The following is a 55,971-nucleotide window of genomic DNA, read 5'->3' on the forward strand; positions in this document are numbered from 1 at the left end:
CGCTGAACCATCGCCGGCGTGCCTTTATCCTGCAACGTGCCGACCAGCGCTTCACCGGTGCCCAGTTCGGTCAGCACACTCAAGGCATCGATATCAGGATTAGGCCGAAAACCGTCGGCCACGGCACGCAGCGATTTCTGCTCTTTGGCTGTAAACGCGCGCAGACCGTGCTGGATGCGCAAGCCGAGCTGGGCAAGCACCGCATCAGGCAAATCACCTGGCGACTGGGTCACGAAATAGACGCCCACACCTTTGGAGCGAATCAGGCGAACGACCTGCTCAAGCCGTTCCTGAAGTGCTTTCGGCGTGTCGGCAAACAGTAAATGGGCCTCATCGAAAAACAACGCCAGCAGCGGTTTGTCGGCATCGCCGCGCTCAGGCAACTGCTCGAACAATTCAGCCAGCAGCCACAGCAGAAAAGTCGCGTACACCTTCGGCGCTTCGTGAACCAGACGGCTGGCATCGAGCAGATGAATGCGCCCTCGTCCATCGCTGGCGGGCTGAAGAATGTCCTCAAGCTGTAGCGCGGGCTCACCAAACAAGGCTTCGGCGCCCTGCTGTTCCAGCACGGCCAGCCGACGCTGAAGGGCCTGGCTGGAACCGGTTGTCATCAGCGCACTGTCTTCGCCCAGCCATTGCGGGTTGTCACGCAAATGATTGAGCAGCGCTTTGAGGTCCTTGATATCGAGCAACAACAGACCTTCACGATCTGCCACCTTGAACGCCGCATACAGGGCCGCTTGCTGGCTGTCGGTCAATTCAAGCAAATTGCCGAGCAGTAACGGCCCCATTTCACTCAACGTGGTGCGCAATGGGTGACCAGACTTGCCGTCAATGTCCCACAACGTGACCGGATACCCTTGAGGGCTGTGCGCAAGCCAGGGCATGCCGGCTATGCGTTCGGCAATCTTGCCTTGCGGATTGCCGGCAGCTCCGAGCCCGCACAAGTCACCTTTGATATCAGCGGCAAAAACTGCGACGCCCGCATCGCTGAAAGCCTCGGCCAGGCGCTGCAGGGTGACAGTCTTGCCGGTGCCGGTCGCACCGGCGATCAGTCCGTGACGGTTGGCCAGGCGAAGCGCCTGAGAAACGGGTCGCCCGGCAGGGTCGGCACCCAGAACTATTTCCAGAGAGTCGCGCATCGTTCCTGCTTCTCCAAAAGGGATTCAGCACCAGCGCACTGCACCGCAGCTGAATGGTTTTACGCCGGGTCATCGCCCTGTGGCGTGGATGGCACTTCAGTTGATTGCTGCAACGTGCGCCACAGTTCTGCAGCACCGTCAAAATCGGCACCGTTTTCCGGGGTCAGCGCAGCGGGGTCATAACGGCTCAGACAGCCTTCGCCGAGGGTGGCGGGAGGTATCGAAACAGCTTTGTCGAGAGGGTCGGTCATCAGGCTGGCACCTTGCGCGTTGCGCCATCACCAACAGGGGAATGGCAGGCGCGCAATGGGCACGCCTGCATCAGAGATTAGTCGAACACCACTGTCTTGTTGTCATGCACCAGAACACGGTCTTCCAGGTGCGCACGCAGACCACGGGCCAGGACCATTTTTTCCACATCACGACCGAAACGCACCATGTTTTCGATGCTGTCACGATGGCTGACGCGTACCACGTCCTGCTCGATGATCGGACCGGCATCCAGCTCTTCGGTCACATAGTGACAGGTCGCACCGATCAGTTTGACGCCGCGCAGCGACGCCTGATGATAGGGCTTGGCACCTACGAAAGACGGCAGGAAACTGTGGTGAATGTTGATGACCTGATGGGCATATTCACGGCACAACTGCGGTGGCAGGATTTGCATGTAGCGCGCCAGAACCACCACGTCTGCCTGATGATGCCCTACCAGACGCGACACTTCGGCGAACGCCGGTTCCTTGTCTTTCGGGTCCACCGGAACATGGTAATAAGGAATGTCATGCCACTCGACCATGCTGCGCAGGTCCTGGTGGTTCGAGATCACGCAGGCGATATCGCAATCGAGTTCATCACTGTGCCAGCGGTGCAGCAAGTCCGCCAGGCAGTGCGATTCACGGCTGGCCATGAGCACGACGCGCTTCTTCTGCGCCGAGTCGGTGATGCGCCAGTCCATCGAAAACTCTTCGGCTATCGGCGTGAAGGCCTCGCGGAAACCGTCCAGATCAAAAGGCAGGGTGTCGGCACGAATCTCGTGACGCATGAAAAACCAGCCGCTGAGGTTGTCGGAATGATGACTCGCTTCGGTGATCCAGCCGTTATGGGACGCCAGAAAGTTACTGACTTTGGCAACGATGCCGACACGGTCCGGGCAAGCAATCACCAGACGAAAAGTGCGCATTGGGGGAAACTCCAGAACTTCGCAAAGCCGCTATTCTAGCGGCTGCGCAGGAAAACTGCAGTATCTCTGTTGCCTGAATGCACGCGCCGAAACGCACGGCCCCGGCGCGAAAGATTGCACCGTGCCACTATCGGTTTTTAGCGCGCCCGGCGCTAAACAAACCCTATATTAACAGGGGCTTTATGCGAGGTTCTTTTCAAGCGCACACGTCCCGCTTCTAGTTCAGGCGTCTGTAGGACGTGTGTATATTTCTAAATAATTCAAATAAAACTTTTATTTAATGTTTACTTGCCCATTTACAGTGACTATTATTGCCGCACTGTATCCCTGCAACCCTCACAACATAAGGTCCCCTCATGTCCCTGATCAACGAATACCGCGCCACAGAAGAAGCCATCAAAGAACTGCAAGCCCGTTTGAAGAATCTGTCGCAAGACGACAAACTGCAAACCGAGCTGGAATTCGAAGGCAAACTGCGCACGCTGATGGGCGAATATCAGAAATCGCTGCGTGACATCATTGCTTTGCTGGACCCGGACGCCAAGGTTAACAAGGCTCCACGTGGCGGCGCAGTTAAACCTGCCGGCACCAAACGCGCTCGCAAGGTCAAGCAATACAAGAACCCGCACAACGGTGAAGTCATCGAAACCAAAGGTGGCAACCACAAGACGCTGAAAGAATGGAAAGCCAAGTGGGGCAGCGATGACGTAGAAAGCTGGGCCACTCTGCTGGGCTAAGCTGCACACGGTCGCAATTCATCGCGATTGAAAAACGCCAGCTTGCTGGCGTTTTTTATTGCCCGCTATTTATAGCTGCAAACGCGCACTCAACAGTTGGGCGTAATCCTGCCACTGGCGTAACACATCCAGTTGATCGGGTGTGGCATTAAGCGACCGTTCAATCAGCGCTTTCGTAAAATCCTGTAGGGTATTGGGCGCACCCCACTCCGGATTGCGTAACCGCTCCTGGCAGAAATGCTGCCAGCGCTGCTGCTCTTCACGGCTCAAGGTGTGCGGAAAGTTGCGCGCTCGGTAGCGAAATAACAGTTCAGGCAAACGCGTATCGTCGAACGGCCAGACGTCACCCGCCAACCGCTCGGGGTCAGCGAGTCGTACTTGCTCGCACAGCCGACGATCCCGATCAGCGATAAATCCATCATATAACTGCTGTTCGGGATCTTCACTTGCAGCAAAGTCCTCCTTGCCGTACAGCGCCAACACTTTATCCTGCCAAACTTCACGACTTTCATTCAACGCGGCAGCACGTGACTGATAGCCCGCCATGTCCAGTTGCAGACGCTCTTGATCTTCGCTGCGCATCACGCCCATCGGCGCAATCACCGGGCAGCGATTTATATGAAGTAATTTGAGCGGCACTGGCAATTCGCCTTCGTTCAACGCCTCATGCCGGGTATATAGACGCTGCTTAAGTGTCGACGCGTCCTGATCCAACAAAGGCGAATGATCCAGGTGCAGATCACAGACGATCAGCGCATTGCGATTATGCGGGTGCCAGGCCAGCGGTAACACCACGCCCAGATAGTTGCGCGCCGCTGAAAAGCGTCCGGAGATATGCACCAATGGCTGCATCAGACGAATCTGGTCCAGAACTTTCTGCTTACTGCGCAGCGCGAACAGATAGTCGTAGAGCCTGGGCTGTTTCTCACGAATCAAACGTGCCAGCGCTATCGTTGCACGCACATCGGACAGCGCGTCATGCGCCTGTCCATGATCGATACCGTTGGCAGCCGTGAGGCGCTCCAGTTTAAGCGTTACCCGTCCGTCCTGTTCGGGCCAGACAATGCCCTCGGGGCGCAACGCATACGCTGCGCGCACTACATCGATCAGATCCCAGCGACTGTTACCGCCCTGCCATTCGCGCGCATAAGGGTCGAAAAAGTTGCGATAAAGGCTGTAACGGGTAACTTCATCATCGAAACGTAGCGTGTTGTAACCCGCGCCACAGGTGCCCGGCGCGGACAGTTCGGCGTGTACCCGGGTCATGAAGTCAGCTTCACTCAAGCCCTTTTCGGCCAGCAGGGTGGGCGTTATTCCGGTAATCAGGCACGCCGCAGGATGAGGCAGAATGTCATCACTGGGCTGACAATACAGATTGACCGGAGGCGCTATTTCGTTGAGATCGGCGTCGGTACGGATGCCAGCCATCTGTAACGCGCGATCATTGCGCGGGTTGATGCCGGTGGTTTCGTAGTCATACCAAAAAATGCTGGAAGTCACGGGCTGATCCTGAACAAAAGACCCTCCAAGTGTAGGGCGTCAAATACACCATTGGCTAATAGGGTAACGTCCGGCGCGCCGAGAAATCTTTTCTTACAGCTCGCGTATTGAATGGTTGGTTGCTTAGCACTGCGCAGGTGGCTAGCATCAGTTTTCGAATAACGTGCGCCCTCCAATAGTGCCATCCTCTCCAGCTTCGCCAGGGAATGCAGTGAACAGACCGCTGGATACACGCATCGAGATCGAGACCCCGGAAGGCATCGACATACTCCTTCGCCCCGCCGGCCTGGTTTCCCGCGCGCTGGCGTTCGGCATCGACCTGGCCATTCGGGCAGGCGTCATCGGCCTACTGTTCATGTTGCTACAGCTATTCGACAAGCTCGGAATGGGCCTCGCGGCCATTGCCATCTTTCTGGTCAACTGGTGGTACATGGTGCTGTTCGAAGTGCTGAATCAAGGCCGCACACCGGGCAAGCGAATGCTCGGGCTGCGGGTCGTGCACGACGACGGTACACCTGTCGACTGGTCGTCATCGGTCATACGCAACCTGCTGCGTTTCGTCGATATGCTGCCGCTGGGTTACAGCCTCGGGGCGATCAGTTGCCTGAACCATCCCTTGTTCAAGCGCCTCGGCGATCTGGCCGCCGGTACGCTGGTGATCTACAGCGACCGGCCTGCCCAGCGACCTGTGGTGCCGCCAGCCGAGCCGGTCATCGTGCCGTTCGCCCTGCGCCTGGACGAGCAGCGTGCAGTGCTGAGCCTCGCCGAACGCCAGGGCGAACTGTCCAGCGCCCGCGCTCAGGAACTGGCAGCGATTCTGGCTGAGCCATTGCGTATCCCGGCGGACCAGGCTGTGCTTCACGTGAACGGCATCGCCCGCAGCCTGCTGGGGCCGACATGAAGCAAAGCCAGTTCGAAAGCCGCCATGCCCCTGAATGGCAACACTTTGACCAGCGCCTTGATGCACTGGAGCGTGGCAAAGCCGACGCTGCCGCCAGCGAGACATTCCCCGGCGATTACCGGCGCATCTGTCAGCATCTGGCGCTGGCTCAAGAACGGGGTTACAGCAGCCACCTCATCGATCCGCTCCACCAGTTGGCAATGCGTGGACATCAGCAACTTTATCGCCACCGCAGCGCATCGAGTGCCCGTTTGCTGGGCTTCATTCTGGCGGGCTTCCCCAGACTGGTCCGCGCCGAATGGCGTTTCGTGCTGATCGCCAGCCTGCTGTTTTTCGGCAGCCTGATCGGCATGGGCCTGCTGGTCTACGGCTTTCCAGAGTTGATCTACAGCGTTGTCAGCCCGGAACAGCTCAGCGAGATGCAGAGCATGTATGACCCGTCGGCCAGCAGGATTGGCCAGGCGGCCGAACGCGCATCCGACGCCGACTGGATGATGTTCGGCTACTACATCATGAACAACATCGGCATTGCCTTTCAAACCTATGCCAGCGGTTTGCTGTTCGGCCTGGGCAGCCTGTTCTTCCTGCTGTTCAACGGTTTGATGATCGGCGCGGTGGCAGGGCATTTGACGGACATAGGCTACGGTCAGACATTCTGGTCGTTCGTTATCGGCCATGGCGCCTTCGAACTCACCGCCATTGCCCTGGCCGGGGCAGCCGGGCTCAAACTGGGCTGGGCCTTGCTGGCCCCGGGCAGGCTGACCCGCAGCGCGGCATTGCGCGCTGCCGCCAGCACCAGTGTGCAACTGATCGGCGGAGTGATTCTGTTTCTGTTGATCGCGGCCTTCATCGAAGCCTATTGGTCATCGATGACCTGGCCCGGCCCGGTGATCAAGTATCTGGTGGGCAGCCTGCTATGGGTGCTGGTGGCGGCCTACCTGACCCTGGCCGGACGGGTGACCCATGCGCCTGACTGAATCGAGCGTCGCCATTCGTCCTCGCTCGCCTTGGGAAGCCATCGATCTCGGCGTGCTGCTGGCCGGTCGGCATCGCGGTTTGCTGATGGGCAGCTGGGCAATCGTGACGCTGCCCTTTTTCTGCCTGCTCAGCCTGCTGCTCTGGGAATATCCTTCGGCGGTCATTTTCCTGTTCTGGTGGTTGAAGCCTGCGTTCGAGCGCCTGCCGCTGCTTATCTTGTCCCAGTCGCTGTTCGGCGCAACACCCACGCTCAGGCAAGCCCTCAAAGCCTGGCCGGGCACCTTGAAAAGCCAGCTTCTACCCAGCCTGCTATGGCGGCGCCTGAGCCTGAGCCGCAGCTTTCAATTACCGGTGCAACAACTCGAACACCTGGACGGCACCGAACGCGCCATACGTATCGGTCTGCTCAGTCAAAAAGACCTGCGCGCCGCGCGGATGCTCACGGTCGTGGGCGCCCACTTGGAATATTCACTGTGGATCGGCCTGCTGATTCTGCTCTACGCACTGATCCCTCAGCAGGTGCAGGTCGACTGGCACTGGATGAACCTGCTGGGTCTTGAAAGCCCGCAACTGTGGATCGATCACTTGACCAACCTGTTTTATGCGCTGGCGCTGGTGCTCTGGGAGCCCGTATATGTCGCCTGCGGCTTCACCCTTTACCTCAACCGCCGCACCGTCCTTGAAGCATGGGATATCGAACTGGTTTTCAGACGCTTGCGCCAGCGTCTGATCGGCAGCGCTTATGTGCTGTTGATCGGCGTCGGGCTGGGCCTGTCGATAGCCCCGGTCCCGGCATGGGCCGATCCGCAGGAATACAGTTGCCCGTTGCCCGACGGCAGCGAGGCCCACGCGACGCCGTCTCTGGCTGCGCCCGACACCCCACGCCTGACGCGTCAGACACTCACCAGCGACGCGTCCCGACACAAGATAAACGAGGTGCTGCAACAGCCTCCGTTCAAGAACCTCAAGACTGAAACCGGCTGGCGCTTCCCGGAAAAAAAACAGCCAGGCAAACCGAACGGTCGGGAACATCACGATCAAGCATGGCTGATCAAATGGCTCGACAGGCTGATGCTGGCAACCCACGGCATCGCCCGTTTCGTCGAAGTGCTGCTATGGGCAGCAGTGCTGGGTCTGACCGGCTTGCTGATCTGGCGTTATCGGCGATGGGTCACAACCTTCGTCAGCCGTGGCACCGGCAGGAAAAAAGCCGCAAAGCCGCGTCCCGAGCAGCTTTTCGGTCTGCAGGTGAGCGCCGAAAGTCTGCCGGACGACGTTGCCGGGCAGGCCGAGCAGCTCTGGAACAGCCAGCCTCGTGAGGCTTTGGGCTTGCTGTACCGCGCACTGCTCAGCCGCTTGCTGACCGACTACCGACTGCCGTTGAAAAACGCCGACACCGAAGGCCAGGTTCTGCAGCGCATAGCGTCGCTGAACCAGCCGCTGTTGAGCGAATTCAGTCAAACCCTGACCCGCCACTGGCAAGCACTCGCCTACGGCCATCGCCTGCCACCTGCGCACTTGCGGCAGGAACTCTGTGATGGCTGGCGTCGCCTGTTCGGTTCGGCGGCAAAATCATGAGCCGCCGTAGCGCAGTTGCCATCGGCATACTGATCGGCGTGCTGGTCGTGGCGCTGCTGACCGCTGCGGGGATTTACCTGAGCAGCCATCTGGAGCGCTACGAGAAAACAGTCGATCATGGACCTGCACCCGAGGCGAAGGCTAACCCGTGGCTGGCCGCCGAACAGTTTTTGCGAGGACTGTCGGTACCGGTCAGCACCACCGACACGCTGGTTCAGTTGCCCGATCCACGCCAGGGCACGCAAACACTTTTGCTGCTCAACGACCGGACGAATATGACGCCTGCACAAACCCAGCGTCTGCTGGACTGGGCAGAATCCGGCGGGCACTTGCTGTTCGTCGCCCAGCAACTCTGGGATGAACGAAAAGGCCGCAGCGGAGACTTGCTGCTCGACAGGTTGCAGATTCATCAATACCTCACCCGAGACATCAACGCGAAGGACCGGCAACTGGACGACGCCCAGCCCATGCCGCCCATTCCACTGGCGAAACCCGCCCCGCCGCACAAAAAAGTGCCTTGGCCCGAACTGACCCGCCTGTATCTGGAAAACGAAAGCGCACCGGCTTACATGAGTTTCACGCCAGCGTTTCATCTGGAAGACCCGGAAGACAATGCCCAGTCCTGGGCGAACAGTGCCGACGCTACGCACCTGATGCAGCTCAGCCGTGGCGATGGCATGATCACGGTGATCACCGACGCCGACCTGTGGAAAACCCGCTCGATCGGCAAATATGATAACGCCTGGCTGCTCTGGTACCTGACTCAAGGCAGCGAAGTGACCATGGTGCTGCAAACCGAGCATGACAACTTGTCGAGCGTGTTGCTGCGCAACTTCCCTCAGGCGCTGCTGGCACTGGCGCTGCTGATTGCCTTCGGCCTGTGGCATGTCGGACTGCGCGAAGGCCCGTTACAGCGCCCCGCTTCCCTGGCGCGCCGTCAGCTGACCGAGCACCTGCGCGCCAGCGCCGAGTTTCTGCGCCGACGCACCGGTCAGCAAACCCTGATCAAAAGCCTGCAACAGGACGTCCTGCGCCGCGCCCGTCAGGTCCATCCCGGTTTCGAACAACTGGTTGTAGCCGAACAATGGCAGGTGCTCTCGCGTCTGACGCGCCAACCCACCAGCGCCATCAGCGACGCCCTGCGCCCAAGGCCGGCGCAACGCCTCTCACACAGCGAATTCACCCGTCAGGTGGCCCACCTGCAAACCCTCAGGAATGCCTTATGATCTGGCGCTCGGAAAGCGTTAGATTCCTGCCACAGTGAAATCAAAACCTTAGAAGCTCGCAGGTTTTGGTACTGAGCAGTGGATATCTGTTGAGTGCAGGAGACGGCAGATGGAGCTTGTGCGGGCTACTGAGGATTTCTTAATTGCCGGGCAGCCCTATGCGGAGTTCCCTACTCTGCTTTGGGACTCAATGGAGAGTTGCGTCCCGGTTAGCCAATTCCTTCGTCATTAAATGCTTCGCGGCGCCATCAGTTCCAGGCGTTCGCGGCCCAACACTGGACGAGCGCTTTACGACTTCTTCAGCTTTCCTGGAGCCCATGGGATTGATTGGCGTGACGTGGATCCTGGTGAGGCCAAAGGTCTTGTGGCAGTTTATCGAAATTACTGTTTAGTGACCTGCGAACTGGCGCCGAACACCAATCGCCAACGCCTGATATTAAAGTAGCTTCTGTCAGCGAAAACCTATTTTTTTGAGGACTTGCCAGGCTTCAAATCGGAATTATTTCCTTGCGTCCCTGCCCTGCCATGCACGCCCATCCAAGCTCCAGCGTCGCCGCTTCTCATCATCTTCTTTCGGTGGTGTCGATGCCATATCCTGCTATATAGGCTGAAGCAGGCAGTAGCGGATGAGGGCTTGTTCAACACTTTGTTTTCCACCCATTACAAGCACCACGACGATGACGGTAATACCATCTGAATCCCTCACTTCGTAAAAGATCCGGTATCCGTCAGCGTTCAACTCACGATAGTGCAGTACGCCCAGCTCACTCAATTGAGGACTGACCGGGTAGCACAACGGGGTGGTTATCGCGATGAGCGAGCTGCTGGACTGAACGCCTGAAGAACGCCTGTTTGCACAGGCGCTCTTCAGGCATCGTACGCGGACGGCGTGTCAGCTCAGTTGCACGTCTTTCATCGCCGGGATGTAACCGTAGTCATATTCTTCCTGCACGAACGAGCGGTCCCCCTTCAACAGGATTCTCACCGTCGGTGCTTCGGTGCCGCCGATACGATAATCCTCACCGTAGGTGGGCACGCTGTCGATAAATGAAGTCACCAGACCGTTCGGCATGACGCAGTGGGAATACGTCTGGAAAGGCTGCTCGGGCGGATTGCCGAGCACCAGGCCGGAAGCGTTCANGGCGGAAGTATTTCCCACTCGTCACCACTGAGATCTTTTGCGACCGCCAGACCGATACAACCTACCTGAAATCTAGCCCCTCCCACGTCTTCATGACCTGGTGGCACAGGGCCCAGTTCGACACTCCCTACTGTGTGCGAGCCGCGTTCACCGGCGACGTTGCCTTCAAACACCATGTACAACTTGCCATCATGGGGGTCAATGAACGGGCTGGGGTCGCGAAAGTTCCAGCTCGAGTTCTGCGCTTCGGTTTGATAATAGGTACCGTCGGCCTCGAACAGTTTTTTGACCTGGGTAAAGTCTTTCAACTCCACGCCCTGATCGGACGTCACAATACGGCCACGTACTTTGGCGATCGCTGCGCCGGGCGTGACGCAGGTGTAATAGAGATCAATATCGCCTTTGTCATTCAACAGTATGGGTGTGCCCGCCCACTCTCGAGTGGTGGGCGATACCCCCTCGGCCATTACACGACCACCAAAGATCCAGTCCTTGCCGGTACGCGAGTACCAGTAGCACATGCGTGCGCGGCCATGACGATCTTCCCAGTCACGCTTGATGTCATAACGGCCATTGGCGTCGAGATATTCCGGATCATTGGGGTGACGGTCAGCCGTCAGGGTCAGGATGACCGACCAGCCGTTGACCGAAACCACCGTGCCATCCAGCTCGCGCAGCGGCATGGTGTCCCAGATGAATACCGTATCACTCATGACCGGAAAGTCCGGACTGACCAGTGGCTGCGTCGTGGTCGGGTCATTTTCATTGACCTTCAGCGCATCGGCGCGGGACCAGACAGTAGGTGGGTATTTGATGTTATCTACGAGAGGACTATTTTTGAGCTGGCTTACAGCAGAGCTGCTAGTGGACATAATTGATACCTTTAGATAGTTGTGAGAGGCAGCAGCGACGCTGCTGTACCTCTGTCGCTCAAAGGCGATAACTCAAGGCTCACGGCCTTCACATGATTCAACGTCCCGCAGCGGGAGCACTTGATCTGGAGTTCGGTGTAGTCACCGATGCGGGCCAGCAGCTTCTTGCACTGCCCGCATCGATAGTCTTTCAACATTTGCAATGGTCTCCTTGTGCTTCGCCCAATGAAAAACCCCGCCGAGGCGGGGTTTGGAGGGGATCGCAATTTACCGGTTGGCGCTGTTGGAAAGCCCGTATCCGGCGGCTGCCCTGAGGCGCAAATCGCATATCGTGGTACCTTTTTACCCCCCTCCGGAAAGGCTGGAAAGGGGCAGTTTCGGGGTAGGTCGAGTTTGGCCGGAGTTCAACACGAGTTCGACCACAGTTGCGCAATTGACACGGATAAACGGTACGAGACAGCGCTTTCATTGAGGGAGCAGACCCAACACCAATGCCTGGAGTTGCTCGGTATCCAGCTCCATTTCAGAACCATGGCGAATGTCGGGCCAGTGACTTGGCCGGACGCATACCGGGGTTTCTCGATGTAGCGAATATCTCCGAGGCGCCCACTCTGACACCACTAACAAGGTATCATTTTGAGGTTGGAGATCCTTAGGTAGCGGGGAAAGACTCGCCCGTTGAGCAGGTAAAAACCTGAAAAATAGTTAGATTAGGTAAGTATCTGATTAATGACAGATAAAACAGATTTAACGGTTAGCAAGGCTCCGGAACTTATGACCAATCAAACGCCCGAACACCCTGCCAGCGCCGACCCTGTCGCCGAGCCCGTCACGGAACCGGTCAGCCCGACGAGTACTGCAAGCAGTCAGGCGCAGCAGCGTCAGCGCGCCAGTCAGCTTGCTCAGGCGTTGCGCACTGAACTGCAAAAAGCGGTCATCGGGCAGAATATGGTCATTGAAGACGTGCTGACTGCGCTGATCGGCGGCGGGCATGTATTGCTCGAAGGCGTACCGGGGCTGGGCAAGACGCTGTTGGTCAGGGCGCTGGCCAGTTGCATCGGCTGCGACTTCGCACGTATCCAGTTCACGCCGGACCTGATGCCCGGCGATGTCACCGGCCACGCTGTATATGACATGCAGACCGAGCAGTTCAAGCTGCGCAAGGGGCCACTGTTCACCAATCTGTTATTGGCCGATGAAATCAACCGTGCCCCGGCCAAGACGCAGGCCGCACTGCTGGAAGCCATGCAAGAGCGGCAGGTCACCCTTGAAGGACGAGCCTTGCCCATTGCGCAGCCGTTCATGGTGCTGGCGACTCAGAATCCTATTGAGCAGGAAGGCACCTACCCGCTGCCGGAAGCGGAGCTGGATCGCTTCATGCTCAAGCTGCGCATGGATTACCCCGAAGCCCGGGAAGAGCTGGACATGGTGCGCCAGGTCACTCGCTCGTCGCGCGCCGACATGCTGGATGTGAAGCCGCTCAGGGTCATCATGCAGGCCCGTGAAGTTCAGGTCCTGCAACGTATTGCCAGCGAGCTGCCGCTCGACGAACAAGTGCTGGATTATGCCGTCAGGCTGGCGCGCAGCACGCGAACCTGGCCCGGCCTGAGCCAGGGCGCCGGACCGCGAGCGTCGATTGCGCTGGTGCGTGGCGGACGGGCGCGCGCTTTGCTGCGCGGTGGCGAATTCGTGACGCCGGATGATATCAAGGGTTGTGCGCTGGCCGTGTTGCGGCACCGGGTACGCCTGTCGCCAGAGCTGGACATCGAAGGTCTGTCGGTGGATCAGGTGCTCAGGCAGATCCTCGATCAGGTTCCGGCGCCGCGCCTGTGAAACAGACCCTGCGGCCGTCGGTGACGCTGCTCCGCTGGCTCGGAGGGCTGACGTGTGCCGCGTTGCTGCTCGGCACACTGCATGCGCTGGGCATCGACTATCCGGCACAGCTCGACAGCCTGTATGGGGGCGCTTTACTGGTGCTGACGATTGCCGGCCTGCTCGACGCCTTCTGGCTGATTCGCCAGGCCTCGCCGCAGGTGCAGCGTTATCTTCCGGGAAGCCTGGCGCTGGATCGCTGGAACGAGGCTCGGCTCGACGTCGAGCAGCACGGTTCCAGGCCGCTGACGATACGCGTTTTCGACCACCTGCCTCATGGTCTGGAATGGGAAAACCTGCCGCAATCCCTCACGCTGCTGCCGGGCGAAAAAGGCCAGCTCGGCTATCGGCTGCGCCCGACGAGCCGGGGGCATTTTGTGTTCGAGCGCTGTGAAATCAGCCTGCCCGGACGTTTGCGGCTGTGGACCACCCGACGCTATCTGGCTTTGCACAGCACAACCCGCGTCTACCCGGATTTCGCTCGTCTCTATGGCGGGCAACTGCTGGCGGTGGACAACTGGATCAGCCAGTTGGGTGTGCGGCAGTTGCAACGTCGCGGGCTGGGTATGGAATTCAATCAGTTACGCGAATTTCGCGAAGGCGACAGCCTGCGCCAGATCGACTGGAAAGCCACCGCGCGTCAACGCACCCCCATCGCTCGCGAGTATCAGGATGAGCGCGATCAGCAAATCGTCTTCATGCTCGATTGCGGACGCCGTATGCGCAGCCAGGACGGCGAGCTGTCGCATTTCGATCACGCACTCAATGCCTGCCTGCTGTTGAGCTATGTCGCGTTGCGCCAGGGCGACTCGGTAGGCCTGGCGACTTTTGCTGGCGATGAGGACCGCTACCTGTCGCCCGTCAAAGGCTCGGGGCAACTCAACCTGCTGCTCAATACGGTCTATGACTTGCAGACCACCCGGCGTCCGGCCGATTACAGCGCAGCCGTCCGTCAACTGATGATCCGACACAAAAGACGCTCGCTGATCGTACTGGTCACCAACTTGCGCGACGAAGACGACGACGAACTTCTGGCTGCGGTCAGGCAGCTGAGCCGCCAGCATCGGGTGCTGGTTGCCAGTCTGAGAGAGGAAGTGCTCGACAGCCTGCGCCATTCGCCGGTACAAACCTATGATCAGGCGCTCGACTACTGTGGGACGATGAGTTTCCTCAATGCCCGGGCGGCGCTTCATGAGCGGATGAGTGCCCAGGGCGTGGCGATCATGGATGCGCGTCCAAGGGAACTGGGTCCGCAATTGATCACCCGCTATTTGAGCTGGAAAAAGGCAGGAACACTATAAGGCAGGAACGTTAACAGGCAGGACCTGTGCGGCTTGAACCGCAAGGTCCGCCAGGGTCAGGCAGACGCCTCGTAAGACGGATAAAACGAGAAGTAGCGGCGCAGCATCTGGATGAAGTCGAGGTATTCGGTCGAAACCTGAGACAGCTCAAAGCCAGAGTCATAGCCGCCGGGCGTTTCGTCCTCGTGACACCAGAGGCACAAGGCTTTTACATTGATGACATCAGCGCCCCTTGCATCGGGCATTTTCAATACAAGGTCAAACCGGGCACCCACCAGCATCGGCAGGTCACTGATAAGCATCAGTCCATCTTCGGATACGTTACCCAGGCAACCCATAGGTTTGCCCGTATGACAATTGAAAACCTGAAGATAATCATGCAATTGGTGCCGTTCTATTCTTCGCTCTTTATACATGGCAGGCCGCCTTCGGAAACCACTGGGCGTGGTTACGTAAAACTGCATGTTCGCCACAGCCACTCCAGACACCGAGCTGCAGAGATTCCTTTGATACAGAGTTTTACAACTCCTCTATCCCTCATGAGACAGACTAGCCCAGTTTTTTCCGAAATCCACCCGATTACGATACATTCCACCCAATTGGATGTAATTATTTTGAAACGGGACTGCGCGGAGCAGGCATTACTCTGACGGGCTGGGCCTGGGGGTAGTGACCGAGCTGCGCCAGCGTGTCGAGTCTGGCCCGTGCGCGGTAAGCATATTCACTTTGTGGGTACTGCGTTAGAAGGAATTGGTAGGTCTGTGCAGCATCCACATACAATTTCTGACGCTCCAGGCACTGCGCGCGCAGCATCGAAACCTCTGGCTGCACATAACGCCGCTCACGGCTCTGGCGCTCGACCTTGGACAAATCGAGCATCACGCGATCGCAATCGCCTTCCTGATAAGCGCGGTAGGCATGATCCAGGTTGGAATTCATTGCCCAGCGATTGCAGCCGCCGAGCGCAATCAGTAATACAACAATCGTTACAATACGCATGGGAGTCTCCTGTTCTCTGCGCTTTATCGGCTCGCCAGCCGGTTTCTACAGGCCAATCGGGCACCGATCGTCAGCCGCTTGCCCGGCCCGTCCGTAGCGCGGCAGTGCAAAGGAACAATGACTAAAGATCCAGAGAGGAGTAGCCTCTCGCTGCGCTTCAATCAAGGAGTTTGTGCATGACCGTACGCCGCACCAAAATCGTCGCCACACTTGGCCCTGCCAGCAACTCGCCGGAAATCATCGAGCAACTGATCCTCTCGGGTCTGGACGTTGCCCGTCTGAATTTCTCCCACGGTACCCCGGATGAGCACAAGGCTCGCGCCAAACTGATCCGTGAGATTGCCGCCAGACACGGGCGCTTCGTCGCTCTGCTGGGTGACCTGCAGGGTCCGAAAATCCGTATTGCGAAGTTCACCGACAAACGAATCGAGCTGAAGGTCGGTGACAAGTTCACCTTCTCCACTGCTCATCCGCTGACCAGTGGCAACCAGCAAATCGTGGGTATCGACTACCCGGATCTGGTCAAGGATTGCGGCGTAGGCGACGAGCTGCTGCTCGACGACGGTCGCGTGGTCATGCGCGTCGACACCCAGACCGCACACGAGCTGCACTGCACGGTGCTGATCGGCGGTCCGCTGTCCGACCATAAAGGCATCAACCGTCGCGGTGGCGGTCTGACGGCTCCGGCGCTGACCGAGAAAGACAAGCAGGACATCAAGCTCGCTGCCGAAATGGATCTGGACTACCTGGCCGTTTCCTTTCCGCGCGATGCCGCTGATATGGAGTATGCCCGCCAGTTGCGTGACGAATCCGGTGGCACCGCCTGGCTGGTCGCCAAGATCGAACGGGCTGAAGCCGTCGCCAACGACGAAGTGCTTGATGCACTGATCCGCGCCAGCGATGCCGTCATGGTTGCCCGTGGCGACCTGGGTGTCGAAATCGGCGACGCCGAACTGGTCGGTGTTCAGAAACGCATCATTCTGCACGCACGTCGCCACAACAAGGCGGTGATCGTCGCGACGCAAATGATGGAGTCGATGATCTCCAGCCCCATGCCGACCCGCGCCGAAGTGTCCGACGTGGCCAACGCCGTGCTCGATTACACCGACGCCGTCATGCTCTCGGCAGAAAGCGCTGCGGGTTCTTACCCGGTTGAAGCCGTACAGGCCATGGCACGTATCTGCGTCGGCGCTGAAAAGCACCCGACCGGCAAAACGTCCAGCCACCGTATCGGCCACTCTTTCACGCGTTGCGATGAAAGCATCGCGCTGGCCGCCATGTACACTGCCAACCACTTCCCTGGCGTGAAGGCGATCATCGCACTGACCGAAAGCGGCTACACCCCGCTGATCATGTCGCGCATTCGCTCCTCGGTGCCGATCTACGCGTTCTCCCCGCACCGTGGCACTCAGGCGCGCGCGGCGATGTTCCGTGGCGTCTACACCGTGCCGTTCGACCCGGCAAACCTGCCGCCAGGTCAGGTCAGCCAGGCCGCCGTCGACGAACTGCTCAAGCGCGGACTGGTCGAGCAAGGCGACTGGGTCATCCTGACCAAGGGTGACAGCTACCACACCATCGGCGGCACCAACGGCATGAAAATCCTGCACGTTGGCGACCCATTGGTCTGATAGCACAGCACTGCAAGCCAAGGCCCCGTCTCGCAAGAGTCGGGGCCTTTTTTGTCAACGGCCGATTATCGTGCCGACGTTCTGCACGCCGCCTTCTTTCACTCCCGCGCCACAAACACATCCGCCAGCAATTGATTACGCGGTAGCCCGGCCAGATACAGCCGCTTGGCAAACATCTCGACGCTGTCGGCACTGCCACACAACAGCGCCATGGCATGCCGCGACAACAGGCGCAGCTCGGCCAGGGTTGTCTGTAGTGTCTGCGCGGTGATCAGTTGAACCAGCAGCTGTGGATAACGCTCAGCCAAGGCCTGTAACTCGTCAGCCAGGTAATGTTCCTGACTGTCACGAGCCAGATGAATCAGGCGAATACTGCCTTGATGCTCCTGACGCAACGCCTCGCGCAGGACACCCCATAAAGGCCCGAGACCGGTGCCGGCTGCCAACAGCAGCAACGGCTTGTCCTGCCAGTCAGGGTCATAGCGCAGCGCCCCGCCACGCAGTTCGCCGAGCCGCATGGGGTCACCGATCTGCAACTGGCGGGCGGCATCACGGAATGCACCGGACAAACCACAATCGATATGAAACTCCAGAAACGCATCCTCGCCCGGAAGACTGGCCAGCGAGTAGGGTCGTGCAATGCCACTCTCCGTCCACAACACCTGATGCTGCCCGGCGCTGTACCGCAGCGGGCGTACCGGTTCGAGCCGCAAGCGCAACACCGTGGGGCCAAGCCAGTCGCAGCCGACAACCTTCGCGGGCAAACCGTGGCGTTGCGGATCGAACACTTCGACCGTCAGGTCTTCGACCACTCGGCACTGGCAGGCAAGGCGCCAGCCCTGCTGACGCTTTTCAGCGGGCAAGGCTTCGGGCAACCCGTCGTCAGGCTCACCTTTTACACAGCGCACCAGACACGCATGACAACTGCCGGCACGACAACTGTAAGGAACCGGCACACCGACATGGTTAAGGGCGTCGAGCAGATTGCCGGCCGATGGCACCGACCAGCTACGCTCACCCACATGCAATTGAGGCATTCAGACGCCCTGTGCAGAAAATAACCGTGATTGTACAGACTGGCCTGTCGGGCGGGTTATACTGCCGCGCCTTTTTGCGCCCGCTTCGGCCCACTGACAGCTCTGGTCCAAGCCGCAGTTCCAGACTGCCGCCGATAGCGTATTTGAATGTTCCCGTCCTTACAGAGGAGCGCGCCGCATGACCGTGATCAAGCAAGACGACCTGATTCAGAGCGTTGCAGACGCCCTGCAGTTCATATCCTATTACCACCCCGTGGATTTCATCCAGGCCATGCACGAGGCGTATCTGCGTGAAGAGTCGCCTGCCGCCCGCGACTCCATCGCCCAGATCCTGATCAACTCGCGCATGTGCGCGACCGGTCATCGCCCGATCTGTCAGGACACCGGCATCGTCACCGTTTTCGTGCGCGTCGGTATGGACGTTCGCTGGGACGGCGCCACCATGGGCCTGGACGACATGATCAACGAAGGTGTGCGTCGCGCCTACAACCTGCCTGAAAACGTCCTGCGCGCTTCGATCCTCGCCGACCCGGCAGGCGCTCGCAAAAACACCAAGGACAATACCCCGGCGGTCATCCACTACTCCATCGTCCCGGGTAACACCGTGGAAGTGGATGTCGCAGCGAAAGGCGGCGGTTCGGAAAACAAATCGAAGATGGCGATGCTCAACCCGTCCGATTCGATCGTCGACTGGGTGCTGAAAACCGTGCCGACCATGGGCGCTGGCTGGTGCCCGCCGGGCATGCTCGGCATCGGCATCGGCGGCACGGCTGAAAAAGCCGCCGTCATGGCCAAGGAAGTGTTGATGGAATCCATCGACATTCATGAGCTGAAAGCCCGCGGCCCGCAAAACCGTATCGATGAGATGCGTCTGGAGCTGTTCGAGAAGGTCAACCAGCTGGGCATCGGTGCTCAGGGCCTTGGCGGTCTGACCACCGTGCTCGACGTCAAGATCATGGATTACCCGACCCACGCTGCCTCGCTGCCGGTGTGCATGATCCCCAACTGCGCCGCCACCCGTCACGCCCACTTCGTACTCGACGGCTCCGGCCCTGCTTCGCTAGAAGCACCGCCGCTGGATGCCTACCCGGAAATCGTCTGGGAAGCCGGCCCGTCGGCCCGCCGTGTCGATCTCGACACCCTGACGCCGGAAGACGTGCAAAGCTGGAAGCCGGGCGAAACCGTGCTGCTCAACGGCAAGATGCTCACCGGTCGCGACGCTGCGCACAAACGCATGGTCGAGATGCTCAACAAGGGCGAAACCCTGCCGGTGGACCTGAAAGGTCGCTTCATCTACTACGTTGGCCCGGTTGATCCGGTACGCGAAGAAGTCGTCGGCCCTGCTGGCCCGACCACAGCTACGCGGATGGACAAATTCACCCGCCAGATCCTCGACCAGACCGGCCTGCTGGGCATGATCGGCAAATCCGAACGCGGCCCGACCGCCATCGAAGCCATTCGTGAGCACAAGGCGGTGTACCTGATGGCCGTTGGCGGCGCTGCTTATCTTGTGGCTCAGGCGATCAAGAAATCCAGAGTCGTAGCCTTCGCCGAGCTGGGCATGGAAGCGATCTACGAGTTCGAGGTCAAGGACATGCCGGTGACCGTTGCCGTAGACAGCACCGGTGAATCGGTACACATCACCGGCCCGCAGATCTGGCAGAAAAAGATCAGCGACAGTCTGGCGGTGGAAGTGCAGTAAGCATTAGCCTGTCAAGTAGCGAGTTCGGTTGGCATGACGGACTCGCCATCGCTCACGGCATAAGTAACGCCATCCTGAAATCGCGAAGAGACTTTAGTTATATTGAATGCAAGCGTACCTTTACAGAGTTCTTTTCAAAAAAAGCCACACTGGCTGAATTTTTAATTGCCTCTTGAAAATCCAGGCCCCTCTCAAAATCCAGAAACTCCATTGACTTCCATTCAATAGGCGCGTGGGACTGCCATTCGATATAGCTAGAAAACTCAGACGTTCGCCCACCAGCCTGTTGTCCGTTTATGCACTGGAAGAGCACTCCCCATGTATCTAGAAGCATGTCACGTATCAGGGGAAATACATTCCGCGACGACGCCAGATTATTTAGGCCAGCACCCGAAAGCATACTATCTGACCCCGTAAAGGTCATATAAGATCTTGCTTCTTCCATTAAATGGAAAGCAGCACGGCCATACATAGGAGCACCACCAACCGTGCGTTCATCCCTGGTGATTTGAAGAGCACCGTAAGTAGGCCGGTGGTACTCTTTATAGTTTTGCTTCCCTGACACTGCTGATTTACGGGTCAACTCAGATGTTGAGCGCTTATATTCAAACATCTGATTTTCAGCCTGATCCCTCCCTTTCGTAGCAGCACTTTCCTCTTTTAAGTTATGCCAAACGTTCACTATTCCTTCGCCCTCCAACGTTCCAAGCTTTTCTGGTGATAGGTTGAACGTCATTGGGGCCGCCTCAAGAACTGCGCTTGCCGCCTCTAAAATCTCACCCACGCTTCCTGCATAAGACGCGCCCAAACGCGTCTTTAATGAATCGATGGCTTGCTCTTTATCCTTCGCTTTCTTCTCCATTATTTTGGGTTGAAGGTAGGTATCAAAGTGCAGTTTGCTCGCTTCAACAACCCGATTGGCAGCATTACTACGCTCACCAACAAACCCATCGATATCGACGAAAACTGTTGGAGCATTCCCGACAAAACAATACAGATTCAACCCATCCACAGCCCCCCCCGGGTCCGGACTTATCCACCGCTGCAACCACGGCGCGTAATACCTGAACCCGTAATAATAAAGCCCGCTGGCATCGCGCTCTTTACCAGAATAACGCACTGTCTTGTACTTGGCCTCCACTGCACTACGCGCCGCCCACCAGGCCGTACCGCCGAACGGATAATAACTTTCCTGGCTGATCAGGCCGCCTTGCTGATCAAGCTCCAGCGTGCTCGAGCCCAGATGATCACCCAGGCTGTAACGCACCTGATCGTTCGCAATAGAGCCCGGTTTTCCAGCCTCCCAGTGCAATACCCGCACGCTGTGGCGACCGGCCTGAGCCGTAACGACATGAAGGATTTCGCCATCGGCTGTGGTCCGGATTTCCAGTCCCGGCAGGTAGCGCACTTCGCTGACGAGGGTACGCCCCGAGGCCTGCGAACGCGTGATCTTGCTGCAGCGCTGGCCCTGGCCGTCGTATACATAGCGCTCTTCATCATTCGGTCCGTCTTCACGTTGCACGGTAGTTATTTGCCGCAACTGATTACGCACATCCCAGCTCATGGTCTGCCCACGCACGAGTTGCAACAGGTTGCCGTTGGCGTCGAAACTCGTGGCGAAATTCACTTCCCCGTCATCGTCGGGCAGGCTGCGATTGCTGTCCGGGGCGACGTGCATGTTGCGGGTGAAGTTATGAGCGCCTTCGTGGCGCATTTGCAGCAGATTACCCGCAGTGTCGTAGCTGTAACTTTGTTTGTAATTGCTGATCTGACAAGGATCAAGTGCTGGAATAGATTGCAGACCGGGCAACGCCGGACCATGGCTGGCCCCGTTTCTGACTTCACGGCCACTGGCTTCGATCAGTTGATACAGCGTGTCGTAGCGGTAACGATTTATCGGTTCGATAAGCTCGTTGCCGCAGTATCGGTCTGGTTGGGAGGTATCGTTGATGAGCACGACATTACCCACCGGGTCATAACAGTAATTCAGCCTTTGCAACACAGAGCCATCAGCAGATACAGCGCAGAGTTGAGTCAGTCGACCGTCCTGTTGATCATAGGAATAATGACTGACGACGCCATTACTCGCTGTTTCCCGTTCGACCTGATCAAAAGCGTTGTAGTGAATTTCGCTAACCAGCGTTTGCGGTTGTGTGGCGCCGGCCAACGCCACGTCAACGGCACCCGGTTGTCCGGCCACAGTATGGCTGAATTCCTGTGAGTTGTTTCTGGCGTCCATCTGCCTGGTTGTTTCGCCAAGCGCATTGAACGTCATTCGGTTTATGAACACTTCACTTTCCAGCACAGCATCGCGATCAGGCTCTGCGAGCGGCCAGTCTGGTGTCTCCTGTGAGTTCAGAAACCGCCGACTTTCGATCAGGACTGTGCCGAGCACGCCATAGTCCGACAGAAGACGCGAGCCCGCTGTGTCGTCGTGGCGAACCAGTTGATTGCACTGGTTACGCTCAGCAGCGGCAGGTCCGCCATAAGTGAAGCGCTCGGCAATTCGGCCGGCCTCGTTGTGCGACACAGGGCGCAACAGCCCGTCGTATTCGATCTGGCGCTGGTTGTCACGTCCATCCCGGCTGTCGACTGGCTGCCCTGCTTCACCGTTCAGGCTCACCCGCCAACCTGAATCGACGCTTTTCGATAGCAGCAAAGCCCCGGACAAGCTGAAGATTTGCATCAGGTTCACAGGCGCGCAGACGTATTTCAAACCGCTGAAAAGACGTGGATCGCGACAGGCAATCAGTCGCCCGGCCTTGTCGAAATATTGCTGCGTCACTCTGGCTTCAACAGGTTGCCCATCAGCGCCACGATAGAAATGCACATTGCGTACAGGCAGGCCCCGTGGATCGCTAACCGACAATTGCGGCGTGTTGGTGTGCATGCCCGGGTTCTTCGCTTTCATCCTTGAAATTCCTGCCACCCGTTAGTGATACCCATCAACCATAACATCAGGCGAACGGACGCATGTGGTTCGCTCAAGAACCAATAGGCATAACCTCCGAGCAGTCAATCGCTAATGAATATACCTTCAGCATCGGGCACGAAGACTTTGTTTTAAATAGAAATTATTAGTGTTATTGAGTGTTGACTGGCACTTTTGTCAGGTAGACGCGAGCGCCATGGTAGACAAAGCTGGGTCATGATCACTGGAGAGCCAGACATGAACGAGCAACCCTTCTCCCTATTACGCAACCTGGCCCGATCCGGGGACAATACGCACAAGCATGACGATGGCCAGGTATCGTTCATCGACGCGATGGAAAAACTGAATGTACATTCAGTGTTCGATATCGTACGGCGCTCCAAAACCGCCTTTGTTCGCGAACTCTCACGCATCAGTGACGCTGATGCAGCGCTCGCCTATGAAAACGCTCGTTGTTACGCCACTCAGATCGTGCGCCTGTATCGCAATCAACTGCTGTCTTCAGGCCGAACCCAACAGCTGACGCGGCGCACCGGCGTGCGTTCGCTGGTAGACATCGGGCCTGGCTTTCCCAATCTTTTCAAGGAAAACTGGGATCTGCTTTGCAAGGTGGGTGCGATAGAAGCGAAGGATTCGCCGGTAGCATACCTGACGTCCTTGTACCGCTTCGCTCTGGAACAGCTGGAAGGCAGCATTGCGGAAGACAGCCGAATCAAACTCCATGACCGACGGCCTGACCTCGAAGATCTGTTGATCGATCAACAAAGCACCTTCACGCCAATCCCCACGCTGCACATCGTCAATCAAGTGTTAAGTAAAGCCATCAGCGCCTACGTGGACACGGTGCCAGCTGACAAGAATAAGTCTATTTACCAATTGGTGGCCGAGAAACAACACCCGTTTCAGTTTCCTTACAACTTTCACTTTCAACAGATCAGCCTTGGGCTTGCCGGGAAGAAGCCGACGTTAGGCGAGCTGAGTTACCGCGTCAGCCTTGAAGTTCCAACCACGTCAGGGTACGGCAGTGACTATGGAAAAGTGCAGCACTCCAGTGCCATTGCACAGGTGCTGATGAGCGGAGCAGGCCCAGAGCAACAATCAATCGTGCTTGAACCTGCCCTATCCAGTCAGGCAAACGCCGACACGTCGGCAGACCTGACCCGCCAGTTCTTCAAAACGAAATACAACGTTGATTACGTCGACGACGCCAGCAATCCTTTGAATAATCTGAACGTCTTCCTGGAGAAGACGGGTCTGGACAGCGACGGAGTCGAAGCCCTTCTTGCCATAGGCAGCCACACGGCCTATGCCTCCCCCAACATCCTGTCAGCGAAACACACCGCGGATGAAGACTCCCCACTCGAGGCAAGCCTGAAAGCAATCAAGGCCCGATTCGGAGCTGGCTACGTCAATGGCCCGACCACTCAGCCGGCAATGGCTACAAGCAAGGATGCATACGGCATTGAGCGACTGATAAACACCAGCGTGGACCGCTTCGACCGCCTGCAACGCATGATCCGTCTGCAGCGCTGGACAGGCATTCCTTTTTCAGCGCTGGACACGTTGATCATGGCGGTCATTCGCTCCGAAGGCAGCGTCAACCTTCCGATGGTGCTGACGGTTAATACGCTACGCGCACTGGGAACCTATCGGTATCTCGACAAACGTTACGGTCTTGCGCCTGATGAGTTTGCAGCCTTTGTTCACCTTATGGCCGGCGAGGCAAACGATGGGCGCTTGCCGATGTTCGACCGGGTCTTCAACAACCCGGCATTATTCGATACCCCACTGGTATTGAGCGGGTCAATTCTTTACCTCGATCATGACAGTAGCCAGTACGTCAAGGCTCGCGCTCAGTTGAGCCGAGCCTTGCATTTATCCAGCACTCATGAGGGCCTGAGGCAGCTGGCCATTGATGTTCGCGAACTGATTGGCAACGCGCCTACTGACTTCAGACTCAATTTGAGAATGATCTCTTCGCTGTACCGCCAAACCCGCATCGCTTCGATGCTCGGTCTGACCGCTTTAGAAAGCAGGGCATTGATCGACCTGCTCGGCAGTGAGTCTTATCGGAAAAAGGTGATCTCAGGTCAACTCGACGACACCGAACCGGACGTGCTCGATATCCTGATGCAACTGGACTGGGCAGTCACGTGGCTCAAAGCTTCTGATCGAGACATCGCCACACTGCGACGTCAGATAGGCTGGGACATGACCGAAACAATAGTCACGCAGGAGCTGACTGTTCAGCTTGAGCAATTAACCAACGATGCGCGCCAGGCTGTATTGAAGAGAGACCAGTTGGCATCCCTTGACTTGCCAAGCAAGGATGACCAAAACAATGCTATCACCTGGTGGAATATTCTCCATGTCCTGATCGACTTATCAGGGCTGGTCATACCCCAGCCGCTGGCCGAAGACCCAGCGTTCAGCATCCGCAGAACCCTCCATGAGCGCTTGTCTCATATCGCGATCGGGGAACCCCTTTTAACCGAAATCGAAGCCAGACTTGCAACGTTCATATTGAACGGCTACCTCAATCAACATCGATTGATGGAAGGGTTGTTGCTGACCCTGACCGGTTTGCCGCTGGACCGTTGCGAACCGGTCATACGCTGGGCAGGCAGCGACGTAAGCAAATTCCTGGGTGAGTTACTGCTGGGTAAAGGCGTCATTCAGACGCTCACGAAACTGATTCGCTATTCAGAAGTCAGCCAGCAACTGGGGCTAAGCGCCCGGGCATTACGCACGTTTTTGATCAATCCACGCTGGCTGTATCCAGAAGTTGGCTTCCTGCTTCCCCTTTCAATGAACAGTCTGTATTTGCTCGACCGTTACCGCGACTGGCGCGACAACTGCGGTTACCCGGAAGAAGCGCTGCTCGAGTATTTCAAGCAAGCCAATGACACGCCTCGAGACAATACGCAATGTGCTGCGCGGCTGGCGTCACTGACAGGCTGGACGTCATCTGAAGTACTGGCCGCAAACGCATTGCTGACGGGGTCAGATCGTATCGCTTCCAACATGCACGAAGTGGACTGGTTGAGCCGGATGCACAACGCCAGCGATGTCACCGGCCTCTCGGCAAAACAATTACTGTCGGCTACTGACCTGACAGCGACCAGCACTGCCTCGCACTGGAAGTCCGTAGGCGAAGCCGTGATAGCCGCCAACCGTTAAGCCGTGAGCATTAACCTGTTCAATGCCATGGAGGCCTGATCATGTCCGATACCCTTGAAAGCCGGCTTAACGAATCTTTTCGCGATGCGCTGGTGGCTTACTATCTGGGTGAGGTAGTACCCAACGACCCGATGCTGAAACGCCTGGGCCTGGACCAGCGGTTGAAAACGGCCAATGACCTGTACGAGTTTTTTCTGCTCGACAATCAGGTCGGCAATGAAGTCCAGAGCAGTCATATTGCATCGGCAATCAGCAGTCTGCAGCAACTCATCAACGGCACTTTGCTGGGAATGGAACCGGGGTATGAAACGTTGCAGCCGACCGACGCACGCTTTGTAGAATGGCGTGACCGCAGCAGCCAATACCCGATCTGGGCGGCCAATATGCAATTGGCGCTTTACCCGGAGATCTATATTTCTCCGGCATTGCGATTGAAAAAATCCAACTATTTCGCGCAGCTGGAAAACGACATCAACCAGAACCGAATCAATATCGACACCGCGCAAGACGCGGTGAAGGCCTATCTGGCCAGTTTTGAAGAAGTCGCCAACCTGACGATCATCAACGGCTACATCGACAGCGACCGCTTCGCAGAGGGCAAGTACTACTTTATCGGCAAGTCGCGCGCCGAGAACATTTATTACTGGCGCACGGTGGACATGAATGAGCGTGCGTACAAGGAAGGCACTGAAGGGGCGAAGTTCGATAATCCGACACCCGGTGCCTGGTCCGACTGGAAGCGCGCCGAGATCGGCATCAACGCCAATACACTGGAAAGAACCATCCGTCCGGTGTATTTCAACAATCGGTTGTTTGTGACGTGGGTGGACTTGATTCATGTTACCGAACAGGTAGACGTCACGCTGCCCACCGGCACAGTCAAGCCAGGTGCCGATGGCAGTGTCCCGATCAGTCCACCAGGCGATATAGCCCCCTTGACGGTGATCACCCCCAATGTGCGCCTGGTGTTGAATATTTCCTATAAAAAATATGATGACTCCTGGAGCGCACCACAAATCTACATGGACGTGACCACACCCAACGTCTTTGCCCGCACAGGCAAGGCAGTCAACCTGGAAAGAGACCTGAACAGTATCGCGATTTTCGACGTGTCGGCATCACCGGAATCGCTGTTTATCGCCATGTATGCGGGTGAATCGCTGACGCTTGGTGACACCGATGGCTCAACGTCGACGTATGCCTTTCTGCACACAGCCTTTATCGACAAGAACTTCAACACCACGCCAGCCTTTCCGGTTGCGAACTACGTAGAGGCCGTTTCCGGCAAGGCAGATCTGGGTCTGGAGCAACCTCGCGTGCGCAAGACCTGCTGGGCATTTGCTTTAAAGAACAAGGGGAATTTTCAGTTTACGTGGAGCCTTTATATTCGGTTGAAGTCATCGTTGACCACAGCACCCAATGGGGGCGATACATGGTGGAACTGCCTAGGCCACCAGAACACGATTACCGATATGACGGGGGCGCTTCAACCCGTTTTGAACCTGAACGCTTCGTCCATCACACTGTCCACGGCGCTGAATAGCGATATCCGCGGCGATGATTATCTAGAGGTTTTACTGACATTCAGGGTAGAACGTCGCAGCTGGGCACTTAAACTTATTGTTGAGCCTGACTATTTGACTAACCCCTTCGCCACCTTAAAAAGTGGATCAACCCTGTCTATATTAACTCCCGAATCAGCGGTAGGAAAGATTCACTTCACGCTCGTCACGTCCGACGCTGTCGATGATAATATGTTTGACTTCCTGCTCGATGAAAACTTTCAAAACTACCGAATCAGCGGCACCGCCCAAGTAAAAAACATCGAAAATGGAAAATGCAAACCCGGTATTATCAGCGCGTTACTCTATAATCAAGCACACCCTGGCTTTATAAGATCGGGCGTCATCATAATTGAAGCCCTCACTTGGAGCGACCGCCTGGATACGACTGCAGAGGGGCAGGTTCTGAGCGCTAAGGACTATACATTCGCTCAATGGTTCAGTTACCCATTGGATATGAACGTCCCCCACAACAACTCGCAAAAGCACCTGACCGCACGACCTCCGACCAGCAGCATTACAGCACCGAACCGTTACGAAACAACCATTACATTCGATAAATCCACGCTTCTGCCAAATCTTCCGCAAACCCAATTCATCAGCGGATCGAAAAAGTTCTATATCACTCATGGCATCTGCGTCAACTCGGTTAATCCCGCGGTCTGGATCGGTAACGCCCTCAAATCCACCGAAATAGAGCTGGAGTGGGCAACCGCTGATGGAAGCGACCCCGTCTCCCCCAAAATCAACAAACGCATAAGCGCCATTCTGGGGATCGCCGAATACATCGATTTCTCCGCCTCCAGCATTCGGTTCAGCGACAACTCGACCACCGACACCCGCGACCCGATCCGCATGAACACGCTGTTCGCCCGCGAGTTGATCAACAAAGCCAACATTGCGCTCGAAGCCCTGTTGTCGTGGGACACCCAGCAACTTCAGGAGCCGCCTATCGATGAAAACGACATCCCTGACCTGATGGACTTCAAAGGCGCCAACGGTCTGTACTTCTGGGAACTGTTTCTGCACCTGCCATTCATGATTTCTCACCGCCTCAATCTGGAACAACGCTTTACCGATGCCGAACGCTGGCTCGGGTTCATCTTCGATCCGGGTCGCAAAAAGACAGGCAGCGCGCCCGCTTACTGGAACGTTAGGCCGCTGGTGGAACTACCAGACCCGGATTACTTTTTGCGCGCGCCCATCGACCCGGATGGCATCGCGGCAAGCGACCCGGTGCGCTATCAGAAAGCAGTTTATTTCCATTACATCAAGAACCTGATCGACCGTGGTGACATGGCCTATCGGCAACTGACACCCGACAGCCTCGGAGAAGCCAAGCTGTGGTACGTGCGCATACTGGATCTGCTAGGGCCGCGCCCGGATGTGAAACTGACCAGCCAATGGACACCGATGGCGCTTGGCGATCTCGCGGCATCCACCAACCCGGGTTTGCGGGCCTTCGAGCAGCAGCTTGTCGAGCAGGAACGACAGGTACGTACCAGCGCCGCCGTCAACAACGGCAAAGCCACTGTCAGTTTCAGCCAACCGTCCCTGCGCTTGAGCACCTTCGGCGACGATCCGACATGGAGCGAGGAAGATAGCGATCACTTCATCCTCCCGATGAATTCGGAGCTGGTCAAATATTGGGACATGCTTGAGACGCGCCTGTACAACCTGCGCCACAACCTCACCCTGGACGGCAAACCACTGTCGTTGCCGCTGTTCGCGGCACCGCTGGACCCACGGGCACTGCTCGCGGCCTACGCCAATGGCGCAACCGACGGCGGCGCAGGCAGCCTGCTTGCTCAGGAAACGCCTCATTACCGCTACCCGGTCATGTTCGCCAGAGCCAGCGCGGCGGTCGAGACCTTGATCCAGTTCGGCTTCACGCTGCTGTCGGTCATCGAGCGTAAGGAGCAAGGGCAGCTTATGGAGCTGCAACAGCAGCAAGTCTGGGAGTTCGCCCAGTACGCTATAGACCTGCAAATCGAAGCGCAGAAAATCGAAGTTCAGACACGCAAGGCACTGGAAGCCAGCAAGGCGGTGGTTGATGCAAGAGCCCGCTTTTACGCGCAACTGGCGGAAGAAAACGTCAGCCCGGGCGAAGTCGCAGCAGGCCGTGCACTGCTCGAGGCCCGGGTTGCCGAAGGTGTCGGATCAACTGCTTATGCCGCAGCCTCGGCCTTGAAGGTAGCGCCCAACCACGCAGGTGTTCATGCCGGGGCTACAGGCGGCTTTTCTGTCGGCATTGCGGTGGGCGGAGCTGTCGGCGGTTTTCGTCTGGAAGGTGTGCCGGAGATGGTCGCCGTTGTCGCGCAAGCAAGTGCCACATTGTCTGCATCCATCGGCTACGCGCTTGAGCGTACAGAGGGCTTCCGTCGCCGTCTTCAGGAATGGGAAAACGCGCGGGATCAGGCACTGCTTGAGTCCGAACAGATCACCCTGCAACTGGCCGTTCACGACGCCCAGACCCGCGCCACCGCGTTACAGCTGCGTCAGGCTCAGGAAGCCAAAAAACAGGCCGAGACCGTCTACGCGTTTCTCAACAAACGCTTTACCAACAGCCAGCTTTATCAATGGCTCAACGGCCAGTTCTCGACCTTTTACTACCAGGCATACGACGCAAGCTTCTCACTGTGCCTGGCCGCACAAGCCTGCTGGCAGTATGAAATTGCCGACTATTCGACAAGCTTCATTCAGCCCGCTGCATGGAAAGACGCCTGGCGAGGCCTGGCCGCTGGCGAAGCACTTAAAATCAATCTGCTGCGCATGGACGCCGCTTACGTCACCCGCAATGACCGCAGGATGGAGATCGTCAAGACTGTTTCCGTGCGGCAGCTACCGGTGGCGACTGACGAGAAGCCGAGTATCAATCACGGCTGGAATGTCGTGTTAGAAAGCCTGTTGCAGAAAGGTATAGCCGAGTTCGAAATAACCAAGGCCATGCTCGATGATGATTATTCCGATCACTACCTGCGGCGTATCAAACGTATCAGCGTTTCGTTGCCGGTCACCGTCGGGCCTTATCAGGACATCCGCGCCACGCTGACCCAGTCTTACAGCGCAGTACAGATGAGTGCCCAGGCTGACGGCCCGCTCAAGGAAAACATGCGCGCCAGCCAGCAGATCGCCTTGTCTACCGGCGTGGACGATGACGGCCTGTTCGTTTTCAACTTCGACGATGAGCGTTATCTACCGTTCGAGGGCACCGGTGCGATCTCCCGCTGGACCCTGAGCTTTTCCAACCCGGCATCGCAGCGTGACATGATCGACTCGATCACCGACATCATTGTGCACATGCGCTATACGGCGAAAAGTCGTTAACCGACAAGGAGCAAGCGCCATGGAAGCTCAATCGCAATCGCCGAATCAATCGCCACAAACCCTGGAACCTGCTGTAGTCACGCCATCACTGCCCAAAGGCGGTGGCGCGATTCAAAGCATCGGCAAAGGCTGGGGATCCGTTGGCACCAGCGGCGCGGCGTCACTGGAAATCGCCCTGCCGATCAGCCCGGGGCGTGGATACGCGCCTGCTCTGTCGCTCACTTATCAGAGTACCGCAGGCAATGGTCTGTTCGGGCTTGGCTGGGGCCTGAACACCCGATCTGTCTCACGTCGGGCCAGCAAAGGCGTCCCTCTTTACACCGACGATGATCTGTTTCTCGGCCCCGGAGGCGATGTCTGCCTGCCAGAGCGCGATGACGGCGGCGCACTCATCGCGACTCGGGTCAGCAGCTACGACGGGCATGCTCTGAATGCTACTTATCAAGTGGTGCGTTACTTCGCCAGAGTCGAAGGTGCATTCGACCGAATAGAACATTGGCGCATCGACTTTTCAGACCCCGGTTTCTGGTTGATTCACGGCGCTGACGGCAGCCTGCATATCTACGGCAAAAAGGCGTCGTCCCGCAGCGCAGATCCGGCAGATACGAACCGGGTGGCCGAATGGCTGCTTGAGGAAAGCATGAATGCGACCGGTGAACACATTCTTTATGAATACAAGCCTGAAGATGAAGCCTGCCTGCCAGACGACCATCCGCGAGACTTCAGTGCACGACGCTATCTGTGGCGGGTCCGCTATGGCAATGCGTTGGCGCATCCGGTTCTGGTTCTCTGGGATAAAACCTCACTGAACGACCTGCACTGGCATTTCGACCTGCTGTTCGACTATGGCGAACGCAGCACTGATCCGGCCGTCAAGCCGACTTATGCAGAACAGACAATATGGCCGGTGCGCAGCGATCCTCATTCGAGCTTTGCGTATGGGTTTGAGCTGGGTCACCTGCGGCTGTGTCGGCAGGTATTGATGTTTCATCACTTTCCCGACGAACTCGGAGAAGAGCCCCTGCTGGTCCAGCGGTTGCTGCTGGAGTACCTCCAGACATACCTCAAGTACAACCTGCTGATTGCAGCGCACTCCCAGGCGTGGGACGGCACAGACTGGAGACAGCTCGACCAGCAGCCCCCCCTGCAGTTTCAGTACACCGAGTTCGACAGTCAAAATGACATCTACACACCGCTCGATGCGCTGGCAGGCCTGAACGACGGCCAGCGATATCAGATGGTGGACCTGTTTGGCGACGGTATACCCGGCGTGTTATATCGCGACGACAAGGCCTGGCTTTATCGCGAGCCCGTTCGTGATCCATCCGGCGGTGCGGATGCCGTTATCTACGCTCCGTACCAGGTGTTACCGAGAATACCGATTGCCGACTCAGCCAGACCGGTTCGCCAGACGCTCACCGATCTGACCGGTGACGGCCGTCTGGACTGGGTTGCTGCGCAGCCCGGTGTGGCCGGTTTTTTCACCTTGAATCCCGACCAGAGCTGGTCTGGCTTCGCGACCTTTTCGGCGTTCCCTCTCGAGTTTTTTCACCCGTCCGGCCAGTTGGCTGACCTGGTCGGTGACGGGCTCTCGGACCTTGCGATGATCGGTCCGCGCAGTGTTCGCCTGTACGCCAATCGACGAGCTGCCGGTTTCGCTGCGCCTGTCGACGTTCCCCATGACGAAGACAGATTGCCGTTGCTCAGCGACAGCCCAAACGAGCTGGTGGCGTTCAGCGATATTCTGGGCTCAGGGCAACAGCATCTGATTCGTATCAGGCACAACGAAATCCGTTTCTGGCCCAACCTGGGACGTGGGCGTTTCGGTAAGGGACAGCTGTTTGCGGCGCTGCCCTTCAGCTACGAAACCTTTGATGCGAGTCGGGTGCGGCTCGCTGATCTGGACGGTTCAGGTGCAAGCGATTTTCTTTATCTGCAAACCGATTGTTTTCTGATCTTCATGAACGAATGCGGCAATGGTCTGGCCCCCAGCATCGAGCAGCCCTGGCCGAAGGACGTGCGTTATGACCGGTTCTGTCAGTTCAGTGCGGTCGATCTGCCGGGCCTCGGTTTTTCCAGCCTGGTACTGACCGTGCCGCACATGACTCCCCGTCACTGGAGCCTTTACTATGCGGCCGACCGGGCAGGCACGGTACGCAAACCCTATCTGTTAAAAAGTACGAACAACAACCTCGGTGCAGCGGGAGAAGTGACCTATCGCAGCTCGGCACAGGAATGGCTAGACGAAAAAAACGAGCTGCGCGCCGCAGGCAGCGTTGCCGTTTCGGAATTGCCGTTCCCGGTTCATGTGGTCGTTAGACAAACCATGCAGGACAAGGTCACTGGCAATACGCTGACTCAGCTGTTCCGCTATCGACAGGGTTTCTATGACCCTCGCGAAAGGGAGTTTCGTGGCTTCGGCCTGCTTCTGCAGACCGACACCGAAACGCCGCCACAGTATCAGGAAGGCTTTAATGCCCCGGTGTTGAAAAAGACCTGGTTCCATACCGGACGCTACCCCGCCAGACCTTGTACCGACTACGACCGCAGCGACCTCGCTGCGCGCGCACCCGGCGAGCACGTTTTGTCCGTCTACAACGCGGCGACCCAGACCGAGCTGCCCATCAGTGAACCGGATGAAGCGACCTTGCAGGAAATGGCACGGACGTTGAGCGGCTCTGTACTACGCAGCGAGGTGTTCGGACTCGACGCCAGTCAACGCCCCACTGTGCTGTATTCGACCCAATCCTGCCGCTATCTGGTTCGCCAACTGCAAGCACTGAGCCCGCATCGGCCCTACACATCAATGTTGCCGCTGAACCTGGAAGTCATCACCTATCGTTACGAGGCCGACGAGCTGGAAGATCCGATGTGCGAACACAGCTTGAACCTCGCGTGGGACCTTTACGGCTCAACGGTTCACTCCGTGAGCGTCAACTACGCGCGGCGCAAGAAACCGGATGACGCTCCACCTTTTGCAGATGCTCACCAGCAACAATGGTGGCAAGCATCGCACGACGAAGCCCAGCAACAGTTTTACCTGAATGAAATGCGCGCCGAGGCCATCCATCTGGACAGCCCGCAGAGCTGGCGTCTGGGGCTGCCGTACCGCGCGCGCAGTAACGCCATGGTCGTGCAGGAAAGCGTATTGACGCCTGCGCAGATCAGCTATGAACAGTGCGCCGATCCATCCGGATTCTTCGCGACGTTGCCACGCACGCTCATCGGCCTCTCGGTGCAACGCTATATCGGTTGCAGCGAGGGCGAAGCGACTTTTCAGGCGCTGCCTGACGCCAGTGAAACGGCGGAACTGGATGATCACGCACTGACTGCCTATGAGCGGGTCATGGACAGCGTGACGCTGGCAGGCAAACTCGTCGAGATTGGCTATCAGCAGATGCCGAGTTTTTTGCCGGCCGACCGCCTGAATCTCTGGTCGGTAAAACGCGGGTTCGCAACCTACGCCGGACCTGAGCACTTCTTTCACCTCACCACGTTCAGGCCCACCCGTAGTCATGGCTGGAGTCTCGTCGAGTACGACGCATACAACCTGTTCACGACGCGTATGACTGACCCGGCAGGCTGCGTCACCACCGCTGAATACGATTACCGTGTGCTGCAACCCAGACGAATCATCGACCCCAATCAGAACAGTCGGGAAGCCGATTACGATGCGTTCGGCAGAGTGTGGGCGACCAGCTTTTACGGCACGGAACTGGGTGAGGAAATCGGTTTCCCGCCGCTCAACCGCAGCGGACGTTACTGGGCGTCAGCCAGCGAAGCCGCGCTCCAGCCTGTTTACGCTCTGGGCAGACAAGCCAGCGCACTTTATTACGATGGCAATACGGCGCTGGGGCCCGTCCGCATCCCCCTGTCGAGCGCAGCCCTCGTGGCAGACCGCTATCCGGAAGACCCGGACAAGCAGATCCGCATCAGCATGGCGTCGATAGACGGTTTCGGGCGCACGCTGCAAACCCATCAAAAGGTCGAAGACGGCGACGCCTATTCAGTCGATCAATGGGGCAATCTGGAACTGGTCGATGGCAAACCGAAAGTCGTCCACGCATCGCCTCGCTGGCGTGTAAGCGAACGGGTGGAATACAACAATAAGGGCCTGGCCGTGCGTGTCTATCGTCCGTACTTCGCCAACAGTCACATCTATATAAACGACGCCTCGATACGGGCACTGAACATCGTCGACAAACAGTTCTACGACCCGCTGGGCCGCCCGACCGTCACGATCACCGCCAAGGGCTGGATGCGTCGACAGACCTACCGGACTTGGTACACCATCAGTGAGGATGAAAACGATACGGCTGAGGAAGTGCTGGCAGCGACAAAATCAAATGAACATGGTCAGTAGTACGCTGCATGCCAACACACCGGAACTGCTCGTTTCCGAAGCTCGCAGGCTGATTGTGCGCCGAGTTCTGCTGCATCGAACCGAGGCACCGGAGAGCGCCGTAACGCGGGTCACACGCCAGCGGTTCGATGCGGCAGGCCGGATGATCGCTGCTATAGACCCGCGTCTCGACAGTGCGAACCAGCGTACGGTCTACAGCCTCGGAGGCAACGCGCTCGCAACAGAGAGTGCTGATGCAGGCTGGCGAGTTACGCTGTTCGGCGAGGCGCGCCTGGCATTGCATGGCTGGGACGGTCGCGGCAGCGAGCGCCGGTTTGAATACGACCGGCTACTGCGCCCGACAGGCATCATCGAGCGTAGTCGGGTAGTCGAGCGATTCACCTATGGCGGAGCAGACGCGTTCGTTCATAACCAATGCAATCAGCTTGTCCGACATGACGACACAGCTGGCACACAGCTTTTTCCGGATTATGCCTTGCAGGGGGCGTTGCTGACCGAAGCACGGCAATTCCTGTTGTCGCTCGATGCGCCGGACTGGCCGATCGCCGAAGCCGAGCGCAATGCCTTGCTTGAGCCTGCGCCGTTGCAAAGCCGATGGGGGGTCAATGCACTGGGCGAAGTCATCGAACAGTCCGATGCCATGGGTAACCGACAGGTGTTCGGCCAGAATGTTGCCGGGCAATCCCGGACGCTTAGCCTGATGCAGGCTGGCATTTACCAGCCGCAGACACTGCTTGCTGATACCCGCTACAACGCATTCAACCAGGTCGAGCAGGAAACAGCGGGCAATGGCGTCGTCAGTCATTACTCCTATGATCCACAGGACGGTCGGCTGACTGAACTCTGCGCTGTATCTGCTGCTGGCTCTGTGTTGCAAAGGCTGAATTACAGCTATGACCCGGTGGGTAATGTTCTGCTCATCAACGATACCTGCCAACCAGACCGATACTGCGGCAACGAGCTTATCGAACCGATAAACCGTTACCGCTACGACACGCTGTATCAACTGATCGAAGCCAGTGGCCGTGAAGTCAGAAACGGCGCCAGCCATGGTCCGGAAATGCCCGGTCTACATAGCTTGCCGACCACCGATGCGTGTCAGGTCAGCAACTACACTCAGAATTACAGCTACGACGCAGCGGGTAATCTGCTGAAAATGCGCCACGAAGGCGCTCACAACTTCACCCGCAACATGCACGTCGCCCCGGACAGCAATCGCAGCCTTCCCGACGATGACGGGGACGTGGATTTCGCCACGAGCTTTGACGCCAACGGAAATCTGCTGCAACTGGTGCGCGGGCAGGCCATGAGCTGGGATGTGCGTAATCAACTTGCTTTGATCATCCTGCTGCAGCGTAAAGACGCACCGAATGATGAAGAGCGTTATGTCTATGACGGCCAAGGTCAACGCTGCCGGAAAATCAGCACTGCGCAGGCATCAGGTCGCACGCTGACCAACGAAGTGCGTTACCTGCCGGGGCTGGAAATTCGCACAACGGCTGATGGCGAAGTCCTCCACGTCATCACCGCTCAGGCGGGGCGCAACAGTATTCGGGTCTTGCACTGGGAAGCAGGGAAACCGGACGGTATCGCGAATGATCAGGTACGTTACAGCCTGGGTGATCATTTGGGATCGAGCACGCTTGAGCTGGATCAGCAAGGCAGCCTGATCAGCCAGGAAAGCTACTACCCGTTTGGCGGCACGGCCTGGTGGGCGGCACGCAGTGCAATTGAAGCGAAGTACAAGACGGTGCGTTATTCGGGCAAGGAGCGCGACGCGAGTGGGCTTTACTACTACGGGTTCAGGTATTACGCGCCGTGGTTGCAGCGGTGGATAAACCCGGACCCGGCAGGGGATGTGGATGGTTTGAATGTGTACCGGTACGTGAGGAACAGTCCAATCACTTATGACGACAGGCATGGAAACATGGGGAGGTATGCGCTTGAGTCGCCGGCATCACCCGCTCGTCGAAAGCCAACAACCTCAAATATCTATGCCCTTGGAAATCACGATGCCAGACCCGGCGTTTTGTGGGGGGATCAGGAGCAATTCCTTGAACCTGCGTACACAATGCCGGACAGGTATCTTGTTTCCGGATTGGAAGAAAGATTGGCCGCCGCTGATAAACGTTCCGGCAAGGCGACCGATCTCGTAGCGACAATGTTTGAACATAACAGCAGCTTCGCAGACTATCCTTACGCCGTAGAGTCAAAGAATCTTCAAAAAAACGACGACTTCCTTAACGACTACTCGCCCAACGAATGGACCTTTCGTTCAAACTACAAAAGAAGCGAAAGCAATGACTATCATGCCAATGACATCGTTCGACACCAGTATAAAATCATCGCTCAAAAAACAAATACCCATGACATTTTACCTTCCATTATAAAAAATAGCTTCGTCATAAATAATGAGACGTTGATGAAAACCTCAAACATAGAAAACAAAACTCCGGAAATGCTAGAAGCTTTCCTTCAGAAAACGCCCAACGGCAAGCGGACCCAACGGGTACTTGACGATTTTGGCATGGAGGCTTTATGGGTTGATCGGCAAGTGGACTCAGAATTCCCCTTCGCTAATTTTATTGTTGCTGTACGCCCGAAACAGCAGTCAAATATCCAGACTGGCTTTCACTAGTGTGCTGTTCGCGAAATAATTTCCTGTGCATTTCGTCTACACTTCAAACGTCATTCCTGCCTTGGAGAGCTTGCCATGAGCGCTCTGGACATCACACTTAGCCCCGAAGAAAAGACCGAGCTGAAACGACGGTGCGCTCTGCCACCATTCCTCAGCGAGCAGGCCGGCGAGCACGGATTATTCTACTGGCTGCCGAAGGCGAAACCCGAGACAACCTTGCGCGCTTGACCGGTTTTTCCTGCCCGACAATCACCGACTGGTGCCAGCGCTTCCAAGCACATCGGCTTGATGGACTGATCGACAAACCACCCGCCATGGCACGGTCACGTTATTCGCCGCACTGGAGGGCGGCATTTATATGGACGCAGATGTTGCAGTCGGACGGCCACTTGGAATTCTTGAGGCGCCCAACGGATTTCTGGTACACGTTGAAGGGGGATTGATTTCCAACGCCGTACTTGCCTCTGCGCCCCAGAATAAAACTGTTGGAAACATCATGGACACCATCGTCAACCTTTACACAACCAGCACCACCATGATGGAGCATAATGAGAATTACGGATGGGGCAAAAAACGCAGTACGCCGGGCCAAGGACCGTTCAGCAGATTAAACTTAACCACGCATATGACCGGCCCCTCACTGATCCGAAATTTCCTTCCTGCAACAGCAGCAGGAAAAAAGCATACGCATTGCCTAACGATAAGTTCTTCTATCGTGAGACACCATTGGCAGGTAACACGCGACCGGAGCAACGATCTTTATCAGCTATTTTCTTTCGCGGCTTCAAGAGCGGGCTCAATGGTGAGGGACGCTGGGCAAATGTTCGCCCTGGTAAAAGAGGGTCGATATTTTGATCGATTTCAAGCCACCTCACTGCCTGCACGCAGAGGACTGCTTACGAAATGATCAATAGAAATCAGCTTGTGCTGCACGGCTGGAATACCACATAAAAAGATGCCAACGCGGGACCACAGTCGGCCCCGCTTACACCCTCAATTCCGCTGATCCAGCAAGTTCACCACCAACCGGTCGATCCAGCCCCACAGGCGCTGTTTGACACGCCGCCAAAGGGGTCTGGCTTTCCAGTCTTCCAGCGTGATTTCGGCGCTCAGGGTGAAATCTTTTTCGAAGCTGGCGACCACGTCCCGAGTCAGGCCCGGATCGATGCCTTCGAGGTTGGCTTCCAGGTTGAAGTGCAGATTCCAGTGATCGAAGTTGCACGAGCCGATGCTCACCCAGTCGTCGATCAGCACCATTTTCAGGTGCAGGAAACACGGCTGGTATTCGAAGACTTTGACACCGGCGCGCAGCAGACGCGGGTAGTAGCGGTGGCCGGCGTAGCGCACGGACGGGTGGTCGGTGCGTGGGCCGGTCAGCAGCAGCCGCACATCGACGCCACGCGCCGCCGCGCTGCGCAATGCGCGACGGACTTTCCAGGTGGGCAGGAAATACGGCGTGGCGAGCCAGACGCGCTTCTGGCCGCTGTGCAAAGTACGCACCAGCGACTGCAGAATGTCGCGGTGCTGACGGGAATCAGCGTAGGCAACCCGTCCCAGCCCTTCACCGGACGTCGGCATGTTGGGTAACTGCCTCAGGCCGAAGTTTTGCTTCGGACGCCAGGCAAAGCGCAGAGCATTGGCATGAAATTGCCGGTCGAACAGCGCCTGCCAGTCCAGAACCAGCGGCCCGGTGATCTCCACCATGACCTCATGCCACTGACTGACGTCTTTGTCCGGCTCCCAGAATTCATCGGTCACCCCGGTGCCACCCACCACCGCCAGAGCTTTGTCCACGACCAGAATCTTGCGATGGTCACGGTACAGATTGCGCACGCCACGCCGCCAGTGAATCGGGTTGTAGAAGCGCAGGATTACCCCGGCATCCGTCAGTTGTTGGCGCAGCCCGGCATCGAAGGCTTTCGAGCCGAAGTCATCGAACAGACAGCGGACCATCACGCCACGCCGTCCCGCCTCGACCAGCGCCCGCACGATGGCATCGGCGCAGGCCCCGGCTTCGACCAGGTACAGCTCAAGGTCTACCTGCTGTTCGGCGCGATCAATCGCTGCGATCATGCGCGGAAAGAACGCCGGGCCGTCGATCAATAATTGGAAACGGTTGTTTTCACGCCACGGAAAAATCGCGCTGGCCATATCAGCGCGCCGTGAAAATCAGCACGGCGCCCACGGGCACCGACAGGCTGACCGCTGACAATCCCGCCGTTTTGCGCAAGGCGGTGAAGTCCGGCACCAGATCGAAATCCTGTGCATGGACCACCAGCGGCTCCAGCGTCACCACCTGAAAGCGGCGATCGTCGAGACGCGTCACCAACAACTCCGCATTGTAGGTATGGGTCTTGTCGCGCAGGCTCACGGACAGCGGCAAGCGCAGCTCCAGTTGCGCACCGGGGGCCAGATCGTTGAACGGTCGCATGTCCAGCTGCGCGTTGATCTGTGCAAAAGGAAAGGTGTGGACCTGAAATACCTGATCACGGAGGCGCTCGTCGCGCATCGGAATGCCGGTGCTGACCGACTCCATCTCGATCTGCACTTGCGCCAGCCCTTTGTTGCTCACTTTGCCGTGCAGCACCAGAAAGCGGTGTACTTCGGCGATGTCGGAGTCTTTGGTTGAAGTGAAAGAGAGTCGTGACGACTCGTTATCCAGATACCAGTTGGCATGGGCAGGTAACGCCACTGCGGCCAGCATGACCAGCAGCAGACGAATTGTGTTGAGCATGCAGACTCCAGACGTGCATTTGGGGGCAACCTTAACGCCTGTCAGACCTCCGGCATACCGCTATGTTCGACCCGACGTGTCAGGAAGCGGGGGGCAGCAGCCGACAGCCTTGTTTTTCGCCCTGCCACGCGGCGCTGCTGGTACGTCCAAGGCCGCTGGCAACCACCCGTTTCTGGCTCGCATCGTCTGTCAGGGTGCTGGGCACGTACTGTTTGACGTAGCCCCGACAGTACGTTTCAGGGTTGTTCATCACGTACCGGCACGAGCAGTATTCCTTGGCGGTGTAAGCGCTGATGATGGTCGGGAATGCCTGCAGATTCACGCGGTACAGCCAGGCGAGCACGGCGAGCGCTACGATGATCAGCACCAACAGGCTGCTGAACGGGCGACGCAGGATGAACATCCGACGGCTGCTCATTGGCTACCCTCCTTGCCGAAGGCTGTTTGTATCAGCTTGAGCATTTGATTGTGGTTATAAGTGCCATCACGATCATCGGCATAGCGCACGATGACCAGTTTCTGTTCAGGAATCACATACAGCGCCTGCCCCCAGTGCCCCAGCGCGGCGAAGGTACCGGCGGGCGCGTCAGCCCATGGGCCCTTGCCCCCATCAGCCGTGCGATTGAGCCACCACTGACCGCCTGGTACTTCAACACTGGCGTCCACCTGCTCGCCGGCAAAGGGCGTCAGCACGAAATCCATCCATGCCTGATTGAGCAACTGCCGCCCCTGCCATTGCCCGCCGCGCTGCACCAACAGGCCGATACGTGCCAGATCGCGAGCGGTCATGTAGGCATATGAAGACCCCACGAAGGTGCCGCTGCCGTCGGTTTCCCAGACCGCACCACGAATACCGAGCGGGTCGAACAGCGCTGTCCACGGGTAGTCCGGATACGCCTGTTGCCCGACCATGTTTTTCAGCGCGGCCGCCAGCACGGTGCTGTCGCCGCTGGAATAAAGATAGGCCTTGCCCGCTGGCCTGGCGGCGGCATGCTCGGCGGTAAAGCGCGCCATGTCGTCACGCCCTCGGGTATAGAGCATGGCGACAACAGAGGAGTTGAGCGGTGCGTATTCGTAGTCTTCCTGCCAGTCCAGGCCGGACGCCCAGTGCATCAGGTCTTTAAGGGTGATGTCGGGATGCTTCTGGAACGGCGCATAGAACTTCGCGACCGGATCATTCAGTTGAAAGCGTGCTTCTGTAAACGCCACGCCAAGCACCGTGGCCAGGATGCTCTTGCTGATGGACCAGGTCAGGTGCGGGGTCTGGGCGGTGGTGACACCGGCATAGCGTTCGTAAACGACTTCGCCATCACGGATGACCAGCAGCGCGTCGGTGCGAATGCCTTTGCGGGTGTCCTCGTCCCTGGCCGGAAAGGCGTAGTTTTCAAGCGTTTCGATGGCCGGGGATCGTGGGACCGAGCGAGATGGCCACTGCTCCGCGGGCCATGTTTCGGCAACAGCGTTATGCGCGCTGATACCCAGCATCAACAGCAGACACAGGCGGACGAATCGACGAGGCATGGCAGGGTCTCGAAAGAATTATCCGCGAACCTTATCAAACCTTCATGACAATCCGGTAACGCGCAGGATTGGTGGGATGTGGAGGGACCGGGCGACGCTTCGCTTGTGTGGGATGGGCTGCGAAGCGGCCCTAAAACAGGCCACCTTGATTGTGCCTGATGCACCGCATGCACCGATTTTGCTGCCGGTTCCCGGCAGGCCGCGGACAAGTCCGCTCCTACGCCCTGCGGGCAGAAGCCTGTTTTCCGAGCTCATCAAGACTTGTGCATCACGCGGGACGTGGAGCTTCGGCACAAGAGTCCGGGCGTAACAGGACCACAAAACCCTCAGTCACACAACCATCACCAAAGCTTCACAGGCATGACACGCCATCTCCCTAGCCTGCAGTTACGGCAAAGCGCCTGGACAAATCAGTCAACCAGCCCTGTCAGCCAAGGCTGGCTCATGGAGATTCGTATGACCCAGATCGCCCGCATTCGTGACAACACTTCTGAACGTCGGCTTCAGGCAGAACGCCTGATTGGAACGCGCGCCCTGCAGGAAGCACAGGCGCTGCGTTTCAGTGTGTTCAGCGAAGAGTTCAACGCTCGCCTCAACGGCGCTGAACAAGGTCTGGATATCGATGACTACGATGTTCACTGCTCGCACATCGGGGTTCGCGACTTGAACACCGGGCGTCTGGTTGCCACCACCCGGCTGCTCGACCACAAGGCTGCCAGCACCTTGGGCAGCTTCTACAGTGAAGAAGAATTCAGTCTGCACGGCCTGGCACATTTGCAAGGTCCGATTCTGGAACTGGGGCGCACCTGTGTCGATCCGGCCTACCGTAACGGCGGCACCATCGCCGTGTTGTGGAGCGAACTGGCCGAAGTGCTCAACGAAGGCGGCTACAGCTACCTGATGGGCTGCGCGAGCATCCCGATGCAGGACGGCGGCATTCAGGCCCACGCAATCATGCAGCGCCTGCGCGAACGCTACCTGTGCAACGAGCACCTGCGCGCCGAGCCGAAAAATCCGCTGCCGACCCTCGATATTCCAAGCAACGTCATTTGCGAAATGCCGCCGCTGCTCAAGGCCTACATGCGCCTGGGTGCGAAGATCTGCGGCGAGCCCTGCTGGGACGAAGATTTCCAGGTCGCCGACGTGTTCATCCTGCTCAAGCGCGACGACCTGTGCCCACGCTACGCGCGTCACTTCAAGGCGGCCGTGTGATGAGCCGGATGCGCGGCTATGCCCGCGTGGTCCGGGTGCTGCTGGTCGTAGCACTCGGCCTGACGATTGCCGGAGCGTTCGCGATTCTGGAGCGCATGAAAGCCGGCAGCTCGATGGAGCGCAGGCAGCGCTGGAGCCGCTGGTTCATGGCACGCCTGAGCAACGCCCTGCCGTTTCGCGTCACCGTGACCGGCGAGTTGCCAAAGCAGCCGATGCTGTGGGTCAGCAATCATGTGTCATGGACCGACATCGCGTTGCTGGGCATGCTCGCGCCGCTGTCGTTTCTGTCCAAGGCCGAAGTGCGCACCTGGCCGGTGGCTGGCTGGCTGGCCTTGAAAGCCGGCACCCTGTTCATTCGTCGCGGCGCGGGTGACAGCCGTCTGATCCAGAAGCAGATGTGCAATCACTTGCAACAAGGCAACGCGCTGTTGATCTTCCCGGAAGGCACCACCACTGACGGCCGGAGCCTGCGCACCTTTCACGGTCGCCTGCTTTCCAGCGCCATCGAAGCAGGCGTGCCGATCCAGCCGGTCGCCATCGGCTATTCGCGTGATGGCAAGCCTGACCCTATTGCGCCGTTCATTGGTGATGATGACCTGCTGTCGCATCTGCGCCGGCTGTTCGCCAACGAGCAAAGCGACGTGCATATCCATTTGCTGACGCCGATCCCGACGGCGGATCAGGAACGCGCCGCTCTGGCATTCAAGGCCCAGCAGGCCGTGCAGATGGCGTTGTTTGGCGAACCCGCGATCGGCAAGCCGGTTCAACCAAGTGAAGTGGTTTCGCGCCCGGCCAAAGCGGCCTGAGCGAACGCCTCCAGTTGCGGATAGAACTCGGCGAAATCCGCACTCAAGGGCTGGTACAACGCCTGCAATTCCTGCATGCAGCCGGCCAGCCCCTCGGGTCGTGACAGACGTCGGGATATCCCGTTCAGCACCTGCTCAAGCACCGCGAAATCCCGATACGAACCCAGCCAGTCCTGCGCCGCCATCCGCGGTGCGATCAACGCCAGACGCTCGGGCAACTGAGGCTCGGCGGCCAGCGCGCCATAAACCCGGCGAGTGAAGGTGTCCAGAGGCAGATCGGCATATACATGCCAGTCACGCGCCAGACAATGGTCGAAAAACACATCGAGCATGATGCCCGCGTAACGCCGCCGCTGCGTCGGAAAGCGAGCGATGGACGCCTTGATCAGCGGATGGGCATCGGTGAACGCGTCAATACTGCGATGCAGACGAATCGCGGCTTCCAGTTCGACAGGAAAACGCCCGGGCAGCGGACCTTTGACGAAGTCACCGTACAGGCTGCCGAGCAATTGGGCAGGCCGCTGCCCGCCAAGATGAAGATGTGCCAGATAGTTCATGAGCGCAAGCCTACGCCGCTTTCGGGGGTCCGGTCTATATATCGATATAACCCGATATACCGATTTGTTCGCTGCTCAGCACAAAATCATATTTGTATATCGCTATATACAGATATAAGGTTCGCCCTATCGCGATATATCGCTACACCGCCTGTGAGAACGACATGCAGATCGACCTCGACGACATAATAAAAGCCCTGGCCCACCCGGTCCGCCGAGAAATCCTGACCTGGCTGAAAGACCCGCGTGGCAGCTTTCCGACCCAGGAGTACTCGATCGAACATGGCGTCTGCGCCGGACAGATCGATCAACGCGCGGGGTTGTCCCAGTCCACGGTGTCAGCCCATCTGGCGACCCTGCAACGTGCCGGGCTGATCAGCAGCAAGAAGGTCGGCCAATGGCACTTCTTCAGACGCAACGAAGAAGTGATCCAGGGGTTCGTGCAGGCGTTGGTTCAAGAGCTGAACAACCCGACCTGATTTTCCACACTGTTTCGTTTCAAGGAGATGCCCTGTGCCCCTTTCGCTACTCATTCTGGCCCTGAGCGCCTTCGCCATCGGCACCACTGAATTCGTCATCATGGGCCTGCTGCCCGACGTCGCCGCTGATCTGGGTGTATCGATCCCCGGCGCTGGCTGGCTGGTGACTGGCTACGCGCTGGGCGTGGCGGTCGGCGCACCGTTCATGGCCATGGCGACCGCCAAACTGCCGCGCAAAGCCGCGCTGGTCACGCTGATGGGGATTTTCATCATCGGCAACCTGCTCTGCGCGCTGGCCAGTGATTACAACGTGCTGATGTTCGCCCGTGTGGTCACGGCGCTGTGCCATGGCGCATTCTTCGGTATCGGCTCGGTGGTCGCCGCAGGCCTGGTGCCCGCCAACCGCCGTGCGTCCGCTGTGGCCTTGATGTTCACCGGTCTGACCCTTGCCAACGTATTGGGCGTACCGCTGGGCACTGCGCTGGGACAATACGCCGGCTGGCGCTCGACGTTCTGGGCCGTGACCGTGATCGGCGTGATTGCGCTGATCGGCCTGATCCGCTTTCTGCCGACCAATCGCAACGAAGAAAAACTCGACATGCGTGCCGAACTGGGCGCCCTCAAAGGTGCCGGTATCTGGCTGTCGCTGAGCATGACTGCGCTGTTTTCGGCCTCCATGTTCACCCTGTTCACCTACATCGCTCCATTGCTCGGCGAAGTGACCGGCGTGTCGCCCAACGGGGTGACCTGGACCCTGCTGCTGATCGGTCTGGGCCTGACCGCCGGCAACGTGATCGGCGGCAAGATGGCCGACCGCCGCCTGTCGTCCACGCTGATTGCCGTGTTCGTTTCGATGGCCGTGATTTCCTCCGCCCTCAGCTGGACCAGCGCGGCGCTGATCCCGACTGAAATCACTCTGTTCCTCTGGGCAGTGGCGGCGTTCGCGGCGGTCCCGGCGTTGCAGATCAACGTGGTGACCTTCGGCAAGGCCGCACCCAATCTGGTCTCGACCCTGAACATCGGCGCCTTCAACGTCGGTAACGCGCTCGGCGCCTGGGTCGGCGGCAGCGTTATCGCGCACGGCCTGGGCCTGACCAGCGTGCCGTTGGCGGCAGCCGTTCTGGCCGTACTCGCGCTGCTGATCACCCTGATTACTTTCCGCCAGACCGGCAACCCCGACCTGGCACACGCTACACATTGATCAATTACGAGGATTCGACACATGACGACTATCTTTGACCCGATCACCCTTGGCGATCTGCAACTGCCAAACCGCATCATCATGGCGCCGCTGACCCGCTGCCGCGCCGACGAAGGCCGTGTGCCTAACGCAATGATGGCCGAGTATTACGTACAGCGCGCTTCGGCAGGCCTGATCCTGACCGAAGCCACCTCTGTCACACCGATGGGCGTTGGCTATCCGGACACCCCTGGCATCTGGTCCAACGATCAAGTGCGTGGCTGGAGCAACATCACCAAAGCGGTGCATAACGCTGGCGGCCGCATCGTGCTGCAACTGTGGCATGTAGGTCGTATCTCGCACCCTGCGTACCTGAATGGCGAAGCGCCGGTTGCGCCGAGTGCCATTGCCGCTGAAGGCCATGTCAGCCTGATGCGCCCTATTACTCCATTGCCAACCCCGCGTGCGCTGGAGCTGGCAGAAATCGGCGACATCGTCGAGGCTTATCGGGTCGGCGCCGAAAACGCCAAGGCAGCGGGCTTCGACGGCGTGGAAGTCCATGGCGCCAATGGTTATTTGCTCGAGCAATTCCTGCTGACCGGCAGCAACCAGCGCACCGACCAGTACGGCGGCTCGCTGGAAAACCGTGCACGTCTGTTGCTGGAAGTGACCGATGCGGTGATCGACGTGTGGGGCGCCGGCCGCGTGGGTGTGCACCTGTCACCACGCTTCGACATGCACGACATGAGCGATGAAAACCGGGCTGAAACCTTTAGCTACGTTGCCAAAGAACTCGGCAAGCGCGGTATCGCGTTCATCTGTGCGCGTGAGCGTGATGCTGAAGACAGCCTCGGCCCGCAACTGAAGAAAGACTTCGGCGGCATGTACATCGCCAACGAGAAGTTCACCAAGGAAAGCGCCAATGCATGGCTGGCAGAAGGCAAGGCCGACGCAATCGCATTCGGTGTGCCGTATATCGCCAACCCGGACCTGCCAGAGCGTCTGGCCAGCGATGCACCTCTGAACGAACCTCATCCTGAGACGTTCTACGGCAAAGGGGCGGTTGGCTATATCGACTACCCACGCCTGTAACACGTTGTCGTAACGCCAAAAAACCCTGACTCGCGAGAGTCAGGGTTTTTTATTGTCCGTCTGTCATACCGCTACAGCGCAGCGGCAGGCTTCAACGACGTGTGTTGAGCTGCTGGGAGAGGTTCTGGATCTGGCTGTTCAGCGTGTTGATGCTGCGGGTGACCTGCGCACGGAAGGCATCGAACTCGGCGGTGTTTCCGCCCGCTGATGGCGCCGGGGTGTTTTCCTGCTCGCTTTTGAGCACCATCAGTTCCTGCTCCAGGCGCTCGACCGCAGCCGACGCATTACCCTGTTTTTTCAGGGTCGCCACATCGGCGGCCACGCCCTTGATCTGGGCGTCCAGCTTGCCCTGCTCGGCCTGCGCGGTTTTCAAGTCAGGCAATGCGGCTTTCAAGGCGGCCAGTTCAGCGGCAACGCTTTTCAGTTGTTCCTGCACCTGCGTGTTTTCGGTTTGTTGTTGGGCCGTTTGCGCGGCAATCTGCTCCAGACGCTTGTCAAGGCTGCCCTGCTGGCCTTCGACGCCTTCACGCTGTTTGTCCTGGTCCTCCAGTTGCGCTTCGAGCAACTTGATGCGCTGCTTGAGGGCTTCGCCGTCACTGGACAGTGACTCGGTCGCCACGACCTTGCCGGAGATGTCCTGCAAACGTCCCGCAGCTTCTTCGCTGATACGCGCGAAGCTTTCCTGGGTTGCCACCAGCTGTTGCTCCATCAGCGAAACCTGCTGAAAGCTCCACCAGCCCAGGCCACAAAAAGCGATGAACAACGCACCGACCAATGCCCAGAGCGGTCCGGTGCTAGGCCCTTTGACCTTGACCACCGGCGCGGTACGCGAATAGACCTTGGTGCGATCACGCGCAGCGCTGTTCACGACGAAATCATCATCGTCGTCTTTGGCGCTGAGGTGGGGGACGTCGTCGACGTCATCGTATGGATCGTTGCGCATGGATAACCCTTCAGGAAACTGTCGAAACCAAAATCGGGCAGTATATCAACAGCACGGTGACCAATCTCACTGTGCCACTACCGCATTCACATCCCGCTCTGTGCCTGCCACCAGCCACAGAATTCATCCAGGGCAGTCCACAGGCTGACCTGCGGCTGGTAATCCAGATAATGCCTTGCACGGCTGATATCAAGCGTAAAGTCCTTATTCATCACCTGCATACCCAACCTTGTCAGCGTGGGTTCAGGTCGGCCCGGCCACAGCCTGCAAGCGGCTTCGTTGATGGCCGCCGCGCTGTAGGCCAGCCCGTAGGAACGATAGCGGGTAACCTGCGGCAACTGCATCTGCCGCATCACATAATTGATCGCATCCCATAGCGGCACCGGCGTACCGTTGCTGATGTTGTAGGCCTTGCCCAGTGCCGATCCGGTTGCCAGCAGGCTGCTCAGCAACGCTTCGTTGAGGTTCTGCATGCTGGTGAAGTCGACCAGGTTCAGGCCGTTGCCGATGATCGACAGGCGCTTCTTGCGCTGCATCTGCAGCAGACGCGGAAAGATACTGTTGTCGCCTGCGCCGGTGACGAAGCGCGGCCGCAGGGCAATCACTTCGAGACCGAATTCTGCAGCACCGAAGACTTTCTGCTCGGCCATGTATTTGGTGGCCGCGTAGTGATTGTGGAAGCGTTTGGGCACCTGATCTTCAGTGATATCGCGGCGCGACTGTCCATTGAAATAAATCGACGGCGATGACAGGTGGACCAGCTTGCGCACTCTTTGTTTCAGGCAGCCCTCGACGATGTTCTCGGTGAGCTGCACATTGCCCTGCACGAAATCCTGACGCCGCCCCCACACGCCGACCGAGCCGGCGCAATGCACCACGGCTTCGACGTCATCGCACAACGCTTGCACCAGATACGGGTCGGCGAGGTCGCCCTGAATGAACTCGGCGCCGCGCCTGACCAGATGCTCGACGGCATCGGCACGGCGGCCATTGATCCGCACGCTCATGCCCTGTTCAAGAGCGAAACGCGCAAAGCGTCCGCCGATGAAGCCGCTTGCGCCGGTGACCAGAATCTTCATTTACCGCTCCATTAACGCACCTGCGTGACGGGAAAACCCGACCCGCATTGATTACACATGATCACAATGACGATCATTCATCGCTCAACGGCACCAGCCAGCGCGCAGCATGTTGCACCAGATGCTCGGTGAGGCGTGTCAGCAGCTGGCCGCCATTGCGCCAATAGTGCCAGTACAACGGCACATCGATACAACGATCCGGCAGCAGCTCAATCAGAACGCCGCTGCGCAATTGCCCGCGCACTTGCAGCTCGGGCGCCAGCCCCCAGCCCATTCCGGCTTCGATCATACGGATGAAACCTTCGGAAGACGGGCACAAATGATGCTCGAAACCTTCCTGTACACCAAGCAGTGCCAGATAACGATGCTGCAGAAGATCATCCGGCCCGTAAACAAGTGCTGCCGACCTGGCCAGTTTTTCGGGGCTGACACCGTCCGCAAAATGACGCGCGATGAACGCCGGGCTGGCCAGTGCCCGATAGCGCATCGCCCCCAGCAACTGACTGCGCGCCCCGGCCACTGGGCGCTCGCTGCCACACAGACAGGCAGCGACCTCGCCGGCCCGCATACGCTTGAGCCCGACGTCCTGATCTTCGACCACCAGGTCCAGCAAAAGACGGTGCTGTGTACAGAAATCACCAATCGCAGGCGCCCACCACGTTGCCAGGCTGTCGGCATTCAAGGCGATCCGCAGTCGCTCGGGCACACCCTCTTCATCCAGAGCAGGCACCTGACTTTGCAGATCACGCTCCAGCAGACGCACCTGCTGCACATGGTTGAGCAGACGTCGCCCGATGTCGGTAGGGCTGGGTGGCGTGGCCCTGACCAGCACCGGTTGGCCGATACGCGCTTCCAGCAATTTGATGCGTTGCGACACGGCCGACTGCGACAGCCCCAGCACCTGAGCCGCGCGCTCGAATCCGGCTTGCTCGATGACGGCGGCGAGCGCCGATAACAGTTTATAGTCGAACATCAGATTTCCTAATGAGCGATAAAGATTATTGGTTTTCCTTATACCGCTACACCGACGAGAATCGCCACCTGAATCTGCCCGATGGGAACGTATTATGTGGCAAAGCTATTTCAATGGATTACTGATTGCGGCCGGGCTGATCATGGCCATCGGCTCGCAAAACGCGTTCGTGCTGGCTCAGGGGCTGCGCCGGGAACACCATGTGCCGGTGGCGCTGCTGTGCGTTATCTGTGACGCCATTCTGGTTGCTGCCGGGGTGTTCGGGCTGGCTAACGTGCTGGCGCAAAATCCGACTCTTCTGGCGGTGGCGCGTTGGGGCGGCGTGATATTCCTCACGTGGTATGGCCTGCAGGCACTGCGCCGGGCCTGCTCGACACAAAGCCTCGAGCACGCCGCGGCGACTGGCAAAAGGTCACGCCGCACGGTACTCCTCAGCGCGCTGGCCGTGACGCTGCTCAACCCGCACGTTTATCTGGACACGGTGTTGCTGATCGGTTCGCTCGGGGCGCAGCAACCGGTACCGGAGGCCTACGTGGCCGGGGCGGCGAGTGCTTCGCTGATGTGGTTTTCCTGCCTTGCGCTCGGTGCGGCGTGGCTCGCGCCCTGGCTGGCCCGGCCTGCCACCTGGCGTCTGCTGGACGTGATGGTGGCGGTCATGATGTTCGGCGTGGCGTGGCAGTTGATCCGTTCAGCCTGAAGGTTTCATGTCCGTTGGGGCAACAGCGCAGGAACCTCTATCCCACACAGTTGTTGCGTGGTTAAGCCGCAGGCCCGGTGCTATGATCCGGGGTCTGCGCCGCAAAAGAGTAAAACTCCCGGTGCATGCTGCTCCTGGCCGCCCGTGATCGGCCACGCGATTACCGCAATTGACCTGAAAGGAGATAAACCATGGCTTTTGAATTGCCACCACTGCCCTACGCCAAAGACGCTCTGGTGCCGCACATTTCTGCGGAGACTCTGGAATATCACCACGACAAGCACCACAACACCTACGTCGTGAACCTGAACAACCTGGTGCCAGGCACCGAGTTTGAAGGCAAAACGCTGGAAGAGATCATCAAGAATTCCTCGGGCGGTATCTTCAACAATGCCGCTCAGGTCTGGAACCACACGTTCTACTGGAACTGCCTGGCCCCCAACGCTGGCGGCGAGCCTACCGGCGCGCTGGCCGAAGCAATCAACACTGCATTCGGTTCCTTCGACAAGTTCAAGGAAGAGTTCAGCAAAACGTCCATCGGCACCTTCGGCTCCGGCTGGGGCTGGCTGGTGAAAAAGGCTGATGGCTCTCTGGCGCTGGCCAGCACCATCGGTGCCGGCAACCCGCTGACCACCAGCGGCGACAAGCCGTTGCTGACCTGCGATGTCTGGGAACACGCCTACTACATCGACTATCGCAACCTGCGTCCGAAGTATGTAGAAGCGTTCTGGAACCTGGTGAACTGGGATTTCGTGGCTGAGCAATACGCCTCCTGAATCCGGCAACACTGAAGAACCCGGCCCTGCGCCGGGTTTTTTTTGGCCTGCTTTCCGCGAAATAGCCTCAGGCGAGCGGTTTTCATCCATGCGCCGCACAAATGTTTTTCGCCTGCCGCTCGTACTTTGTGTATTGTCAGAAAGCATTAGTTAGCTAATTATCACGACGTAATTCTTTACAGTGTCCTGCTCGAATCATGCACACGGCCGTCGGCTGAATTGAGGTGGCGTGGGCCAGTGGGTGCAAGGAACGCGAGGATCAGCCAGGTGTGTCTCCTTCTGGGGCACTCCGGTTTTTCGAGGGTGACGGGGCTACACGCCCCCTCCGACACGAACTAAGGAACGGCCATTGAAGCTGGAACTCAAGAACAGCCTGTCGGTAAAGTTGCTGCGTGTCGTGCTCCTGTCAGCGCTTTTGGTCGGCGTCGTATTGAGCTGCGCGCAAATCGTTTTCGACGCGTACAAGACCCGGCAAGCCGTTGCAAGTGATGCCGAGCGGATTCTCGGCATGTTTCGCGATCCCTCGACTCAGGCGGTCTACAGCCTGGACAGGGAAATGGGCATGCAGGTCATCGAAGGCCTGTTTCAGGATGACTCGGTGCGCATGGCGTCGATCGGACACCCCAACGAAACCCTGCTCGCCGAAAAAGACCGCCCGCTGAAAGCATCGCCGACCCGCTGGCTGACCGATCTCATTCTGGGTCAGGAGCGCAGCTTCTCTACGCAATTAGTGGGACGCAGCCCGTACAGCGAGTATTACGGCGATTTGCGCATCACCCTGGACACGGCCAACTACGGTGAAAGCTTTCTGGTCAACGCGGGCATCATCTTCATCGCTGGCGTGCTACGAGCGTTGGCAATGGGCCTGGTGCTGTATCTGGTCTATCACTGGCTGCTGACCAAGCCGCTGTCGAAAATCATCGAACACCTCACGACCATTAACCCGGATCGCCCCAGCGAGCATCAATTGCCGCTGCTCAAGGGCCATGAAAAAAACGAGCTGGGGATCTGGGTCAACACCGCCAATCAACTGCTGGCCTCCATCGAGCGCAACACCTACTTGCGCCACGAAGCCGAAAGCAATCTGCAGCGCCTGGCGCACTATGACTTTCTGACCGGGCTGCCCAACCGGCTTCAGTTGCAGACCCGACTGGACCGAATTCTGGACGATGCCGGACGTCAGCAACACCGGGTTGCGGTTCTGTGTGTGGGCCTCGACGACTTCAAAGGCATCAACGAGCAGTTCAGTTATCAGGCCGGCGATCAGTTGCTGTTGGCACTCGCAGACCGGTTGCGCGCGCACAGCGGCCGGCTCGGCGCTCTGGCGCGGCTGGGCGGCGATCAGTTCGCGCTGGTTCAGGCCACTATCGAACAGCCCTACGAAGCGGCAGAACTGGCGCAGAATATCCTCGACGAGCTGGAAGCCCCATTCGAAGTGGCGGAACAGCGCATCCAGCTGCGGGCAACCATCGGCATTACCCTGTTCCCCGAGGACGGCGACAGCACCGAGAAACTGCTGCAGAAAGCCGAACAGACCATGACCCTGGCCAAAGCCCGCTCGCGCAATCGCTATCAGTTCTACATCGCCAGCGTCGACAGCGAAATGCGCCGCCGTCGTGAGCTCGAAAAAGACCTGCGTGAGGCCTTGCCGCGTGATCAGTTGTACCTGGTCTATCAGCCGCAGATCAGCTATCGCGACAACAGTGTGGTCGGCGTGGAAGCGCTGATCCGCTGGCAGCACCCGGAGCACGGGCTGGTGCCGCCGGACGCATTTATCCCGCTGGCCGAGCAGAACGGCACGATCATCGCCATCGGTGAATGGGTGCTCGACCAGGCTTGCCGCCAGTTGCGCGAATGGCTCGATCAGGGCTTCACCGATTTGCGCATGGCGGTGAACCTGTCGACCGTGCAACTGCATCACGCCGAGCTGCCACGGGTCGTCAACAACCTGTTGCAAATCTATCGCCTGCCACCCCGCAGCCTCGAGCTGGAAGTCACCGAAACCGGCCTGATGGAAGACATCAACACCGCCGCCCAGCACTTGCTCAGCCTGCGCCGCTCCGGCGCGCTGATCGCCATCGATGACTTCGGCACGGGTTACTCCTCGCTCAGCTACCTGAAAAGTCTGCCGCTGGACAAGATCAAGATTGACAAGAGTTTCGTCCAGGACCTCATTCATGACGACGATGACGCCACGATCGTGCGGGCAATCATCCAGTTGGGCAAAAGCCTCGGCATGCAGGTGATTGCCGAAGGTGTGGAAACCGTCGAGCAAGAGGCCTACGTAATGACCGAGGGCTGCCACGAAGGCCAGGGTTTCCTGTACAGCGAACCTTTGGCAGCCCGTGAGCTGCTGGCGTATTTGAAGCACGCACGTCTGCGCAATCCCGTCACACTCTGAAAACTGCCGCGCAGCAGGGGCCGGTCAAAACGTTTTGAAACGGTCTTTTACAACCTCCCTGATACCTGATCACGACGGCAACGGCGTTTTGCCTTTACATCGAATGCAAATCTTTCGCATCATGTCGCAGATTTTCTGGGCGCACTCCCGCCTTAACCCTATCGACGCAGGATTCCGTCATGATTCGTATGCCTCTGGCAACCGCTAGTCTGTTGGCCATCGCTATCTCTCTCGCCGGTTGCGGTGAAGGCAAGGACAAGGCCGCCGCCCCGGCGCCAGCCGCAACCCCTGCTGCCCCGGCCACCGCGCCAGCGCCTGCTGCACCCGCCGCCGCGCCGGCCGCCGCACAGACAGACGACGCAGCGGCCAAAGCCGTGGTCGCCAACTACGCCAACATGGTGTCGGCCGTGTTCGACGATGCCGAGGCCGGTGCGAAAAAACTCAGCGCGGCGGTCGACGCATTTCTGGCCAAGCCCAATGACGAAACCCTGAAAGCGGCTCGTGAAGCCTGGGTGGCGGCACGTGTGCCTTACATGCAGAGCGAAGTATTCCGCTTCGGCAACACCATCATCGACGACTGGGAAGGACAGGTTAACGCCTGGCCGCTGGACGAAGGCCTGATCGATTATGTGGCCAAGGATTACCAGCACGCGCTGGGCAACCCTGGGGCTACGGCCAACATCATCGCCAACACCGAAATTCAGGTGGGCGAGGACAAAGTCGACGTCAAAGAGATCACTGCCGACAAACTCGCCAGCCTCAACGAGCTGGGCGGTTCCGAGGCGAACGTTGCCACCGGTTATCACGCCATCGAGTTTCTGCTCTGGGGCCAGGACCTGAACGGCACCGGCCCTGGCGCTGGCAATCGTCCAGCCAGCGACTACCTTGTAGGCGCAGGCGCAACCGGTGGTCATAACGACCGCCGCCGCGCCTACCTCAAAGCCGTCACTGACCTGCTGGTCAGCGACCTGGAAGAAATGTCCGGCAACTGGCGCGCAGGTGTGGCCGATAACTACCGCGCTACGCTGGAAGCCGAGTCGGGCGAAAGCGGCCTGCGCAAAATGCTGTTCGGCATGGGCAGCCTGTCCCTCGGCGAGCTGGCTGGCGAACGCATGAAAGTCGCACTGGAAGCCAACTCCAGCGAAGACGAGCATGACTGCTTCAGCGACAACACGCACAACTCGCACTTCTACAACGGCAAAGGCATTCGCAACGTCTACCTGGGCGAGTACACCCGCACCGACGGCAGCAAAGTCAGCGGCCCGAGCCTCTCGTCGCTGGTAGCCAAAGTCGATCCGGCCACCGACGCCACCCTGCGCGCAGACCTGGACGACACTCAGGCCAAGCTGCAGGTCATCGTCGATCACGCCAACAAGGGCGAACACTTCGACCAGTTGATCGCCTCCGGTAACACCGCAGGCAATCAAGTCGTTCGCGACGCTATCGCCGCTCTGGTCAAACAGACCGGCGCCATCGAGCAGGCAGCGGGTAAGCTGGGCATCACCGACCTGAACCCGGATAACGCCGACCACGAGTTCTGATCACTGCGCTTGCTGCTGTAAAAACAACGCCGGTCAGTTCGCTGACCGGCGTTGTTTTGTGTGCGGGCGACCCGTGCGTCGCGTCTGGTCGACGATATTTCGTATGCGCGCCACGAACCCCACCTAGCAAAAAATGAGTATCTGGCTTAGCGAGGCATCTCTGGCGAGCAATTCCAAGGCAACA

40 protein-coding genes and 3 pseudogenes (1 of these 43 cut by a window edge) are annotated in these 55,971 nt (G+C 58.2%); 24 read left to right on the forward strand and 19 right to left on the reverse strand.

What is annotated here, in order from left to right; genetic code table 11:
- The 3 genes from ABJ99_RS17035 to purU form a co-directional block, all read right to left on the reverse strand.
- On the reverse strand, positions 1-1,142 hold the 5' portion of the coding sequence (locus ABJ99_RS17035) for a helicase HerA-like domain-containing protein (RefSeq protein ID WP_054086818.1). Its footprint begins 346 nt before the window's first position; only the first 1,142 of its 1,488 coding nucleotides appear in the window; the start codon lies at positions 1,140-1,142; its stop codon lies off the left edge, out of view.
- A gap of 59 nt (positions 1,143-1,201) precedes the next feature.
- Positions 1,202-1,393: a hypothetical protein gene (locus ABJ99_RS17040; RefSeq protein WP_054086819.1), complete on the reverse strand. Its 192-nt coding sequence runs from the start codon at positions 1,391-1,393 to the stop codon at positions 1,202-1,204.
- A 77-nt stretch (positions 1,394-1,470) separates the two neighbouring features.
- Complete coding sequence (gene purU / locus ABJ99_RS17045; RefSeq protein WP_003363851.1) at positions 1,471-2,322, reverse strand: formyltetrahydrofolate deformylase; 852 nt, start codon at positions 2,320-2,322, stop codon at positions 1,471-1,473.
- A 356-nt stretch (positions 2,323-2,678) separates the two neighbouring features.
- On the opposite strand from purU, the gene mvaT reads away from it, so the two are divergent.
- The gene (gene mvaT / locus ABJ99_RS17050) at positions 2,679-3,059 is read left to right on the forward strand and encodes a histone-like nucleoid-structuring protein MvaT (protein WP_002554971.1); all 381 of its coding nucleotides are present in this window, start codon (positions 2,679-2,681) and stop codon (positions 3,057-3,059) included.
- Between the two features lie 69 nt (positions 3,060-3,128).
- On the opposite strand, the gene sbcB is transcribed toward mvaT, so the two are convergent.
- Entirely contained in the window at positions 3,129-4,559 is a 1,431-nt protein-coding gene (gene sbcB / locus ABJ99_RS17055; RefSeq protein WP_054086820.1) for an exodeoxyribonuclease I, read from the reverse strand.
- 178 nt (positions 4,560-4,737) lie between these two features.
- Here sbcB and ABJ99_RS17065 point away from each other — a divergent pair, with 178 nt between their 5' ends.
- From ABJ99_RS17065 to ABJ99_RS17080, 4 genes are read left to right on the forward strand one after another with little or no spacing between them, the layout of a single operon-like run.
- Positions 4,738-5,460, forward strand: a complete 723-nt coding sequence (locus tag ABJ99_RS17065; protein WP_054086821.1) for an RDD family protein — start codon at positions 4,738-4,740, stop codon at positions 5,458-5,460.
- Positions 5,457-6,437, forward strand: coding sequence for a stage II sporulation protein M (locus tag ABJ99_RS17070; protein ID WP_054086855.1), 981 nt, complete (start codon positions 5,457-5,459; stop codon positions 6,435-6,437). Before ABJ99_RS17065 ends, ABJ99_RS17070 begins: the two co-directional genes overlap by 4 nt.
- On the forward strand, positions 6,424-8,016 hold the full coding sequence (locus ABJ99_RS17075) for a DUF4129 domain-containing protein (RefSeq protein ID WP_054086822.1): 1,593 nt from the start codon (positions 6,424-6,426) through the stop codon (positions 8,014-8,016). Before ABJ99_RS17070 ends, ABJ99_RS17075 begins: the two co-directional genes overlap by 14 nt.
- Positions 8,013-9,242 (forward strand): DUF4350 domain-containing protein, encoded by a 1,230-nt coding sequence (locus ABJ99_RS17080; protein WP_054086823.1) that lies wholly within the window; start codon positions 8,013-8,015, stop codon positions 9,240-9,242. Before ABJ99_RS17075 ends, ABJ99_RS17080 begins: the two co-directional genes overlap by 4 nt.
- Positions 9,243-9,840: 598 nt before the next feature.
- On the opposite strand, the pseudogene ABJ99_RS27350 reads toward ABJ99_RS17080, so the two are convergent.
- The 3 genes and pseudogenes from ABJ99_RS27350 to ABJ99_RS17090 form a co-directional block, all read right to left on the reverse strand.
- Positions 9,841-10,047: pseudogene (locus tag ABJ99_RS27350) on the reverse strand (type II toxin-antitoxin system RelE/ParE family toxin); the annotation flags it as partial.
- Positions 10,048-10,134: 87 nt separating this feature from the next.
- Positions 10,135-11,255, reverse strand: a pseudogene (locus ABJ99_RS17085) (glycoside hydrolase family 68 protein).
- Between the two features lie 11 nt (positions 11,256-11,266).
- A complete protein-coding gene (locus ABJ99_RS17090) occupies positions 11,267-11,452 on the reverse strand; it encodes a Com family DNA-binding transcriptional regulator (RefSeq protein ID WP_054086824.1) in 186 nt (61 codons plus the stop codon).
- A 577-nt stretch (positions 11,453-12,029) separates the two neighbouring features.
- Here ABJ99_RS17090 and ABJ99_RS17100 point away from each other — a divergent pair.
- Both ABJ99_RS17100 and ABJ99_RS17105 read left to right on the forward strand, forming a co-directional pair.
- Positions 12,030-13,088, forward strand: coding sequence for an AAA family ATPase (locus ABJ99_RS17100; RefSeq protein WP_054086826.1), 1,059 nt, complete (start codon positions 12,030-12,032; stop codon positions 13,086-13,088).
- Positions 13,085-14,428 carry a DUF58 domain-containing protein gene (locus ABJ99_RS17105; RefSeq protein ID WP_054086827.1) on the forward strand — a complete coding sequence of 448 codons (1,344 nt, stop codon included), beginning with the start codon at positions 13,085-13,087 and terminating at the stop codon, positions 14,426-14,428. Before ABJ99_RS17100 ends, ABJ99_RS17105 begins: the two co-directional genes overlap by 4 nt.
- Before the next feature lie 56 nt (positions 14,429-14,484).
- Here ABJ99_RS17105 and ABJ99_RS17110 read toward each other — a convergent pair whose 3' ends face one another.
- The gene (locus ABJ99_RS17110; protein ID WP_054086828.1) at positions 14,485-14,844 is read right to left on the reverse strand and encodes a PilZ domain-containing protein; all 360 of its coding nucleotides are present in this window, start codon (positions 14,842-14,844) and stop codon (positions 14,485-14,487) included.
- A 193-nt stretch (positions 14,845-15,037) separates the two neighbouring features.
- Positions 15,038-15,427: a tetratricopeptide repeat protein gene (locus ABJ99_RS17115; protein ID WP_007248885.1), complete on the reverse strand. Its 390-nt coding sequence runs from the start codon at positions 15,425-15,427 to the stop codon at positions 15,038-15,040.
- A gap of 176 nt (positions 15,428-15,603) precedes the next feature.
- Here ABJ99_RS17115 and pyk point away from each other — a divergent pair, with 176 nt between their 5' ends.
- Complete coding sequence (pyk, locus tag ABJ99_RS17120) at positions 15,604-17,055, forward strand: pyruvate kinase (RefSeq protein ID WP_007248886.1); 1,452 nt, start codon at positions 15,604-15,606, stop codon at positions 17,053-17,055.
- 98 nt (positions 17,056-17,153) lie between these two features.
- On the opposite strand, the gene ABJ99_RS17125 is transcribed toward pyk, so the two are convergent.
- On the reverse strand, positions 17,154-18,092 hold the full coding sequence (locus ABJ99_RS17125) for an iron-sulfur-binding ferredoxin reductase (RefSeq protein ID WP_054086829.1): 939 nt from the start codon (positions 18,090-18,092) through the stop codon (positions 17,154-17,156).
- A 178-nt stretch (positions 18,093-18,270) separates the two neighbouring features.
- Between ABJ99_RS17125 and ABJ99_RS17130 the strand changes: the two genes are divergently transcribed.
- Complete coding sequence (locus tag ABJ99_RS17130) at positions 18,271-19,794, forward strand: fumarate hydratase (RefSeq protein WP_054086830.1); 1,524 nt, start codon at positions 18,271-18,273, stop codon at positions 19,792-19,794.
- A gap of 97 nt (positions 19,795-19,891) precedes the next feature.
- Here ABJ99_RS17130 and ABJ99_RS17135 read toward each other — a convergent pair whose 3' ends face one another.
- Positions 19,892-22,705 carry an RHS repeat domain-containing protein gene (locus tag ABJ99_RS17135; RefSeq protein WP_054086831.1) on the reverse strand — a complete coding sequence of 938 codons (2,814 nt, stop codon included), beginning with the start codon at positions 22,703-22,705 and terminating at the stop codon, positions 19,892-19,894.
- 258 nt (positions 22,706-22,963) lie between these two features.
- Here ABJ99_RS17135 and ABJ99_RS17140 point away from each other — a divergent pair, with 258 nt between their 5' ends.
- The 6 genes and pseudogenes from ABJ99_RS17140 (at position 22,964) to ABJ99_RS27365 (ending at position 38,703) form a co-directional block, all read left to right on the forward strand.
- A complete protein-coding gene (locus tag ABJ99_RS17140) occupies positions 22,964-25,906 on the forward strand; it encodes a Tc toxin subunit A (protein WP_054086832.1) in 2,943 nt (980 codons plus the stop codon).
- A 41-nt stretch (positions 25,907-25,947) separates the two neighbouring features.
- On the forward strand, positions 25,948-30,795 hold the full coding sequence (locus ABJ99_RS17145; RefSeq protein ID WP_054086833.1) for a Tc toxin subunit A-related protein: 4,848 nt from the start codon (positions 25,948-25,950) through the stop codon (positions 30,793-30,795).
- Positions 30,796-30,814: 19 nt separating this feature from the next.
- Positions 30,815-35,158, forward strand: coding sequence for a SpvB/TcaC N-terminal domain-containing protein (locus tag ABJ99_RS17150; protein ID WP_054086834.1), 4,344 nt, complete (start codon positions 30,815-30,817; stop codon positions 35,156-35,158).
- The gene (locus ABJ99_RS17155; protein WP_054086856.1) at positions 35,148-37,796 is read left to right on the forward strand and encodes an RHS repeat domain-containing protein; all 2,649 of its coding nucleotides are present in this window, start codon (positions 35,148-35,150) and stop codon (positions 37,794-37,796) included. The genes ABJ99_RS17150 and ABJ99_RS17155 overlap by 11 nt, the downstream gene beginning before the upstream one ends.
- 75 nt (positions 37,797-37,871) lie before the next feature.
- Positions 37,872-38,104: pseudogene (locus tag ABJ99_RS27360) on the forward strand (helix-turn-helix domain-containing protein); the annotation flags it as partial.
- Positions 38,105-38,154: 50 nt separating this feature from the next.
- Positions 38,155-38,703 (forward strand): hypothetical protein, encoded by a 549-nt coding sequence (locus ABJ99_RS27365; RefSeq protein ID WP_230081044.1) that lies wholly within the window; start codon positions 38,155-38,157, stop codon positions 38,701-38,703.
- Positions 38,704-38,789: 86 nt separating this feature from the next.
- Here the strand turns inward: ABJ99_RS27365 and ABJ99_RS17160 are convergent, their stop codons facing one another.
- From ABJ99_RS17160 to ABJ99_RS17175, 4 genes are all read right to left on the reverse strand, one after another.
- Positions 38,790-39,947 (reverse strand): phospholipase D-like domain-containing protein, encoded by a 1,158-nt coding sequence (locus ABJ99_RS17160; protein ID WP_054086835.1) that lies wholly within the window; start codon positions 39,945-39,947, stop codon positions 38,790-38,792.
- 1 nt (position 39,948) lies between these two features.
- Positions 39,949-40,530 (reverse strand): YceI family protein, encoded by a 582-nt coding sequence (locus ABJ99_RS17165; RefSeq protein ID WP_054086836.1) that lies wholly within the window; start codon positions 40,528-40,530, stop codon positions 39,949-39,951.
- A gap of 79 nt (positions 40,531-40,609) precedes the next feature.
- The gene (locus ABJ99_RS17170; protein ID WP_054086837.1) at positions 40,610-40,948 is read right to left on the reverse strand and encodes a hypothetical protein; all 339 of its coding nucleotides are present in this window, start codon (positions 40,946-40,948) and stop codon (positions 40,610-40,612) included.
- Entirely contained in the window at positions 40,945-42,051 is a 1,107-nt protein-coding gene (locus ABJ99_RS17175; RefSeq protein WP_054086838.1) for a serine hydrolase domain-containing protein, read from the reverse strand. The genes ABJ99_RS17170 and ABJ99_RS17175 overlap by 4 nt, the downstream gene beginning before the upstream one ends.
- A gap of 456 nt (positions 42,052-42,507) precedes the next feature.
- Between ABJ99_RS17175 and olsB the strand changes: the two genes are divergently transcribed.
- Positions 42,508-43,263, forward strand: coding sequence for an L-ornithine N(alpha)-acyltransferase (olsB, locus tag ABJ99_RS17180; protein ID WP_007248893.1), 756 nt, complete (start codon positions 42,508-42,510; stop codon positions 43,261-43,263).
- Complete coding sequence (locus ABJ99_RS17185; protein WP_054086839.1) at positions 43,263-44,069, forward strand: lysophospholipid acyltransferase family protein; 807 nt, start codon at positions 43,263-43,265, stop codon at positions 44,067-44,069. The genes olsB and ABJ99_RS17185 overlap by 1 nt, the downstream gene beginning before the upstream one ends.
- Here ABJ99_RS17185 and ABJ99_RS17190 read toward each other — a convergent pair.
- Positions 44,027-44,626, reverse strand: a complete 600-nt coding sequence (locus tag ABJ99_RS17190) for an acyl carrier protein phosphodiesterase (RefSeq protein ID WP_054086840.1) — start codon at positions 44,624-44,626, stop codon at positions 44,027-44,029. The genes ABJ99_RS17185 and ABJ99_RS17190 overlap by 43 nt on opposite strands.
- A gap of 164 nt (positions 44,627-44,790) precedes the next feature.
- Between ABJ99_RS17190 and ABJ99_RS17195 the strand changes: the two genes are divergently transcribed.
- From ABJ99_RS17195 to ABJ99_RS17205, 3 genes are read left to right on the forward strand one after another with little or no spacing between them, the layout of a single operon-like run.
- Positions 44,791-45,105, forward strand: a complete 315-nt coding sequence (locus tag ABJ99_RS17195; RefSeq protein ID WP_054086841.1) for an ArsR/SmtB family transcription factor — start codon at positions 44,791-44,793, stop codon at positions 45,103-45,105.
- A gap of 34 nt (positions 45,106-45,139) precedes the next feature.
- On the forward strand, positions 45,140-46,306 hold the full coding sequence (locus tag ABJ99_RS17200; RefSeq protein ID WP_054086842.1) for an MFS transporter: 1,167 nt from the start codon (positions 45,140-45,142) through the stop codon (positions 46,304-46,306).
- Between the two features lie 21 nt (positions 46,307-46,327).
- Positions 46,328-47,377, forward strand: a complete 1,050-nt coding sequence (locus tag ABJ99_RS17205) for an alkene reductase (protein ID WP_054086843.1) — start codon at positions 46,328-46,330, stop codon at positions 47,375-47,377.
- Between the two features lie 91 nt (positions 47,378-47,468).
- On the opposite strand, the gene ABJ99_RS17210 is transcribed toward ABJ99_RS17205, so the two are convergent.
- From ABJ99_RS17210 to ABJ99_RS17220, 3 genes are all read right to left on the reverse strand, one after another.
- Positions 47,469-48,320, reverse strand: a complete 852-nt coding sequence (locus ABJ99_RS17210; protein ID WP_054086844.1) for a hypothetical protein — start codon at positions 48,318-48,320, stop codon at positions 47,469-47,471.
- Positions 48,321-48,406: 86 nt separating this feature from the next.
- Complete coding sequence (locus tag ABJ99_RS17215) at positions 48,407-49,399, reverse strand: NAD-dependent epimerase/dehydratase family protein (RefSeq protein ID WP_054086845.1); 993 nt, start codon at positions 49,397-49,399, stop codon at positions 48,407-48,409.
- A gap of 73 nt (positions 49,400-49,472) precedes the next feature.
- Entirely contained in the window at positions 49,473-50,372 is a 900-nt protein-coding gene (locus ABJ99_RS17220) for a LysR family transcriptional regulator ArgP (protein WP_054086846.1), read from the reverse strand.
- 94 nt (positions 50,373-50,466) lie between these two features.
- Between ABJ99_RS17220 and ABJ99_RS17225 the strand changes: the two genes are divergently transcribed.
- From ABJ99_RS17225 to ABJ99_RS17240, 4 genes are all read left to right on the forward strand, one after another.
- Positions 50,467-51,069, forward strand: a complete 603-nt coding sequence (locus ABJ99_RS17225) for a LysE/ArgO family amino acid transporter (protein ID WP_054086847.1) — start codon at positions 50,467-50,469, stop codon at positions 51,067-51,069.
- A 191-nt stretch (positions 51,070-51,260) separates the two neighbouring features.
- Entirely contained in the window at positions 51,261-51,845 is a 585-nt protein-coding gene (locus tag ABJ99_RS17230) for a superoxide dismutase (RefSeq protein WP_054086848.1), read from the forward strand.
- A 349-nt stretch (positions 51,846-52,194) separates the two neighbouring features.
- Entirely contained in the window at positions 52,195-54,246 is a 2,052-nt protein-coding gene (locus ABJ99_RS17235; RefSeq protein ID WP_054086849.1) for a putative bifunctional diguanylate cyclase/phosphodiesterase, read from the forward strand.
- A 179-nt stretch (positions 54,247-54,425) separates the two neighbouring features.
- Positions 54,426-55,787: an imelysin family protein gene (locus ABJ99_RS17240; protein ID WP_054086850.1), complete on the forward strand. Its 1,362-nt coding sequence runs from the start codon at positions 54,426-54,428 to the stop codon at positions 55,785-55,787.
- Positions 55,788-55,971: the final 184 nt, after the last annotated feature.

The sequence above is a fragment of the Pseudomonas syringae pv. cilantro genome, from assembly GCF_001293775.1.
GTDB lineage: Bacteria > Pseudomonadota > Gammaproteobacteria > Pseudomonadales > Pseudomonadaceae > Aquipseudomonas > Aquipseudomonas syringae_P.

Coding starts and splice junctions, on each gene's coding strand:
- ABJ99_RS27365 (WP_230081044.1), top strand. CDS start 38,155: ATGGACGCAGATGTTGCAGTCGGACGGCCACTTGGAATTCTTGAGGCG.
- ABJ99_RS17205 (WP_054086843.1), top strand. CDS start 46,328: ATGACGACTATCTTTGACCCGATCACCCTTGGCGATCTGCAACTGCCA.
- ABJ99_RS17075 (WP_054086822.1), top strand. CDS start 6,424: ATGCGCCTGACTGAATCGAGCGTCGCCATTCGTCCTCGCTCGCCTTGG.
- ABJ99_RS17195 (WP_054086841.1), top strand. CDS start 44,791: ATGCAGATCGACCTCGACGACATAATAAAAGCCCTGGCCCACCCGGTC.
- olsB (WP_007248893.1), top strand. CDS start 42,508: ATGACCCAGATCGCCCGCATTCGTGACAACACTTCTGAACGTCGGCTT.
- ABJ99_RS17170 (WP_054086837.1), bottom strand. CDS start 40,948: ATGAGCAGCCGTCGGATGTTCATCCTGCGTCGCCCGTTCAGCAGCCTG.
- ABJ99_RS17100 (WP_054086826.1), top strand. CDS start 12,030: ATGACCAATCAAACGCCCGAACACCCTGCCAGCGCCGACCCTGTCGCC.
- ABJ99_RS17215 (WP_054086845.1), bottom strand. CDS start 49,399: ATGAAGATTCTGGTCACCGGCGCAAGCGGCTTCATCGGCGGACGCTTT.
- ABJ99_RS17090 (WP_054086824.1), bottom strand. CDS start 11,452: ATGTTGAAAGACTATCGATGCGGGCAGTGCAAGAAGCTGCTGGCCCGC.
- purU (WP_003363851.1), bottom strand. CDS start 2,322: ATGCGCACTTTTCGTCTGGTGATTGCTTGCCCGGACCGTGTCGGCATC.
- ABJ99_RS17175 (WP_054086838.1), bottom strand. CDS start 42,051: ATGCCTCGTCGATTCGTCCGCCTGTGTCTGCTGTTGATGCTGGGTATC.
- ABJ99_RS17145 (WP_054086833.1), top strand. CDS start 25,948: ATGTCCGATACCCTTGAAAGCCGGCTTAACGAATCTTTTCGCGATGCG.
- ABJ99_RS17080 (WP_054086823.1), top strand. CDS start 8,013: ATGAGCCGCCGTAGCGCAGTTGCCATCGGCATACTGATCGGCGTGCTG.
- ABJ99_RS17150 (WP_054086834.1), top strand. CDS start 30,815: ATGGAAGCTCAATCGCAATCGCCGAATCAATCGCCACAAACCCTGGAA.
- ABJ99_RS17070 (WP_054086855.1), top strand. CDS start 5,457: ATGAAGCAAAGCCAGTTCGAAAGCCGCCATGCCCCTGAATGGCAACAC.
- ABJ99_RS17185 (WP_054086839.1), top strand. CDS start 43,263: ATGAGCCGGATGCGCGGCTATGCCCGCGTGGTCCGGGTGCTGCTGGTC.
- pyk (WP_007248886.1), top strand. CDS start 15,604: ATGACCGTACGCCGCACCAAAATCGTCGCCACACTTGGCCCTGCCAGC.
- ABJ99_RS17165 (WP_054086836.1), bottom strand. CDS start 40,530: ATGCTCAACACAATTCGTCTGCTGCTGGTCATGCTGGCCGCAGTGGCG.
- ABJ99_RS17190 (WP_054086840.1), bottom strand. CDS start 44,626: ATGAACTATCTGGCACATCTTCATCTTGGCGGGCAGCGGCCTGCCCAA.
- ABJ99_RS17125 (WP_054086829.1), bottom strand. CDS start 18,092: ATGCCTCAATTGCATGTGGGTGAGCGTAGCTGGTCGGTGCCATCGGCC.
- mvaT (WP_002554971.1), top strand. CDS start 2,679: ATGTCCCTGATCAACGAATACCGCGCCACAGAAGAAGCCATCAAAGAA.
- ABJ99_RS17240 (WP_054086850.1), top strand. CDS start 54,426: ATGATTCGTATGCCTCTGGCAACCGCTAGTCTGTTGGCCATCGCTATC.
- ABJ99_RS17155 (WP_054086856.1), top strand. CDS start 35,148: ATGGTCAGTAGTACGCTGCATGCCAACACACCGGAACTGCTCGTTTCC.
- ABJ99_RS17140 (WP_054086832.1), top strand. CDS start 22,964: ATGAACGAGCAACCCTTCTCCCTATTACGCAACCTGGCCCGATCCGGG.
- ABJ99_RS17040 (WP_054086819.1), bottom strand. CDS start 1,393: ATGACCGACCCTCTCGACAAAGCTGTTTCGATACCTCCCGCCACCCTC.
- ABJ99_RS17110 (WP_054086828.1), bottom strand. CDS start 14,844: ATGTATAAAGAGCGAAGAATAGAACGGCACCAATTGCATGATTATCTT.
- ABJ99_RS17230 (WP_054086848.1), top strand. CDS start 51,261: ATGGCTTTTGAATTGCCACCACTGCCCTACGCCAAAGACGCTCTGGTG.
- ABJ99_RS17160 (WP_054086835.1), bottom strand. CDS start 39,947: ATGGCCAGCGCGATTTTTCCGTGGCGTGAAAACAACCGTTTCCAATTA.
- ABJ99_RS17135 (WP_054086831.1), bottom strand. CDS start 22,705: ATGAAAGCGAAGAACCCGGGCATGCACACCAACACGCCGCAATTGTCG.
- ABJ99_RS17130 (WP_054086830.1), top strand. CDS start 18,271: ATGACCGTGATCAAGCAAGACGACCTGATTCAGAGCGTTGCAGACGCC.
- ABJ99_RS17115 (WP_007248885.1), bottom strand. CDS start 15,427: ATGCGTATTGTAACGATTGTTGTATTACTGATTGCGCTCGGCGGCTGC.
- ABJ99_RS17225 (WP_054086847.1), top strand. CDS start 50,467: ATGTGGCAAAGCTATTTCAATGGATTACTGATTGCGGCCGGGCTGATC.
- ABJ99_RS17220 (WP_054086846.1), bottom strand. CDS start 50,372: ATGTTCGACTATAAACTGTTATCGGCGCTCGCCGCCGTCATCGAGCAA.
- ABJ99_RS17210 (WP_054086844.1), bottom strand. CDS start 48,320: ATGCGCAACGATCCATACGATGACGTCGACGACGTCCCCCACCTCAGC.